Origin of the sequence: Granulicella sp. S190, assembly GCF_009766095.1 — a bacterium.
Lineage (GTDB): Bacteria > Acidobacteriota > Terriglobia > Terriglobales > Acidobacteriaceae > Edaphobacter.
This window is the reverse complement of sequence record NZ_LMUD01000009.1, coordinates 225,321-282,991: the sequence shown is the minus strand read 5'-3', so window position 1 is coordinate 282,991 and position 57,671 is coordinate 225,321. Positions and strand designations below refer to the sequence as shown.

At 60.0% G+C, this 57,671-nt stretch carries 42 protein-coding genes (1 of these 42 only partly in view); 25 read left to right on the top strand and 17 right to left on the bottom strand.

What is annotated here, in order from left to right; genetic code table 11:
- Positions 1-153 precede the first annotated feature (153 nt).
- The 3 genes from GSQ94_RS05025 to GSQ94_RS05015 all read left to right on the top strand — a co-directional run bounded on the left by GSQ94_RS05025 (position 154) and on the right by GSQ94_RS05015 (position 4,769).
- Complete coding sequence (locus GSQ94_RS05025) at positions 154-1,920, top strand: phospholipase C (RefSeq protein ID WP_158942214.1); 1,767 nt, start codon at positions 154-156, stop codon at positions 1,918-1,920.
- Positions 1,921-2,035: 115 nt separating this feature from the next.
- Positions 2,036-3,709, top strand: coding sequence for a multicopper oxidase family protein (locus GSQ94_RS05020; protein WP_254063659.1), 1,674 nt, complete (start codon positions 2,036-2,038; stop codon positions 3,707-3,709).
- A gap of 184 nt (positions 3,710-3,893) precedes the next feature.
- Positions 3,894-4,769 carry an aldo/keto reductase gene (locus GSQ94_RS05015; RefSeq protein ID WP_158942213.1) on the top strand — a complete coding sequence of 292 codons (876 nt, stop codon included), beginning with the start codon at positions 3,894-3,896 and terminating at the stop codon, positions 4,767-4,769.
- Between the two features lie 4 nt (positions 4,770-4,773).
- Here GSQ94_RS05015 and GSQ94_RS05010 read toward each other — a convergent pair whose 3' ends face one another.
- Together GSQ94_RS05010 and GSQ94_RS05005 are read right to left on the bottom strand one after the other, a co-directional pair.
- A complete protein-coding gene (locus tag GSQ94_RS05010; RefSeq protein ID WP_158942212.1) occupies positions 4,774-6,747 on the bottom strand; it encodes a S9 family peptidase in 1,974 nt (657 codons plus the stop codon).
- A 138-nt stretch (positions 6,748-6,885) separates the two neighbouring features.
- The gene (locus GSQ94_RS05005) at positions 6,886-7,695 is read right to left on the bottom strand and encodes a hypothetical protein (protein WP_158942211.1); all 810 of its coding nucleotides are present in this window, start codon (positions 7,693-7,695) and stop codon (positions 6,886-6,888) included.
- Positions 7,696-7,889: 194 nt separating this feature from the next.
- Here GSQ94_RS05005 and GSQ94_RS05000 point away from each other — a divergent pair, with 194 nt between their 5' ends.
- Both GSQ94_RS05000 and GSQ94_RS04995 read left to right on the top strand, forming a co-directional pair.
- Positions 7,890-9,209: a TCR/Tet family MFS transporter gene (locus tag GSQ94_RS05000; protein WP_158942210.1), complete on the top strand. Its 1,320-nt coding sequence runs from the start codon at positions 7,890-7,892 to the stop codon at positions 9,207-9,209.
- Between the two features lie 361 nt (positions 9,210-9,570).
- The gene (locus GSQ94_RS04995) at positions 9,571-11,808 is read left to right on the top strand and encodes a malectin domain-containing carbohydrate-binding protein (protein WP_158942209.1); all 2,238 of its coding nucleotides are present in this window, start codon (positions 9,571-9,573) and stop codon (positions 11,806-11,808) included.
- A 104-nt stretch (positions 11,809-11,912) separates the two neighbouring features.
- Here the strand turns inward: GSQ94_RS04995 and GSQ94_RS04990 are convergent, their stop codons facing one another.
- Positions 11,913-13,340, bottom strand: coding sequence for a DUF2252 domain-containing protein (locus GSQ94_RS04990; protein WP_254063658.1), 1,428 nt, complete (start codon positions 13,338-13,340; stop codon positions 11,913-11,915).
- 138 nt (positions 13,341-13,478) lie between these two features.
- Between GSQ94_RS04990 and GSQ94_RS04985 the strand changes: the two genes are divergently transcribed.
- Positions 13,479-15,302 carry an AI-2E family transporter gene (locus GSQ94_RS04985; protein WP_158942208.1) on the top strand — a complete coding sequence of 608 codons (1,824 nt, stop codon included), beginning with the start codon at positions 13,479-13,481 and terminating at the stop codon, positions 15,300-15,302.
- A gap of 454 nt (positions 15,303-15,756) precedes the next feature.
- Here GSQ94_RS04985 and GSQ94_RS04980 read toward each other — a convergent pair whose 3' ends face one another.
- Entirely contained in the window at positions 15,757-16,449 is a 693-nt protein-coding gene (locus GSQ94_RS04980; protein ID WP_158942207.1) for a CADD family putative folate metabolism protein, read from the bottom strand.
- A 47-nt stretch (positions 16,450-16,496) separates the two neighbouring features.
- Here GSQ94_RS04980 and GSQ94_RS04975 point away from each other — a divergent pair, with 47 nt between their 5' ends.
- Positions 16,497-16,652, top strand: a complete 156-nt coding sequence (locus tag GSQ94_RS04975; RefSeq protein ID WP_158942206.1) for a hypothetical protein — start codon at positions 16,497-16,499, stop codon at positions 16,650-16,652.
- 72 nt (positions 16,653-16,724) lie between these two features.
- On the opposite strand, the gene folK is transcribed toward GSQ94_RS04975, so the two are convergent.
- The gene (gene folK / locus GSQ94_RS04970) at positions 16,725-17,246 is read right to left on the bottom strand and encodes a 2-amino-4-hydroxy-6-hydroxymethyldihydropteridine diphosphokinase (protein ID WP_254063657.1); all 522 of its coding nucleotides are present in this window, start codon (positions 17,244-17,246) and stop codon (positions 16,725-16,727) included.
- Positions 17,247-17,343: 97 nt separating this feature from the next.
- Positions 17,344-18,258: a UDP-3-O-acyl-N-acetylglucosamine deacetylase gene (lpxC, locus tag GSQ94_RS04965; protein ID WP_158942205.1), complete on the bottom strand. Its 915-nt coding sequence runs from the start codon at positions 18,256-18,258 to the stop codon at positions 17,344-17,346.
- 151 nt (positions 18,259-18,409) lie between these two features.
- Between lpxC and GSQ94_RS04960 the strand changes: the two genes are divergently transcribed.
- Positions 18,410-19,546 carry a M20 family metallopeptidase gene (locus GSQ94_RS04960; RefSeq protein WP_158942204.1) on the top strand — a complete coding sequence of 379 codons (1,137 nt, stop codon included), beginning with the start codon at positions 18,410-18,412 and terminating at the stop codon, positions 19,544-19,546.
- Between the two features lie 22 nt (positions 19,547-19,568).
- On the opposite strand, the gene GSQ94_RS04955 is transcribed toward GSQ94_RS04960, so the two are convergent.
- Positions 19,569-20,174 carry a nucleoside triphosphate pyrophosphatase gene (locus GSQ94_RS04955; RefSeq protein WP_158942511.1) on the bottom strand — a complete coding sequence of 202 codons (606 nt, stop codon included), beginning with the start codon at positions 20,172-20,174 and terminating at the stop codon, positions 19,569-19,571.
- The gene (locus GSQ94_RS04950) at positions 20,174-21,079 is read right to left on the bottom strand and encodes a D-hexose-6-phosphate mutarotase (RefSeq protein WP_158942203.1); all 906 of its coding nucleotides are present in this window, start codon (positions 21,077-21,079) and stop codon (positions 20,174-20,176) included. Before GSQ94_RS04950 ends, GSQ94_RS04955 begins: the two co-directional genes overlap by 1 nt.
- A gap of 123 nt (positions 21,080-21,202) precedes the next feature.
- Between GSQ94_RS04950 and prmC the strand changes: the two genes are divergently transcribed.
- The 3 genes from prmC to GSQ94_RS04935 all read left to right on the top strand — a co-directional run bounded on the left by prmC (position 21,203) and on the right by GSQ94_RS04935 (position 24,361).
- Entirely contained in the window at positions 21,203-22,087 is an 885-nt protein-coding gene (prmC, locus tag GSQ94_RS04945; RefSeq protein WP_158942202.1) for a peptide chain release factor N(5)-glutamine methyltransferase, read from the top strand.
- Between the two features lie 57 nt (positions 22,088-22,144).
- Positions 22,145-22,495 carry a DUF4440 domain-containing protein gene (locus GSQ94_RS04940; RefSeq protein WP_158942201.1) on the top strand — a complete coding sequence of 117 codons (351 nt, stop codon included), beginning with the start codon at positions 22,145-22,147 and terminating at the stop codon, positions 22,493-22,495.
- Between the two features lie 72 nt (positions 22,496-22,567).
- Positions 22,568-24,361 carry a DUF885 family protein gene (locus GSQ94_RS04935; RefSeq protein WP_158942200.1) on the top strand — a complete coding sequence of 598 codons (1,794 nt, stop codon included), beginning with the start codon at positions 22,568-22,570 and terminating at the stop codon, positions 24,359-24,361.
- Here the strand turns inward: GSQ94_RS04935 and GSQ94_RS04930 are convergent.
- The 4 genes from GSQ94_RS04930 to GSQ94_RS04915 all read right to left on the bottom strand — a co-directional run bounded on the left by GSQ94_RS04930 (position 24,358) and on the right by GSQ94_RS04915 (position 28,744).
- Positions 24,358-25,593, bottom strand: a complete 1,236-nt coding sequence (locus GSQ94_RS04930) for a molybdopterin-dependent oxidoreductase (RefSeq protein ID WP_158942199.1) — start codon at positions 25,591-25,593, stop codon at positions 24,358-24,360. The genes GSQ94_RS04935 and GSQ94_RS04930 overlap by 4 nt on opposite strands.
- The gene (locus GSQ94_RS04925) at positions 25,590-26,549 is read right to left on the bottom strand and encodes a cytochrome b/b6 domain-containing protein (protein ID WP_158942198.1); all 960 of its coding nucleotides are present in this window, start codon (positions 26,547-26,549) and stop codon (positions 25,590-25,592) included. Before GSQ94_RS04925 ends, GSQ94_RS04930 begins: the two co-directional genes overlap by 4 nt.
- Before the next feature lie 116 nt (positions 26,550-26,665).
- Positions 26,666-27,055 carry a hypothetical protein gene (locus tag GSQ94_RS04920; protein WP_158942197.1) on the bottom strand — a complete coding sequence of 130 codons (390 nt, stop codon included), beginning with the start codon at positions 27,053-27,055 and terminating at the stop codon, positions 26,666-26,668.
- Positions 27,056-28,744: an NAD(P)/FAD-dependent oxidoreductase gene (locus tag GSQ94_RS04915; protein ID WP_158942196.1), complete on the bottom strand. Its 1,689-nt coding sequence runs from the start codon at positions 28,742-28,744 to the stop codon at positions 27,056-27,058.
- 160 nt (positions 28,745-28,904) lie between these two features.
- Here GSQ94_RS04915 and GSQ94_RS04910 point away from each other — a divergent pair, with 160 nt between their 5' ends.
- Together GSQ94_RS04910 and GSQ94_RS04905 are read left to right on the top strand one after the other, a co-directional pair.
- Entirely contained in the window at positions 28,905-29,954 is a 1,050-nt protein-coding gene (locus GSQ94_RS04910; protein ID WP_158942195.1) for a UbiA prenyltransferase family protein, read from the top strand.
- A complete protein-coding gene (locus GSQ94_RS04905) occupies positions 29,951-31,546 on the top strand; it encodes a glycosyltransferase family 39 protein (RefSeq protein WP_158942194.1) in 1,596 nt (531 codons plus the stop codon). Before GSQ94_RS04910 ends, GSQ94_RS04905 begins: the two co-directional genes overlap by 4 nt.
- A gap of 25 nt (positions 31,547-31,571) precedes the next feature.
- On the opposite strand, the gene GSQ94_RS04900 is transcribed toward GSQ94_RS04905, so the two are convergent.
- Positions 31,572-32,876: a glycosyltransferase family 87 protein gene (locus GSQ94_RS04900; RefSeq protein WP_158942193.1), complete on the bottom strand. Its 1,305-nt coding sequence runs from the start codon at positions 32,874-32,876 to the stop codon at positions 31,572-31,574.
- 112 nt (positions 32,877-32,988) lie between these two features.
- Positions 32,989-35,673: an ATP-dependent chaperone ClpB gene (gene clpB, locus GSQ94_RS04895; RefSeq protein WP_158942192.1), complete on the bottom strand. Its 2,685-nt coding sequence runs from the start codon at positions 35,671-35,673 to the stop codon at positions 32,989-32,991.
- Between the two features lie 222 nt (positions 35,674-35,895).
- On the opposite strand from clpB, the gene GSQ94_RS04890 reads away from it, so the two are divergent.
- The 4 genes from GSQ94_RS04890 (at position 35,896) to GSQ94_RS04875 (ending at position 40,390) form a co-directional block, all read left to right on the top strand.
- Positions 35,896-37,065: an acyltransferase gene (locus GSQ94_RS04890; RefSeq protein ID WP_158942191.1), complete on the top strand. Its 1,170-nt coding sequence runs from the start codon at positions 35,896-35,898 to the stop codon at positions 37,063-37,065.
- A 22-nt stretch (positions 37,066-37,087) separates the two neighbouring features.
- On the top strand, positions 37,088-37,786 hold the full coding sequence (locus GSQ94_RS04885) for a YoaK family protein (RefSeq protein ID WP_158942190.1): 699 nt from the start codon (positions 37,088-37,090) through the stop codon (positions 37,784-37,786).
- Between the two features lie 325 nt (positions 37,787-38,111).
- A complete protein-coding gene (locus GSQ94_RS04880; RefSeq protein WP_158942189.1) occupies positions 38,112-39,500 on the top strand; it encodes a hypothetical protein in 1,389 nt (462 codons plus the stop codon).
- A gap of 125 nt (positions 39,501-39,625) precedes the next feature.
- Positions 39,626-40,390 carry a pentapeptide repeat-containing protein gene (locus tag GSQ94_RS04875; protein ID WP_158942188.1) on the top strand — a complete coding sequence of 255 codons (765 nt, stop codon included), beginning with the start codon at positions 39,626-39,628 and terminating at the stop codon, positions 40,388-40,390.
- A 58-nt stretch (positions 40,391-40,448) separates the two neighbouring features.
- On the opposite strand, the gene GSQ94_RS04870 is transcribed toward GSQ94_RS04875, so the two are convergent.
- Complete coding sequence (locus GSQ94_RS04870) at positions 40,449-42,128, bottom strand: S10 family peptidase (RefSeq protein WP_158942187.1); 1,680 nt, start codon at positions 42,126-42,128, stop codon at positions 40,449-40,451.
- Between the two features lie 548 nt (positions 42,129-42,676).
- Here GSQ94_RS04870 and GSQ94_RS04865 point away from each other — a divergent pair.
- Both GSQ94_RS04865 and GSQ94_RS04860 read left to right on the top strand, forming a co-directional pair.
- Positions 42,677-44,290: a VWA domain-containing protein gene (locus GSQ94_RS04865; protein ID WP_158942186.1), complete on the top strand. Its 1,614-nt coding sequence runs from the start codon at positions 42,677-42,679 to the stop codon at positions 44,288-44,290.
- Between the two features lie 189 nt (positions 44,291-44,479).
- Entirely contained in the window at positions 44,480-45,481 is a 1,002-nt protein-coding gene (locus GSQ94_RS04860; RefSeq protein WP_158942185.1) for an FtsX-like permease family protein, read from the top strand.
- Between the two features lie 97 nt (positions 45,482-45,578).
- Here GSQ94_RS04860 and GSQ94_RS04855 read toward each other — a convergent pair whose 3' ends face one another.
- Entirely contained in the window at positions 45,579-46,730 is a 1,152-nt protein-coding gene (locus GSQ94_RS04855; RefSeq protein ID WP_158942184.1) for a DUF1579 family protein, read from the bottom strand.
- 65 nt (positions 46,731-46,795) lie between these two features.
- On the opposite strand from GSQ94_RS04855, the gene GSQ94_RS04850 reads away from it, so the two are divergent.
- From GSQ94_RS04850 to GSQ94_RS04825, 6 genes are all read left to right on the top strand, one after another.
- Positions 46,796-48,094 (top strand): winged helix-turn-helix domain-containing protein, encoded by a 1,299-nt coding sequence (locus GSQ94_RS04850; protein ID WP_158942183.1) that lies wholly within the window; start codon positions 46,796-46,798, stop codon positions 48,092-48,094.
- A gap of 101 nt (positions 48,095-48,195) precedes the next feature.
- The gene (locus GSQ94_RS04845; RefSeq protein WP_216843013.1) at positions 48,196-48,708 is read left to right on the top strand and encodes a DUF1801 domain-containing protein; all 513 of its coding nucleotides are present in this window, start codon (positions 48,196-48,198) and stop codon (positions 48,706-48,708) included.
- Positions 48,709-48,804: 96 nt separating this feature from the next.
- Positions 48,805-48,987, top strand: coding sequence for a hypothetical protein (locus tag GSQ94_RS04840; protein ID WP_158942181.1), 183 nt, complete (start codon positions 48,805-48,807; stop codon positions 48,985-48,987).
- A 58-nt stretch (positions 48,988-49,045) separates the two neighbouring features.
- Entirely contained in the window at positions 49,046-51,145 is a 2,100-nt protein-coding gene (locus GSQ94_RS04835) for a PP2C family protein-serine/threonine phosphatase (protein WP_158942180.1), read from the top strand.
- 362 nt (positions 51,146-51,507) lie between these two features.
- Positions 51,508-52,797, top strand: coding sequence for a class I SAM-dependent rRNA methyltransferase (locus tag GSQ94_RS04830; protein ID WP_158942179.1), 1,290 nt, complete (start codon positions 51,508-51,510; stop codon positions 52,795-52,797).
- 58 nt (positions 52,798-52,855) lie between these two features.
- Positions 52,856-54,052, top strand: coding sequence for an NAD(P)/FAD-dependent oxidoreductase (locus tag GSQ94_RS04825; RefSeq protein WP_158942178.1), 1,197 nt, complete (start codon positions 52,856-52,858; stop codon positions 54,050-54,052).
- Between the two features lie 26 nt (positions 54,053-54,078).
- On the opposite strand, the gene GSQ94_RS04820 is transcribed toward GSQ94_RS04825, so the two are convergent.
- Positions 54,079-57,671: the 3' portion of a choice-of-anchor D domain-containing protein gene (locus GSQ94_RS04820; protein WP_254063656.1), read on the bottom strand. It continues 796 nt past the right edge of the window; the window shows 3,593 of its 4,389 coding nt (coding positions 797-4,389); its start codon lies off the right edge, out of view; the stop codon is at positions 54,079-54,081.

The following is a 57,671-nucleotide window of genomic DNA, read 5'->3' as shown; positions in this document are numbered from 1 at the left end:
TACCGAACCCTCTGCCAGACGGTCATACCTGCCCATTCGCTCAGTCACACTCCATTAATTCATCTGCCATTCAACTTCAATTCACAAAGCCAGCCACTTCCACGCCTAACAATAAGGAGCACCGCATCTCCACAAACTTTTGAGGCCTCAAAAATGATTCGGAAACTTCTCGCTCTTTCGCTGTCCTCGACCCTTATTCTCAGCGGCTGCGGCCAGGGAACGGTCAGCACCCCTCCGGGCAATGGCAACTCCAACACCACTCCGCCGCCCGCCCCCCCGACACCGACAACAGCTCAGGCGGCCATCAAGCACGTCGTCGTCATCTTCGGCGAAAATATCTCCTTCGACCACTACTTCGGCACCTACCCCAACGCCGCCAACACTGGTGGAACCACTTTCACCCCAGCGACTGCGGCGACTGTCGCGGCTGCGGCAGCAGGCACCACGCCACTTCCCGCGACCCCGACCAATATCAACAACTATGTCTCGAACCCCACCCTGCTCACAGCCAACCCGAACCTTGCCGGCGGTAACGGCGCTTCGGCCGCGAACCCCTTTCGCCTCGGTCCCAACCAGGCCGCCACAGGTGACCAGGACCACAGCTACGGTCCCGAGCAGATGGCATTTGATGACGGTAAGATGGATCTCTTCCCGCTCTCCGTCGGAACCGCGGACGGAACCACTCTGACCAACCAGACCGCCGCCCCCGGCATCGCGAACACCACCGCCCTCACCATGGGCTACTTTGACGGCAACACGGTCACAGCGATGTGGAACTACGCGCAGCACTATTCAATGAACGACCACTCCTTCGGCACCACCTTTGGCGCTTCTACGCAAGGCGCGATCAACCTTGTCTCCGGCCAGACTAACGGCGCTGTCGTCACCCTTCCGGGTGCGGCCTCCGGAGTCGTCGCTGACGGCCAAGGCGGCTTCACTCTTATCGGAGACGAAGATCCGGCCAACGACGTCTGCTCCTCCTCCAGTGCGACCGTCCAGATGACCGGCAAGAATATCGGCGATCTACTCAACGCCGGCGGCATCTCATGGGGCTTCTTCGAGGGTGGTTTCAACCTGAGCCTCACCAATACCACCACCAACGGTGTCATCGGTTCGGGCACTGGATGCCTCGCAGGTGAGGCGACCGGCAGCCGCGCAACTGGCGCCGTCAACATCCCGGGAAATCCGCTCAAAGCTGACTATATCCCGCACCACCAGCCCTTCCAGTACTACGCCAGCACGGCAAACCCGACCCACATCCGTCCCGCCTCCGTCGCTGCAATCGGCACCTCCGCCGAAACTGGCGCAGGCAAGGCCAATCACCAGTACGACACCCTGGACTTCAACGCCGCGCTCGCTGCAGGCAACATGCCCGCTGTCACCTTCCTCAAGGCCCCCGGCTACCAGGACGGTCACGCTGGCTACTCCGACCCACTCGACGAACAGACCTTCGTCGTCAACGAGATCAACGCGATCCAGAAGTCGTCCTTCTGGTCTTCAACCGCTATCATCATCGCCTACGATGACTCCGACGGTTGGTACGATCACCTCAACAACTTCGTCAACGGCTCCCAAACCACCGCCGACGCTCTTGGTTTCTGCGCAAAGGCGCCTACACTTGGCGGTGTAAACACCACCGCTCCGGTACAGGGTCGCTGCGGCTATGGTCCGCGTCTTCCTCTGATGGTCATCTCTCCTTGGGCTAAGAAGAACTTCGTCGATAACACCGTGACCGACCAGTCTTCCATCACCCGCTTCATCGAGGATGTCTTTCTGTCGAGCACTCGCATCGGTGGTGGCTCTTCTGACGCGGTCGCTGGAAGTATCATGAACATGTTCAACTTCTCTAGCACCGTCCCTCCCAACCCCAACGTGGTCCTTCTCAGTCCCACGACCGGCGCGGTCACATCCGGTAACTAATCACGATATTCACAGTACAGTCACAAACAATCCTTAAACTTGAAGGGCGCACCTCCCACAGGGTGCGCCCTTTTCTATTCTCAATCTGCAATCCCTGCGCCAAGATGGAGTTCGTTTGTCCCCCACCCGCCGCACCATTCTTCAGCAACTCTCTGCCCTCGGTGTTCTCGCCACTCCACCCGTTGCCGTCACAAGACAGATCATGCAGAACCACGATCACCCAGCCAACACCGGCATGGCCACCATGCCCAGTGCTGCGAAGGCTCCCCTGCCTACCATCAACGGTTTATCCCTGACTCCGTTCGTCGATGAGCTACCCCTCCCCGAACCTGCCCGTCCCATCTCACCGGCTCATCCCCACAGCCTTCGTATTACCATGCGCGAGATCCACGCCAAGGTTCATCGTGACGTGCCGGCCACCCGCATGTGGAGCTACGGCCCCACAGCGCTCGCTCCCATCATCGACGTCCGTACCCACCAGCAGCTCCAGGTGCAGTGGGTCAATCAGCTTCCTACCCGGCACTTCCTTCCCATCGACCACTCCCTCCACGGCTGTGGCCGCGATATCCCGGATGTCCGCGCCTGCGTCCACCTCCACGGCGGCCGTGTTCCGTCGAAAGACGACGGCCAGCCCGAAGACTGGTTTGTCCCCGGAAAATCGCGCACCTGCACCTATCCCTTCCAACAAGACTCCACCGCTCTCTGGTATCACGACCACGCCATGGGACTCAACCGCCTCAACATCTACGCCGGACTCTTCGGCATGGTGCTTCTACGTAACGACGCCGAGGACACGCTCAACCTTCCCTCCGGCAAGTACGAGCTTCCTATCCAGATCTACGATCGCCAGTTCACCACTGACGGACAGCTCTACTATCCCGACTCTGGCGACCCCGAACACCCCTGGGTTCCCGAGTTCGGCGGAAGCTGCATCCTCCTCAACGGCAAGATCCGACCCTATCTCGAAGTTGAGCCGCGCCTCTACCGCCTCCGCGTCGTGAACGTCGCCAACAGCAGCTTCTTCAATCTGTCCCTCACCAACCGGCAATCCTTCCATCAGATCGGCTCCGACCAAGGCCTGCTCGCAGCACCAGTCAAAATCACCAACCTGCTGGTTGCTCCGGCTGAACGGGTCGATCTCCTGATCGACTTCTCCCAGGCCCCCGGTCAGTACATTCACCTCATCAACGGCGCCGTCCAGATCCTCGAATTTCGAGTGGCCGCGAAGTCCAGCGAAATCGCCTCAGCGTCTCCATCGACGCGATCTTTACGCGCCCCAAATGGAATCTCCACCGCAGCTTCCATTCCATCCGCGCTCCGCACCGTCGACCGCACCTCCGAGTCCGCCGCAATCACAACCCGTACCATCACCCTCAACGAATATGACGACAGAATCGGCAACTCCATGCTCATGCTGCTCAACCGCAAGCACTGGCACGAGCCTGTCACAGAGACTCCGAAGCTAAACACCACCGAGATCTGGGAGTTCGTCAACCTCACCGAAGACACACATCCCATGCACCTGCACCTGGTGCGATTTCAAATCCTCGATCGCCGTGTCTTCGACGTCTTCGCCTACCGCAACAATCAGGGAACACGCTATCTCGCCGGGCCCACCCCGCCCGAACCGGGCGAACAAGGCTGGAAGGACACCGTGCAGTGCCCTCCCGGCATGATCACCCGCATCGTCGTCCGTTTCGAAGGCTACACCGGAAAATACCTCTACCACTGCCACGTCCTCGAGCACGAAGCCAACGACATGATGCGCCCCTTCGAAGTCATCGCCTGATAAACCTCCCTCCCAACCAACGGGAGGAACACGCGAAGCTCTAAAAAGGCGTGCCAACGCCCGCCCCACGCGCAGTGGGCCCGTCCGGCAGGACAACACGGTTCGAGGCTATCAAAGCGCATCGAACCACGCACCTGCTCCCCAAAGCAAATCGAGGTAGTCTAACCTCCAAGGAGATCGCGCCATGCTAAGGAGAGACTTCCTTCGCCGCTCCACCCGCACCGTCGGAGCCGCCCTTCTCACTCGGTCCGCCATCGCTCGTGCCGCCCTGTTCGAACCAGACCCTCTTCCGCAAAAGTTCCGCGCCCAGGACGAAATCGTCCTAGGCAAAACTGGCATTCGTACAAGCCGGTTAGCCATGGGAACCGGCACTATCGGCTTTGGTGGCTCCTCCAACCAGACCCGTCTCGGCACATCTCCGCTAACCAGGCTCCTCCTCGACGGCTACAACGACAACGGCCTCCGCTTCTTCGACTCCGCCGACTCCTACGGCAGCCATCCCTACGTCGCCGAAGCCCTCAAGCACATCCCCCGCGACAAAGTCACCGTCCTCACCAAGACCGACACTCGCGACCCAGCCGGTGTCCGCGCCGACCTCGACCGCTTCCGTAAAGAGCTCGGCGTCGACTATATCGACATCGTCCTCATCCACTGCGTCACCGAGAGCGACTGGACCACACGCTATCGCGGCGTCATGGACGTTCTCTCCGAAGCCAAACAGAAGGGCATCGTCCGCGCCCACGGCGTCTCCTGCCACAGCCTCTCCGCGCTCCGAGCCGCTGCCGCATCGCCCTGGGTCGAAGTCGATCTCGTCCGCCTCAACCCCATCGGCTCCCACATGGACGCCGACCCCGCAACCGTAATCAGCATCATCAAGCAGATGCGCGCCCAGGGAAAGGGAATCGTCGGCATGAAGATCCTTGGCCAGGGCGATCTCCGCGACAAACCAGCTGAAGCTATCCGCTATGCCTTAGGCACGGGTGTTCTTGACGCCTTCACCATCGGCGCCGAAACCAAACGAGAGCAGACAAATCTCATCCAGCACATCGCCGCAGCCTAAGCCATCACTTAGCCGCAGGAACAGCACCCACGGCCTTTGCCGTAGGGGGCATTCCCAGGTATTTGTCATACCAGTCAAACCACCTCTGGTATCTGTCCCGAATAAAACTAGGCCGCGTGAAACCATGAAACTGCCCTGGATACACAACCAGCTCCGCAGTCGTCCCCACGCTCTTTAACGCCTGGTACATCTGCTCGCCGCCCACCAGCGTCACGTTGAAATCTTTATCCCCACCCATAAACAACGTAGGCGTCACAATCTTATCCGCATGCAAAAACGGATACGACAGCTTCAGATAAGGCTCGACGTTCTTCCACGGCGGCTGCAGTTCATTGTCATACTGCAGAATGTACTCATCCACCCCATACATCCCCAACAGGTTCGCCGTCCCCGCACCACTCGAAGCCGCCTTGAACCGTGTCGTCGAAGCAATCGTGTAGTCGGTCAAAATCCCACCATAGCTCCATCCGCCAACTCCCATGCGGTCCGCGTCGATCTTTCCCGTAGCCACGGCACCGTCGACAGCGGCCAGCAAATCCTTCACCTCCTTATCGCCCCAGTCTGCATTGATCGCCAAGCTATAGTCATGCCCACGCCCCGTGCTCCCGCGATAGTTCACCTGCAGAACCGCAAAACCATGCGCCGCTATCAGCTGCCTGTCTACAGCAAAGCGATGCGAGTCCTGCGACGTAGGCCCACCATGAATCCACAGCAGCATCGGAGCCTTCGCACCCGCAGCATACCCGACTGGCATCGTCAGCAGACTATGCACCTCGCTCCCATCAGAAGCCTTCGCCGATAGATCTTCCGCAGCAACTAAATTCAACTGCGCCAGCAGCGCGTCGTTGTGCGCTGTCAGCTTGCGCAGCGACTTCCCATCCACCGCATAGATCTCAGGCGCGGTCACATCGGTCGTCCACACCACCGCAACATGCCCGGCCCCGGCAGAGACAGCCCCGACGGATCCCTTCTCCGCTGTCAGCCGCTTCACGGCCTTACCCGACAGTGGCACCTCCGCCAGATAATCCACACGATCCTCAGTGATCGTCGTCAGCACAGACTTCCCATCAGCCGCAAGCACCGGCGCTCCCGTCAACATCTCCGCAGTAGCCGGCAACACCTCCGGTACGCCGTCCGCGGCCGAAACCACTGCCAGCCGCTGCATATCGTAGATCGAGTACCTCGGCGAGACTCCCTGCCGATACACAATCCTCTTACTGTCCGGGCTCCACGCCAGCGGACCACCATCCACCCCGGTAAAGCTGGTCAGCTTCTTCGCAACCGACCCGCCCTTCGCCTCCACAACAAACACATCGGAGTTATTCGACCGGTCCGGATCAGGCCCCTCCTGGTTGCTCACAAACGCAATCAACTTCCCATCCGGCGACCACTCCGCCTGTCGCTCGTCGAACTTGTCCTCCGTCTTCTCATCGCCGATCACGCGCGTAAGCTTCTTCGTCGCAATCTCGAACAGAAAAAGATGCTCGCGCTTATCCGACAGATACCCCTGAACATCCTGCTTGAAGTGGTAGCGATCGATCACGATCGGCTTGGGCGGCACAGGCTTCGCGCCCTTCTCCGGCTCCGGCTCTTCCTTCGCTCTCAGCGTCAACAGCAGCTGCCTCGAGTCCGGCGACCATCGGTAGTCCTCCAGGTCTTCCTTTACCTCCGTCAACTGGTGAGCCTCGCCCCCGCGCCGGTCCAGCAGCCACACCTGCGATCCCTTCGCCTTCCCCGGCCGCGACGAAGTAAACGCCAGCCACTCGCCATCCGGGCTCCATCGTGGCGACCCGGCACCCTCCGGCCCATACGTCAACTGCACATCCTGAGACCCGTCCCAGCTCACCATCCACAGCTCGGAGACGCTCTTGTCCTCGCCCACGTCGACCTTCGAGGTCGTATACGCAACCCACTTGCCATCGGGCGAAACCTGCGGCCCACCTACGTTCATCAGCTTCGCCAGGTCATCGAGCACCATAGGCCTCTTCTGACCGAACCCAATGGTTGTCAAAGCACACAAAGGCAGCAGACAAAGTCCAGCGCGTAACATGTGATATCGCATGACACGCAGTCTAGCAGACCTTTTTCCCGCAGTTGTCGGAAGCGCCAGCCTGTCTCACCGCTCCACGAGCGCCACGGCCTGCGCAAGACTCAGATCCTGCCGCAGCTGTTGAAACTCGCTATGAGCCACATGCTCATTTCTGCCGATCTCTTTAAACAACATCGCCTTCCCGTCGATCGCGGTGTTCACCATGGCGTCCTTCCAATCGCCACCCGGCTCCATCTCATGCGCCGTGCTGAAGCTGCTACCCGCATGCACCGTCCCTAGCAACCCGAACCCAATACTCACATCGGTCGGCATCTTTCCTTCAATGCGATGCAACTGCATCGTCCTTTGGTCCACCAGGATTGTTCCCGACATCGCATGCAGCACACGCTCCTCCAGCGACTGCGTCTTGTAAGCCGGGTCAGGATGAAACGCAATCTGCAGATCGTTCCCCATCACCTGCGGATCCCCAAACAAAAACGCCTTCCGCAGCAGCGCCAGCATCTGCTCGGCATGCTCCTCGTCACTCTGTGTTGTCTGCTCCCGCCGCTGAAACTCCTCCGGGTGCGCCGCAATCTGCGACAGCTTTTGTCTCTCCGCCGCCGCGCGATCCGCGCTCAGAGGCTTGCCGTCCTCCTCCAGCAACAGTCTCACCTTGCCCAGCGCAGTCTCCACCACACGCTCCCGCCACAGATGACCACCCGTCCGGTCCGAACGCTCCTCCGACAGATACAAATATCTATTGCGATGCTCCGACGGATCGTTCTCATGGCCCAGCATCGTCTCCACCACATGCCGCGCCGAGCCCGAGCTCTGAGCGAGCGAAATCCCCGCCGCCAAAAAACAACCCAGCACCGTCACTCTCACGACAACCTGCACCAATTCTTGTTCCTCACGTTGTCCGGGGAGTGAGCAGCGCACCCAGTAAAGCACGAACACGCGCCGAAGCTCGGCAAATCACGCCCGCTCTCAATACAGACGAGATCGCAACCCAACAGGACGCGGGCACCCGGATTCGCGGCCGAAATATCCAAGACCTTACACAAAATTCGCGTAGACTAGCCGTCAATCGCATGACCGAACCCCCGCAAAACCCGCAGTCACCGGTCGGATCCCCAGACCCGCTCATCACCGAGCCGGAGTTCGTATCCCCCGACACCGCGCTCCTGCCCAACCCGCCCGCAGGTCGCCGCGCTGCCGCCACCTTCATCTTCTTCACCGTCACCCTCGACATGCTCGCACTCGGCATGATCGCCCCGGTTCTTCCTCGCCTCATCGAAGGCTTCCTCCATGGCGACACCTCCAACGCCGCCAAGATGCTCGGCCTCTTCGGCACCGTCTTCGCCGCCATGCAGTTCTTCTTCTCACCCATCCTCGGCTCTCTCTCAGACCGCTTCGGCCGCCGCCCCGTCGTCCTGCTCTCCAACTTCGGCCTCGGCCTCGACTACATCCTTATGGCCTGGGCCCCCGCGCTCAGCTGGCTCTTCGTAGGCCGCGTCATCTCCGGACTCACCGCCTCCAGCATCCCCACCGCCATGGCCTACATGGCCGACGTCACCCCACGCGAGCGCCGCGCCGCAGCCTTCGGCATGTTGAACGCAGCCTTCGGCATCGGCTTCATCCTCGGTCCTGCCATGGGAGGACTTCTCGGCAACATCAACCCGCGCCTACCCTTCTGGGTCGCTGGCGGCCTCAGCCTCATCAACGGTCTCTACGGCCTCTTCGTCCTGCCCGAGTCCCTCGCCCTCGCCAACCGCAGCCCATTCTCCTGGGCTCGCGCCAACCCCGTCGGCTCCCTCAACCTCCTCAACCGCGGTGGCATGCTCGCCATCTCCGGCGTCCTGCTCCTCGGATACATCGCCCAGCAGGTTCTGATGAACGTCTACGTCATCTACGCCGACTACCGCTATCACTGGACCGACCGCACTGTAGGCCTCTCCCTCGCCGCTGTCGGCATCTTTACCGCCATCTACGGCGCGCTCCTCATAAAACCCGTGATCGCAAAATTAGGCGAGCGCGGCGCCATGACCTTCGGCCTCATCGGCGGAGCCATCGGCTACTGCATGATCGGCTACTCCAAAACCGGCCTTCTCCTCTGGCTCGGCATCCCCGTCCTCAACCTCATGTCCTTCACCTGGCCTTCCGCGCAGAGCATCCTCTCCCGCAAGACCAGCCCCTCCGAACAGGGCCAACTCCAGGGAGCCATCAACAGCCTCCGTGGCATCGCCGGCCTCGTTGGCCCTGCCTTCTTCACCTACATCTTCAGCAGATCGATCAGCGTCGGATCCATCGTCCACACCCCAGGCGCACCCTTCTACGTCGCCGCCTTCATGCTCTTCCTCGGCCTCATCCTCGCCCAATACGCCTCACGCCACTCCCAACCCGCCAGCTAGCTCACTTACCCAGCAACTTCCCGAACGCCTTTCCAGACCAGCCCCCAGCCTCCTTCTTAGCCTGCCGTTGCTTCCGATTCCCCAGGCCGGCTACATCTGCTTGCTGCCTCTTGCGAATGATCGCGACAGGGTCGTGGCGACTATGCAATAATTTGCGCCGCTCGTGGGTCCATGCAGTTCGCGCTGCAGGATTTCGGCTCTGTGGATCCATCGAAGATCCGCAGGATGAACCTGACTCACCATGCTCGTCCTGGTCCTCCCTTGGACTTGCTCTCCTTCCTCCTCGTTCTGCAGAAACGGTGCGGCTCGTCCGGCTGCTGCGCCAAACCAGCTACTTCAATCCTGAAACACGAGGTTATTCATGCATCTCTTTAGAACTTCCGCCTCTGTACTCGGCAAGCTCCTCCTCATCCTATGCGCCGCCCTCTGCGGCTTCGCGGTTCCAGCCTTCGCACAGTACAACTCCACCATCTTTGGACCAAACGTTTACGTCTTCGACCCCACGGTATCCGGCGCTGTCATCAATTCAGACATCGCCTCCATCTCCAACGCCAACGTAAGCAGTGGACAGTTCAGCAGCAGCCGCGCTGCAGTTCTCTTCAAACCAGGCACATACTCCGGGGTGAGCCAGGAGGTAGGCTTCTACACCTCCATCGCCGGCCTGGGACTAACTCCTGACTCGACGGTCTTAAATGGTGGTGGTCTGTATCTCGACGTCACCGACAGCAACGGCAACCTGACGACGAACTTCTGGCGTTCGATGGAAAACCTGCGCATCAACGTGCCCTCAGGCGACACAGAAACCTGGGGTGTCTCCCAGGGCGCCTCGCTCCGTCGCGTTCACATCGCCGGCGGTTTAGAGCTCACCAACCAGAGCTGTGGCGAAGCGAGCGGCGGATTCATCGCCGACACCACCGTCGACAACGGCATCAACGCCTGCTCCCAGCAACAGTGGTACACGCGCAACAGCACCATGGCCTCGTTCACAGACAACGTCTGGAACTTCGTCTTCTCGGGCGACACGTTCACCACCACTGCACCCTCCAACACCTTTCCAAAGAACACAATCCTCTCGACAACCCCGGTAGTCCGCGAAAAGCCTTTTCTCTACATCGACAGCGGCGGAAACTACAACGTCTTCGTGCCCACTGTCAAAACCTCATCGAGCGGTGTGGACTGGACGGCAAACGGCGGCTTGGGAACTGGCTATAGCGACGCCATCAGCACCTTCTATATCGCCACGCCCTCCAACACTGCCGCGCAGATCAACTCTGCACTCTCTTCGGGTAAGAACCTCATCCTTACACCGGGCATCTACAAACTCACTGCGCCCATCAGCATCACCAACGCGAAGACCATCGTCCTCGGTCTAGGCTACCCGACGTTGATTCCGCAAAGCGGCACCTCCGCAATCACTGTTGCCGACGTGGATGGTGTGCAGATTGCAGATCTGCTCATCGATGCCGGGCCGACCAACTCCCCCGTACTCATGCAGATTGGAGTAGCTGGCGCGACCCGCGTAAGCCATGCCGGCAATCCAACCTCGATCAGCGACGTGTACTTCCGTATCGGCGGCGCAGAGGCGGGTACGGCGACAACGAGCCTCGAACTGGATAGCAACAACGTCATCCTGGATAACATCTGGGCGTGGCGAGCGGATCACGGCACCGGTGTAGGCTGGACCACCAACACAGCCTCGCACGGCCTCATCGTCGACGGCGACAATGTCACCGCGCTCGGGCTTGCGGTCGAACACTATCAGCAGAGCCAGGTGCAATGGAACGGCAACAACGGCGAGACCATCTTCTATCAAAGCGAAGATCCCTACGACGTTCCAAGCCAAAGCTCCTGGACCTATAACGGCGCCAACGGCTACCCCTCCTACGAGGTCACATCCAAAGTCTGCTCACACAGTGCCTATGGTCTAGGGATCTACTCCTTCTTCGACGTTCCAAACGTAACCATCTTTCAAAGCAATGCAATCCTCGCTCCCAATGTCTCCGGGATCAACTTCACCAACATGGTCACGGTAATGCTGAGCGGTTCAGGCGGCATCAGCAACGTCATCAACAGCACCGGCGGTGCCACAACCGCAGCCGGTACTCCTCACGACTTCACCTCGTACGCCGGAAATGGCACCTGCTCTACGAGCGCATCGAACGTGGACATTAACGCGGGCGGCGCAGCGGTATCGCCATTCGTCGCGGACACCGACTTCTCCGGTGGCTCGACGTATGCGGTGTCGAACGCCATCTCGACGGCAGGAGTGACCAACCCCGCGCCTGTAGCGGTTTATCAGGATGCTCGAGAAGGAACCTTCACTTATACGGTTCCGGGTTTCGTCGCAGGCAGCACGCACACCGTAAGGCTGCACTTCGCCGAGCTGTACTTCTCAGCCACAGGTCAGCGTGAGTTCGACGTCGCCATCAACGGGACACCCGTTCTCACGAACTTCGACATCGTGGCGACTGCAGGCGGCCAATACAAGGCCAACATCCAGCAGTTCACCGCCACGGCAAACAGCTCTGGCCAGATCGTCATCACCTACAGCAACGGCGCAGTCAACCAACCGGAGATGAGCGGAATCGAGATCCAATAAAGCAGACATTCTCATCCACAGGGAAACATCACGAAGCATCAACCATCACCGCAGACCTCACTCGTCTGCGGTGATTCTTTTTCAGCAATCGCTGTGAGAACGCGCTACTTCGCACCCTCCTTTCTCTTCGTCTTCATGGACTTCATCGGCTTCATCGATTTCACCAGTTCCTTCCAGTCGACCTCTGTTTGATCCGCATAAGACTCCGCGAACTTCCCCACGGCATCATCAAACCGCGTCGAAGTCCCCACGTATCCTGCAATCATCGCGCTATCCCCTGCTCTCGCATGCCCCCGCGCCAACATCTCGCCGCACACTCCCGCATACTCCAGCAGCCCCGCCGACTTGAGATCCTCCAACTGAATCGAAGCCTTGTGATCGTTCAACTGCCTCACCAGGTAATCCCTGCCCTCCATCGTCGTCCAGCCCAGAAACGGATCCGATTGCAGCTGCATCGCGCGCTCCCCATTCACCACGCGCTGTCCCTCATGTTGTCCCCGCCGCCGCTTCCTCTCTTGCCCCTTCAGCGCGCCGGCAACGTAAGGAGCATAGGCCGAAGCAACCTCCTCCTTGATCTGCAAAAACAACGGATCCTTCGCCCCATTGCCCTCCAGAAACACAACGTAATCTCTCAAACCCACCGACCCCGTCCCCACGACCTTGAACGCCACATCCATCGGTCGGTACTGTGCCAGAAAGTGCCGTCGCTCCGGCTGCAGACTCTCCGCATACATCGTCAGAGATCCAACCACCTGCTCCGCCATCGCCCCAGTCAGCCTCTTCAGGTTCGGGGGAATCGTGCGAAACACGCGCTGCGGCCTATCGATGCTCTTCGAACTCTTCGTCGCCTTGACACCCTTCTTCTTCGCCGTAGGAATCTGCCCCTGCTCCTCCGTCAACGTCAACAAGGTATGCATCGGCGTAGCTCGCTCCGCCATCCTCAAAATGCCCGCCACCGGCGACACATTCCCCAGCCGGTGCACCTGGTACTTTGCTACCTGCAGCACAGACATTCGCGAAAACACGTGCATCATCGTCCGATACCGCTCCGTAAACAACGCCGTCGACTCTCTGCAATGCAGATCCTTCGCCCCCGCCGCTCGCCCTGCCAGCACCAGGCTCGTCGCCATCCGCTTCACATCCCACTCGAACGGCGCCACAATCGTCTCGTCAAAATCATTGATGTCGAACACCAGCCGCCCGTCCGGCCCCGCAAACGCTCCCAGGTTCCGCACATGCGCATCCCCGCAAAGCTGAGTGCTGATCCCCGTATTCGCCATCAGCGACAGGTCATACGCCATCACCGGCACGGCCCCGCGAAAGTATCCAAACGGAGAAGCCGCCATCAGCTCCTTCTTCAGCGTCACCAGCGACGGAACCCTTCCCCTCGTCGATACCTCCAGCAGCTTCAGCGGACTCTCCCGCCGCGTCTCCGCCGTCCACGTCCCATGGTGCAGCCGCTTTATCTGCTTCCGTCGCTCTTGTCCAAAGACAAATCGTTCTTTCGCGCTGACCACCTGCATCCGGTCCATCGATCCCCCTGCAAATCTCTGCAATCAAAAGTCTAGCCCACACTCCGGACAAACACCCTCCACGCGCCTGCGCTTGATGTATTCTTGCCCGCATAAGCAAACACCATCCGGCAGCAGCTCCTATGAGGTCCTACTCCCATGTCTCGCGCTCGAACCACGGAGATCCCCCGCATTGAGCCCGTGCTCGTACTCGCGGTCATCGTCCTCATCCTTTACTTCGCCCGCGAACTCCTCATCCCCCTCACCTTTGCACTCACGCTCTCCTTCCTGCTGGCGCCCGCCGTCAGTCGCCTCGAAGCCCGTCGCGTCCCTCGTGTCCTCGCCGTCGCGCTCATCGGCATCCTCGCCTTCTTCATCATCTCCAGCGGCGGATACATCGTCGCCCGCCAGCTTCTCAACGTCGCCCGCACCCTCCCCGCCTACCGCCTCAACATCCAGCACAAGATGGCCACCGTCCACTCGCCCGCCGAGCAATCTCTCGAAAAAGCCTTCACCGCAGTCGAAGACATTAGCGGCGACATCGCGCCCTCCGCCCCCGCGCCGCTCTCGCAAACACCGGTACAAGTCCAGCCCGTCCGCGTCATCGATCCCGAGCGCACCCGGCTTCAAACCACCACCGAACTCCTCATGCGCTTCCTCCGGCCCATCGGAACCGTCGGTGTCGTCATCGTCTTCACCATCTACCTCCTCATGAAGCGCGAGGACCTTCGCCATCGCATCCTCCTCCTCGCCGGCATGGGCCGCATCAATCTCATGACCCAGGCCCTGCAAGAGGCCGCCACCCGCATCAGCCAATATCTCCTCTTCCAACTCGCCGTCAATGCCACCTACGGCATCCTCTTCGGCGGCGGTCTCTTCCTCATCGGCGTCCCCGACGCCACCCTCTGGGGAGTCCTCGCCGGCATCCTCCGCATCGTCCCCTACGTCGGCACCGCCACCAGCCTCGCCCTGCCGCTCATCGTCTCCGTCGCCATCTCGTCCTCCTGGTGGCCACCCATCCTCATCCTCTGCCTCTTCCTCGCGCTAGAGCTCACCGCCACCAACTTCGTCGAGCCCTGGCTCTTCAGCTCCCGCACCGGCATCTCTTCCCTTGCACTCCTCGCCATGGCCATCTTCTGGGCGCTCCTCTGGGGATGGCCCGGCCTCATCCTCTCCACGCCGCTCACCGTCTGCATCGTCGTCATGGGCCGCCACGTCCCTCAACTCTCCTTCCTCCACACCCTCCTCGGCACCGACGCCGAGCTCTCCTCCGAAGCCCTCTTCTACGAGCGTCTCCTCGCCATGGATCTGCAGGAAGCCCGCGCGGTCGCCCATCGCTTTCTCGATGGAAAGCCCCTCGTCCAGCTCTACGACTCAGTCCTTATCCCCGCATTGGCTCTCGTCGAACAGGATCGCCACCAGGGCAACCTCGACGACAAGCGCTCCGACTTCTTCTTCCTCAGCATCGGCGAAATCGTCGCCGAACTCACCGACTACCACCAGAAAGAATCCGCAACCTCCCGGCCCGCCATCACCGCTCGCCCATACCATCCGGTCGAAGACTTCGCCGTAGTCTGCATCTCCGTCAGCGATCAGGCCGACGAACTCTCCACCCTCATGCTCGTCCAACTCATCGAGCGCGCCTCCCACCAGGCCCTCCTCCTCTCTGCCACCTCCGTCTCCACCGAGATCCTAGACTCCCTCTCCACCGAGCCCAACACCGTCGTCTTCATCTCTGCCCTTCCCCCCTTCGCCTTCAGCCAGGCTCGCGCCATCTGTCAGCGCGTCCGCGCCCATCTCCCCAACAACCGCATCATCGTCGGTCTCTGGAACTCCTCCAGCGATCCCGATCAGACCACCGAACAATCCATCGAGCGCTTCGGCAGCGGCAAACCCACCGTCGTAGTCAACTCGCTAGCGCAGGCCCTTCAGCAGATAACCCACTGGCACCAGCCCCAACCCAGCCAGTACATGCGCTTCTAACAACACTGCTCTTGTCCATAATCTCCACCAGACCAAATAACCGTTATCTCGACCGAGCAGTTCACAGCCTCCTCGTGAGCTCCGCAGTGGAGAGACCCCCGTATTTGCTTCTGTACCTGCCATCATTATTGCGGTCATTGTGCACTGGTCGTTGTTGTTGCAGTTCTCACTTGCCGCAGCCCGTTGTCTTTGCCGTTTCATTGCCGTTGCCCACCCTTTTGTTGTCATTCCGCAGCGAAACGAAGGAATCTGCTTTTGCAGTGCAGTAGCCTGTCCTTTTGTTTGTCATTCCGCAGCGAAGCAGAGGAATCTGCGGTTCCCTCCGTTACCACTTCACCTCGCCAATCCGTCATCCTGAGCGAAGTCAACCGGACCAGCCCTCGCATCACTACACCAGCAAAAAAGAAAAGGACCAGGCGTTTCGCCTGATCCTTCTCATCAAAAACTAAGAAAATTAGTTAGCCAGCCGCTGCCGCTCCACACCATCCAGAGCAACCCAAAGCGCCTTCGCCGCACGCTCACCCGCCGCCAGCACAACCTCTTCATCCTCCGGCGAACCAGCAAGCTGCTTCTCAATCAACTCCCGCCAAACGCTGGCATGAGCCACATCCGCCGTCTGGTGCAGAGTGAAGTAACGCGCCGCAGCGCCTTCCGTCCCGTAGTGCTCCGCCAATCCCTCAGCCTTCGTCATAGCAATCGCCGGCACCTTCGACTCATACGCATACAACGCAGCCATCGCCGCCGAAGCCTTCTCCTCCTGCATCAGCTCGCGGAAGGTCGTCATCAGCGCCGTCATCTCAGGCTGCACCGCACGCCCTTCCACCTCGCTGCGCGAAGCCCCCATCCCCGCAGCAAAATCCATCCAAAGGTCGCTGTGCGGACGAGCCGTAGCCGCATCCACGCCCTCTTCCTCCGCAAGATTGCGTAACACCTCACGCCGCATCTCCCCATCCGGCAGCCGCGTGTGCAGCGCGCTCAAATAGGTCGGAAACGCCGACACATGGTGCCAGTACTCCGCCGCATACTCCCGCAGATCCTCGCGCGTCAGCTCACCCTTCGACCACGCCTGATAAAACGGATGCTGCAAAAGGTTGAACGGCGCAACGCGCTCCTCGAAACGGCTCCAGAACCCAGCATTGATCGACATAGACGTACTCCATCAGAAGATTTCCCGCGAGGCGCAACCCCTTCGCGATGATCTATCGAGTGTACCTTTTCTTTCCCATGGAAGCCCGCACCGAAGTCGAACGAGCCGCCACCCGAACCCGCAACACCCGCGAACGCGACATCCTCCTCAAACGCGCCAAAGACTGCAGAGTGCAACTCTCTACCGAATATCCAATGGCTTGAACCCCATCCCATTCGAGATCGGCGATTCCACAGGCTTCATACGCCAAAAACGGATCCCCCTCAGCCGAAGACTCAATGAATCAAGAATCGCGACATCAACCCTTGCAGCATCTCCCGCACCGTCAACCCAAGAACCGGATGCACCATCTCCGGCGCAACCTCCTCCAGCGGCTCCAGCACAAACCTGCGCTCCTGCATCTCCGGATGCGGCAGCACCAGTTCGTCAGAGTTCATCACAACCTGCCGTCCATCAGAATCGACATAGAACAGCAGATCCAGATCGATCACCCGGGGACCCTTTGCGACAGCCCGCGCCCGGTCTCGCCCCATGACCCGCTCCACCATCAGCAACTCGCGCAACAACACCAACGGCTCCACCACCGTCTTCAGCAACAGAGCCGCATTCAAAAACCGAGGCTGCTCCAGAAACCCCACCGGCTCCGTGTCATAAAACGACGACACCGCCGTCACCTCACCCAGCGGCCGAATCAACCGCACCGCCTCCTCCAGGTTCGCCTCGCGATCCCCAAAGGAAGACTCCATGTTCGATCCCAGCGCAATCGCCGCAACCGCACTGCCGCCAGCATGGCTCACGTCGTCCTCGCCAGAAAACGGTGCACAACAGCCACGCAAATCACCACGTGGTCACCACCATCCACCATCGGCAAACCACCCGCTTGCACCACAAAAATCACAAAACCGTGGCTGGCTGCAGCAGTCCCACCGCCGCAGGCTCCGCTACCTCATCGTATCCATGGGCTAGCTCCCACGCCGACCGGTCCCGCATAAGTCGTTGCACAAGAGCAGTATGCATCGCATGGCCTGCACGCTCGGCCACCACATTGCCCTGGATTCTCCGCCCCGCCAACGCCAGATCCCCAATCAGGTCCAGCACCTTGTGTCGCACAAACTCATCATCAAACCGAAGTGGCCCATTTTCAACACCTTGCCGCGAAAGAATAATAGCGCTTTCATCCGAAACTCCACGAATCAGCCCCATATCGCGCAGCATCGCCTCATCTTCTTTGAACCCAAACGTCCTTGCCGGAGCTATTAATTTAACGTAATCCCCCGTCGCCAGATCGCCCTTAAACGTCTCATAACCAATAGGTTGCGGGAAGTCGATCGTGTACTGAATCCTGTAGCCAGACCCCGGATAGACCCCAATAAACTTGGACCCATCCCGGACCTCCACCTCTTTTAGAATCTTCAGGTACTCGCGTTTTCGCCTCTGCTGCTTAATCCCAACAGAATGAAAGGCTTGCACATAGGGCAAAGCGCTCCCATCCAGGATCGGCACCTCAAGATTATCCACTTCGACGATCACGTTATCCACGCCGAAGCCGATAAGAGCAGATAACAAATGCTCCGTCGTCGAGATCAAAACGCTCTGCCGCATCAAGCTCGTAGCGTAGCTTACCTTCGCCACATTACGCCCAATGGCGGCGATTTCAAAATTGTCTAAGTCGGTGCGTCGAAAGACGATACCCGATCCAGCAGGTGCCGGAACCAGTCGCATCAGCACCGGGGCGCCGCTATGCAAGCCGATGCCACTGAACTCTATCTCCGAACGAATTGTCTGCTCAAAGTGAGCTTCCAGGGCCACGAATCAGCGTCTCCGGCAACCACCCATGAGGTTACAAGGGAAATAGTTTCCCTCAATGTGGCAAATAAGACACATTACTCCCAACTAATTGACTACTTTTTTCCTCAGGAACTCCGGAAACTAATCCCTTTCATTGCTATAACATCCGTCCATGGAAACCGCAGCGATCCTCAGCGCCGTAGAAAAGCAGAGACACTGGATCCTCGCCACCCTCCGGGATCTCGTCCAGCAGGAATCTCCAAGTGAAGTCCCGCAAGCAGTTAACGCCGCCGCCTCACTCGTCGAACTCTGGTCTAAAGACCTCGGAGCCCGTACCAGGCGCCACAAACAGACCCAGTTCGGCGACGTCCTCGAACTTCGCTTCGGTCCACCCCGCTCCAAACGGAAGCCAGTTCTCCTCCTCGGCCATCTCGACACCGTCTGGCCCATGGGAACCCTCAAAACAATGCCATACCGCGAGGTCGAAGGGCGACTCTGGGGACCCGGCGTGCTGGACATGAAGGCAGGCGTGGTCATGGCGCTCACCGCCCTCAAGGTATTGCAACAGCTAAAATTAGCTCGTCCAGTCACCCTCCTGCTCAACAGTGACGAAGAAGTGGGGAGCACGATCTCCCGTCCGATCACAGAAAAGTTAGCGAAAGAATCATCCGCCGTTTTCGTCCTGGAGCCTGCTCAGGGGCTCGCCTATAAGACCTCCCGAAAAGGAGTAGGCCAATATAATGTGCAGGTTACCGGGGTAGGAGCACACAGCGGGGTTGACTTTGAGCGCGGCCACTCCGCCATCCTCGAGCTGGCGAAACAGGTCCAGACCATCTCCAGCTTCACAAATCTACCGCGCAAACTGACGGTAAACTGTGGTGTCATCGCTGGTGGAACGCGCTCTAACGTGGTCCCTTCGCACGCTTCCACCGAGGTAGACGTCCGCATCGCCAGGGCCAGCGACGCCGCCTACGTCGACCGCCTCTTCCGCCGGCTCAAAGTCTCAGATCGACACTGCAAACTCACTATCACCGGCGGCATCAACCGCCCTCCGATGGAGCGAAAACCGGGAACCATCGCGCTCTTCAAAAAAGCGCGTTCGCTCGCAGCAGAACTTGGCTTCGTCCTTGAAGAGGCCTCCACCGGAGGCGGCTCGGACGGCAACTTCACCGCTGCCCTCGGTGTGCCCACGCTCGACGGAATGGGCGCAGTCGGAGACGGTGCCCACGCTGCCCACGAGTCCGTCCTCATCGAGCATCTGGTCCCGCGAACGGCCCTGCTCGCAGCCATGATCGCCAGCAGCGAATGACCAAATGGCCAGCCGCCTATACCTACTCCGAGACCTTATCCACAGCAGGCGTATCCAGCTGGGCCTGTGCCAGCAACGCAATCGTGCGCGCAATTGGCAGACCGACCACGTTGAAGTAGCAGCCCTCAATCCGCGGAATCCATCGCGCCGCATAACCCTGGATCGCGTAAGCCCCTGCCTTATCCAGCGGCTCACCGCTGGCAATATATCGCCCGATCTCCGCGTCGGTGATCACATTAAACGTCACCTGCGTAATGTCGAGATCTCTAACCGTCTTCTTCGCCGTCACTGCCGCGATACCAGTCAGCACCGCGTGGGTGCGCCCGCTCAGCAGCTCCAGCATCCGGCGAGCGTCGGCAGCATTGGCTGGCTTGCCCAGGATATGTCCCTCGACCACCACGCAGGTATCTGCGCCCAGTACGACCAACGGCTCGTCCAAACTGTCTGAGGACCTGTGAGCATTCCAGACAGCCTGAGCCTTCTCCTCTGCAAGCCGCTGGACATAAGCCGCAGCAGCTTCATTCGGCAACAGATCTTCGTTCAGGTTGGCAGGCGCAACGGTAAACGTCAGTCCCGCCTGCGTGAGTAGTTCATGGCGACGTGGCGAAGCGGAGGCAAGAAGAAGCATCACGAGCGAATCTCTTCCACCGCGATCTGCGCCTTCATCGTATGCGCAGCACCTGGCGCAAGCGTTATCGCATCCGTCGCAGCGTTCACCGTCTCCACCGCGACGAACTCATGCCACTCCGTCGGGTCCATATCTGCCAGCTTCGCCGCTCCAGACTCCCACGGATTCCACACCACGGTAGTGGTCGAGCCGGTCTTCGCAACAATGATGCGGCGCTTCCCCGCATGATCGTTCACCGTGCAGGTAGCAGTGGTGTCCAGATAAACACGATCCGTCGGACCCGTCACCGTGATCTCTCCGTGCTGCTGCTTCTTCGCAAAATTGTCGACCTTGTCGAGGTAGCTGACCCCATCGAGGCCCGCAATCGCCACCTCGTGAATATCCGAGACTGCGTAGTAGGTATGCAGCGCCTCTTCAAAGACCAGCGGTGTCGACGCATCATTGGCCACCGTCAACTGCATCGACAGCGTGCGCCCGATGGTGAGCTGATATGCAAGGCGGAACTGATCGTATCCCAGGCTGCGGCTCAGGTCCGACGGCCCAAGCGTAAATGAAAGATGCAGGTCGTCGCCGGACAGCGCCGCAAAGGCAAGCGTCCAATCCTGAATTCGCGCGAAGCCATGCGACGGTCCGGTCTTTCCATCGTGCCGCGTTGCGAACCACGGAAACGCAATCGGCACCCCGCCGCGAATCGCCTTGCCTGGCGCAAGCTCGGTCTTGCGGCTGGTAAAGATCGCCGCCTGGTGCCCCGCAGGCTGCCATGCCGTCAGGTGCGCGCCTTGCAGATAGACCGTCGCGCTCGCGTGCGGCGTGGTGATGTCGGCGTGGATCAAGCCGCTCGCCGTCGCCCGAAATATCAGGACTCCCGGCAGGCCATAGTGTTCGTTCAGTTCGTTGATATCCATCGTGCAGTCAGTTTAGTAGATGCGCGTGAGTTAAGATGAACCGATGCGAGAGGATGAGAGGTCAGCCCCCGGCAAACTCGCGAAGCTCTCGTCATACTTCTGCTCACGATGGCTGAAAAAGTGATGACCCTTCGCCAGGCCATCACCACTGCCGCCGCCGAACTGGCTGCCAGCCCACACCTTAGCGAGCACGCCCATCGCGATGCCGAACTCCTCCTGCTCCACATCGCCAAAATCTCCCGCGTCACCCTCATCGCTCATCCCGACAGCATCCTCACTCCCAGCCAGCAGGCCCTCTATCAAAGCACCATCGCTCGCCGTCTGCAGCTCGAGCCCATTCAATACATCACCGGCGAGCAGGAGTTCTACGGCCTTCTACTTCACGTAACCCCAGCCGTCCTCATCCCTCGCCCTGAGACTGAGCACCTCGTCGAAGCCGTGCTCCACCTCCTACCCACAGACCGCCCCCTGAAGTTGGTCGATGTCGGCACGGGATCAGGCGCCATCGCCATCGCGCTCGCCGTCCATCTCCCCCTAGCAGAGATCACAGCCATCGATCTTTCCCATGAAGCCCTTGCCGTCGCAGAACGCAATGCCCGCCTGTACCACCTAGAGGACCGCATCCGCTTCCTTCACTCCGATCTCCTGGCCGCAATCAACCCTGACGAAACCTTCGATGCGATCCTCAGCAACCCGCCCTACATTCCGGAGTCCGACCGCTCCTCTCTTCATCCGCAGGTTCGCGAGCACGAACCCACAGCCGCACTCTTCGCCGGCGAAACCGGTCTGGACATCTATCGCCGCCTCATTCCCGAGGCTGGCAAAGCGCTCAAATCAAACGGCCTGTTGGCGCTGGAGATCGGCCACGGCCAGCAGCTGTCCCTCACCAACCTGCTCACCGGCTGGAATGAAATCTCCTTCATCAACGATCTCCAGCAGATTCCCCGGGTAGCCCTCGCGCGCAAACCAGATACCTTCGACCGGAGAGGGCCGAATCTGTCACAATGAAACCCTCTGCGCTGTCGTTCGTATAACAGTCAGAGCCTTAATTCCATGAAAAGCTCTATGAAAAAAGCCGAGCTCCAGGATCACCTCTACGCGCTGGAAGAGCGCCTCCTCCACCCCGACCGGGAGTCGGACCGCACCACCCTGATCCCACTCTTCGCTGACGAGTACAGAGAGTTCTGCACCTCCGGCCGTGTCTTCAACCGACAACAGGTCATCGACGTCCTTCTAAAAAGTTCTGCTCGCCCAGCCACCATCCATCACTTCTATATCGCGCAGCTCGCCGAAGATGTCGTCCTCGCCACCTACCGCGCAAAGACCGCCATAGCCAGCTCCCACCGCTCCTCTCTCTGGACCTTCCGCGACAACCGTTGGCAGCTCGTCTTCCATCAGGGCACCATCGCGACGTAAAACTCGGCCGCCTTTTTTCAAATTCGTCCCGCGCACAACGAAATCAGATATCAGATCTGCTACCCTCCCTCCATGCGCTTTCATCTGCTGACCCTTGTTCTGGCCACCTCCCTCTGCGCCTCCCTCCCCCCTTGGGCACACGCTAGCTCCGTCCCCGTCGAGACTCGCATCGCCGCTCAGAACGCACTCTTTGAAGAGATCTACCAGGCCGACCTTAAGAAAAATCCAGAGCGCGCCACCGCCGTCGGCGACTATCGCTACAACGACAAGCTCGCCGACTACTCCCTGGCTGCCATTGTCCAGCAGAACGCCGACAATCAGGCCGACCTGCGCCGACTCTCTGCTATCGACGCCACGGGTTTTCCCGAACAGGACCTACTCTCCCACCAACTCATGGAGCGCAGGCTCAAGCAGAACATCGAAGACTTCGGCCTCAAAAACTACGAGATGTCCGTCAACCAGCAAAACGGCATCCACACCTCACTCTCCGATCTGCCGTTAGCCGTTCCCCTCGATACCGTCCAGCACTACGACGACTACATCGCCCGCCTCCACCAGATTCCCCGCGTCCTCGCTCAGTCCACCGACGTTCTTCGCCTCGGACTCAAAGATAACCTCATGCCGCCTCGCTTTCTCCTCGAGCAGGTCGCCCACCAGGCCTCAGACATCGCCGCCACCAGCCCGTTTCTCATCGCCATCAAGAAGATTCCCGCCTCCTTCTCTGACGCCGATCGCCAGCGCCTCACCACGGCAATCCAGCAGACCGTCGACACCGAGGTCTCGCCCGCCTACCGCACCTTCGCCACCTTCATCGCCAATGACTACGCCCCGCACGGCCGCACTGCTATCAGTGTTTCAACGCTCCCCGATGGCAAACATCGCTATGAGGTAGCCGTACGCGAGCAGACCACCACCGACATGACTCCCGCGCAGATCCATCAGCTTGGCCTCGATGAGATCACCCGCATCACCGCCGAGATGACCACCATCGCCCACAAGGCAGGCTTCAAGGATCTCGAAAGCTTCCGCGCCTCCATTAAAGCCAATCCCAAGTACACCCCGACCTCCTCCGAAGAGATCCTCGATACCTTCCGCCACTACATCGCACAAATGCAGCCCAAGCTCCCCGAGCTCTTCACCGTTCTGCCCGACTGCCCGGTCACCGTCGAAGCCATCCCCGCCTATCAGGCCGCCGCAGCCACCCACTACCAGACCGGCACGCCCGACTGCAAACGTCCCGGGCGCGTCTCCGTCGGTGTCAGCGACTTCGCACACCGTTCGCTGATCAACGACGAGGCCATCGCCTACCACGAAGGCATCCCCGGCCATCACATGCAGCGCTCCGTCCAGCAGCAGCTCAAAGGCCTCCCGCAGTTCCGCATCCACGGCGGCGGATTCACCGCCTACACCGAAGGCTGGGCGCTCTACGCCGAACAACTCGGCAAGGATGTAGGCTTCTATCAGGATCCCGTCAGCGACTACGGTCGCCTCTCCTCAGAGCTCTTCCGTGCCGTCCGCCTCGTCGTCGATACCGGCATCCACTCCCAGGGCTGGACGCGCGAGCAGGTCGTCGCACTCTTCGAGCATACCGACAGCCTCCAGGGCCCAGAGATCCAGTCCGAAACCGACCGCTACATCGCATGGCCCGGCCAGGCCCTCGCCTACAAGATCGGCCAGCTCAAGTTCATCGAGCTTCGCGAGCGCGCCAAAAGAGAGCTGGGACCGAACTTCGATCTCCGTGCCTTCCACGACGAGATGCTCAGCGCAGGCGTACTCCCGCTAGACCTGCTCGAACAGCGCACCAACCACTGGATCGCCGCCCAGAAGTCAAAAGTTGCCAGCGTTAGCGTACCGGTAGCTCCCTAAAGCCCTGCGTACCAGTCATACCCCAGCTTGGTCCAATAGTCGTCCGGTCGCATGTCTGTATAAGCAATCAGGCCGATACGCTTGATCTGTTTGTAACCGTACTTGATCGGCATATGTAACCGCATCGGTGCGCCATGCCACTGCGGCACCGGCCGCCCTGCCATCTCGGTCACCAGCAGACTCTGCGGATGCAGACACGCCTGCAGGTTGAACCCGCAGTAGTAGTCACCATCCGGCGTCTCCATGTAGACATACTTGGGCAGCGACCCATCGGCCTTCTTCGCTGGAGGATACTTCGCAAGAAGATCCGCTAACCGGTATCCGCCCCAGTGCACGATCTGGCTCCACCCCTCAATGCACTTGAACTGCGTCACCAGCTCCCGGTGTGGCAGGCTCGTCACCGCATCCATTGTCAGCAGCAGCCCAGGAGTACCCGGCATCAGCGTGCTGCGCGACATACCCGCCTCCTCCTGACCACGCGGCCTCCTCTTCATCCGCTTCATCGCAGCCTCAAGCTCCGGCGAAACCTTCTGCAAACTCCCCTTCCCGCTACCCACCATCGTACTCGCCGGACCGCCATTCATCATCGGACCATTCCCCGCGCCTGCATCACTATTCGAGCCATCCGCCGTCGCATCCCCGGCCCCCGCAGGCTCGCTCTTCGGTCGAACCTTCGTATCGTGCTCCACCGGCCCGGCATCTTTCTTCGTCTCGTACTGGTACTCCCACGCCGTCACATCGTCGACGTACTGCGGATGCTCCTTCGCACCCTGCACCCCGACCATCTGCAGGCGGTAGCTCTCCGGCACCAGATCCATCTTCAACCCGTAGTTCCCATTCGTCCGCAGCTCCATCGACTTCGCCACCGGATAGGTCGGCGCCAGTCCCCGCTCATCGAAGATCGCCCGCGACACCTTCGCATTGAGCCGCAGCATATGCCGCAGCGGCTCCTGCAGCCGCATGTTCATGGGGCTGTTGTCGAGCCACCGGTAAAACCCATACCCGCTGGCAGCCGCCGCAGCCGCAATCAGAAAACTCCGTCGCGTCCGCACGCCGGACTCCGACCTTACCGCCGCATCCAGCGCCGCCACCTCGGCAGCCCGCGAGTCCCTTCGCTCCCGGTCTCCATCTCGCTCCCAATCACGTTCCAGATCGTCCTCGCGATCCTTCTTCTCCTTCTCCCACTTGCGCCGCTGCTCCTGCTCCTCCCGTTCCTCGCGTCCGTCGCTCATCCCGCCCTCTCCTCGTCCAGCGAAGCCTTTTTCGCCGGCACAATCTCATAACCGCTCACCATCGAGCGGAAGTTATTCCATCCAGCCAGAATCACCTGCCCCACATGCACCACGAAGAACCCGCAGAAGCCAATCGTCAGCAGAAAATGCTCCCACCGCGCCATCTCATAGCCGCCCAGCAGTGTCGTGATCCAGTGCACCTGCGTGGGCTTATAGATGGAAAGCCCCGTCACCAGCGACCCCAGCCCCATCAGGACCACCGACGTATACGCGATCCTCTGCGCCCCGTTGTACTTCTTCTGCGGCGGCAAACCCTTGCGCAGATGCAGGTCCACCAGCGTCACCTGGATCGCGTCCACAAACGATCTGCGCTCCGGCACCAGCACCCGCCACTCTCCCGAGATCAACAGATACGACACATACAAAATCCCGTTGATCGCGAAGATCCACATGAAGAAAAAGTGATACCCCAGTCCCTCCGTCACGCGATAAGGCGCATTGATGAACTTCCAGAACCACGGCGGGAAAAACCGCACCACCGTCAGCGAACCCACGCCCACCCGGTACACTGCGTGCGGATGCTGGTACGCATTGTCCGAGTCATTCCAGTAGATGAGCAGCCCGCTCCAGATCATAGTGAACAACACTGGAAAGTTCACCCAGTGCATCCATCGAATCGCCAGCGGATGCTTCTTCTCCAGCCGGATCGTCGCCTCAACCGGCTCACTCGGCTCCACAGGTGCCGCGCTCATCACGCTCACCGCCTCAGGCACTACAGCAGGTTGCGGAGTAGGAGCTGCAACCTCCGCCGTGACAGGCTCGCTCACCGTGGTCTTCTTCTCATCCGGCAACTCAGCCTGCGGCGCGCCCGAAGTCTCAACTACCTCAGCAGAAACCGCATCTGCCGGAGTCGCTTCTTCCTCGTATTTGCTTCTATTGTTTGGTTCTTCAGGCATTCAAGCTCCCTCGCGCACGCGCGCAGTTCGCAAGACCTGGCAACTACGGCAGGCTTTCTGGCCAAGGTCTGCTCCCACCGTTAGAGTCCTCTTTTGGACAAAGGTTACGAGCTCTTTTACCTCAACTCCACCCGCACCCGCGCACCGTTCTCGTCCGCAAACGTAACCTCCTTTGCGCTCATCACCGCATGCGGCCCCGCCCCTCTTCCATCCAGCGGAAACACGGAGGCATGGTCCGCATCGGTCCAGCACACCAGCCCCTGCACGCACCCCAGAATCTGCGGCACCCCAGGCAGCCCGCTCCAGTTCTGTACCAGGTATCGCCGCGCAACGCCCGGCTCCTCCACCAGAACATCGTTCGTAAAGTTTATAAACAGCCGCGCCCCGTCCACCGCCACGCCGTTCCGCTCCACCTTCCCCAGCGGATCTCGCAGAAAGATCCTCTGCCGGAACACCCCAACGAAGATCACCAGCAGCAACGTCCCCACGACCAGAATCTTTCGCACCTATTTCTCCTCGTGGTACTCCTGCTCTGTATTAATCCCCCAGAGCGCAGCCTTATCGACGTGTCCAGCCACGATACCATCCACCGCCGTCATCGCCGTCAACATGCTGTGGTCCTGGTTGTTGTACTTATGCATCCCGTTCCTTCCCACCAGAAACAGGTTCTCGAATCCATCCGTAAACTCCCGCAGCTCCTCGAACCGGTCATACGTGCCGAAGTAAGCCGGGTACGTCTTCGGCACCCGCACCACGTGCCCGTCCGACACATCCTCCGCATTCAAAATTCCGATCTTCGCCACCTCGGCGATCGCAAACTGCTTCAACTCTTCGTCCGGCATCTTCCAAAGATCATCGGTGTAATAGCAGAAATACTCCAGCCCAATCCACACCTTCGTCGGATCGGCCACCAGGTACGGACTCCAGTTATTGAAGATCTGTAACCGTCCCAGTACCACATCCGGCTCCTGCACATAGATCCACGTATCTTTCAGCAGCCCGCCATCCGGCTCCTTCACCTTCAACCGGTCCACCAACAGTCCCACCGTAATAAAGTCGCGGTACTGCAACCCCGCGCTTACCTCCCGCACATTTTCAGGCACAGGAGCATCCAGCGCCTCCACCAGCTCGCGCATCGGCATCGTCGAAAAGAAATACTCTCCCGCAAACGTCTGCCGCTCCCCCGCCGCATTCACCGCATCGATCGATACCACCCGCTTCACGCCGTCTTCCACAGCACAATGAATCCGATCCACCTTCCACCCCATGTGGATCTCGCCGCCCCCTCCGCGAATAAGATCCGCCACATGCTCCCAAAGCTGCCCAGGCCCAAACTTCGGATACATGAACCGTTCAATCAAACTCGTATCCGTCCCCTTCTGCGCCAGATCGCCAGTCTTTGCCTTCCCGCTAAAGGCCTTTTTCACGAAGTGCTTCACCGCCGTCGTCAGGCTCAAACCTTTGATCCGCTGCGCCCCCCATTCCGCAGAGATCTCATTGCACGGCGTCCCCCAGACCTTCTCCGTATAGCTCTTGAAGAACGTCAGATAGAGCTGCCGTCCAAACCGATTGATCAAAAAGTCTTCGAGGCTCTTCTCCGGCGCAATCTGGCTCACCTTCGACTTCATATAGCTCGCGCCTACGCGAAACGTCCTGGCCAGCCCAAGATTCTTTAGCGTCGTCGCCGTCAGCGTAATTGGATAATCGAAAAACTTTCGCAGGTAATAGATCCTGCTCTTGCGTGGACGAATCAACATCACCAGATCCGGATTGGCCGCGCCCGCAGTCACCAGCATCTCTACCGATCCCTCATCCTCTGCTTCGTCCTCCCCCTCCTCCGCGGCATGGGGATCGATCGGCCCGGCCCCACGCAGCACCGGCTCTTCGTGCAGGCGCGCAGGCACCGCCACCCTCCGCTTCTTCCCTTGGTAAGAGATCTCAGGCTCCGACCCCACATCTCCCACATCGGGCGGCATCAGGTCCACCCACCACTGCATCACCCGATCGCTCTTGGAGAAGAACCGATGGCCCCCGATATCCATCCGGTTGCCCTTGTACTTAATAGTGCGCGAGATCCCGCCGATCTCCTCGCTCGCCTCCAGAAGAATCGGCTTCACATCCGACCGTCTCAGCAACTCGAGGCCCGCAGTCAACCCTGCCGGCCCCGCCCCAATAATGATTGCTCTCCGCGACATGCGTCTGTACGCTCCAGACGCTCACACCGCGCCAAACTCAAGCTTATCGTAAACAATTGGCTCGCTGCCAGACTTCAGCCCGGCCTCTGGCGTCATCTTCATTTGCTACACTGTGCCCATAGCCACCCGAGAAGCTTGCGAAGGAGTCCGTAGAACGAACATGCTTGAACCTCCCCCGCGCCATGTCTCTCTCTCAGAGCGCCTCCGTGCCCATCTCGCCATTGCCAGACTCGATCATTCCATCAAGAATCTCTTCGTTCTGCCTGGCGTTATCGTTCCACTCAGCGTCTCTCCCGCGCTCTTCACCTCAAAGCTCCTCGTAACCCTGCTGCTTGCCTTTATCTCAGTAACTCTGGTCGCCTGCAGCAACTACGTCATCAACGAAGTCCTCGACGCACCCTTCGATCGCCTCCACCCAACCAAGCGCAACCGCCCCGCGGCACTGGGCCTCGTCAACATCCCCGCAGCCTACGCCCAGTGGCTTCTGATGATGGTCGCCGGAGTTGCAATCGGCCTCACCATCTCCCGCATGTTCGCCCTCGTCGCGCTCGTCCTCTGGATCATGGGCTGCCTCTATAACTTTCCGCCGATCCGCACCAAAGACGTTCCCTACCTCGACGTTCTTACAGAGTCCATCAACAATCCTCTGCGCATGCTGCTTGGCTGGTACGCCGTCACCAGCGTTCTCGTGCCTCCGGTCTCGCTGCTCATCGCCTACTGGATGCTGGGTTGCTACTTCATGGGACTCAAGCGCTTCAGCGAACTCTCCGAGATCGGCGATCGCAGCGTGGCCGGAGCCTATCGCGCCTCCTTCAAACGCTACACACCAGAGTCGCTGCTTGTGTCGGTTCTCTTCTACGCCTCCACAGCAATGCTCTTCCTCGGCGCTTTCATCATCCGCTATCGCATCGAGCTTATCCTCGGCTTTCCTCTCGTCGCCTTCACCATGGCCATCTACCTCAAACTCGCTTTCAAGCATGACAGCGCCGTACAGAACCCCGAAAAGCTCTATCGCGAGCCTCTGCTGATGGCCTCCTTCGCCGCGACCGCACTCGTCATGGGGCTGCTCCTCTTCATTCGCATGCCTCGCCTCGAAATATTCTTCACTCCGACCCTGCCCTCCACCACACCAGCAGTCGTTGAGGCTGCCCCCATCAGCACGCCACAGCATCTCCCGGGAACAATTGCTCGTACTCTCATCAAGCTATGAGTTCGTCATCAGATTTCAATGCTGATCATTCACCGGAGAGCTTCGCGCTACCCTGGCCTGCCGTAGCCTTCCTGATCCTGACCGCCGTTCTCTCTCTCCTCTGGTCCCATCACAAGCTCATGTCGCAGGATGAGTTCTTCGTTCTCCAGACCGACAACGCCCCCACCTACGCACAGCTCCTGCACATCCAGCGCACCTACCCCATCTCGCTCGACCCCCTCGTCTACCACACCCTCGTCTACCTCGCCATCAAGGCATTCGGTGCAGGAGCCTTCGCCCTGAGGCTGCCTTCCCTACTCGGCTATCTGCTCATGCAGCTCTGCCTGTTCTACTTCGTGCGCCGCATCGCCAACGAGCGCGCCGCCATCTTCGCGCTGGCATTCCCCGCACTCACCGCGACCCTCTTCTACGCCGCCGAAGGACGACCCTACGGCCTCCTGCTCGGCCTATACGCTCTCGCCATGTTGAGCTGGCAGACGGCGACCCGTCGACCGTCGCAACGCACAGCATCACTCATCGTCCTCGCCGCCGCTATCGCGCTCACGCTCAACACCCACTACTTCGGCATCCTACTGCTTCCGCCTGTCTGCGCCGCCGAGCTCTTCCGCACCATTCAGCGCCGCAAGCTCGATCTTCCTGTCCTCGCCGTCATCGTCGCAGGCATGGCCTCCATCGTCTGCGCGCTCCCATTCCAGAAGGCAGCCGGAGAGTTTCGCAGGAACTACTACAACGCCGGAGAAGTCGGCTACCACGCCATCACCCAGGCCTATCGCTCTCTCTTCGTGGACTACACCCACGCAAGCCTGACCCTGCAGCACTTCGCCGCCATCGGGCTCGTTCTCTTCGCCGCCATTCTCCTCTTCGGCACCATCCTCCAGCTGCGCAGCAAAGACATCCAACTCCCCGAAGCTGAGCTGGTCTTACTCATCGTGCTTGCCGCGCTACCCTTCTTCGGATTTCTCCTGGCACGTTTCGTCACCCACACCATCGAAGTCCGTTACGTCCTCGGAGCCATCGTCGCTCTCACCGCTCTGCTCGCGATAGCCCTGCTTCCGTTGCTCCGCAGTCGCAGCACCGCCGCTCCAATCCTCTCAGCGCTCGCTCTGGCTATCCTCTGCTCCGGCGCAATCCGCATTCACGCAGAGCAGGCAAAGACCAGCGAGGTCCTTGCCGCACTCGTACTGCCTCCTCAGGTAAAAGCCGCGCTACTCGCCAGTCCCTCTGGTCTTCTCTACATTCAGGACATGGGCACCTTCGAGACCGCCAGCTACTACCAGCCCGACCCGGACGTGCGCTCCCGCACCACCCTCGTCTACTCCACCCCCAACGAGCTGCTCTGGGATCATCACGACACAGCCTCCCTCACCGCCCTCCACATGCGCAACTTCACACGCCTTCGAATCCTGCCCTATGAGCAGCTCTCCACCGAATCCGGCCCCCATGTCTTCGTGCTCATCCACAGCGGCTGGAACTGGACGGACGAGACCTTCGCTGCTGATCACGACGAGCTCACACCGCTCGGCTCAGCCATGAAGGGCGACGCCGTCTCCGTAAGGTTCGCGCCCCAGCCCGACGCGCAACTCCCAAAGTAAGTCTTCTGTTCTTGCCTGAGCTACCTCAGGCAAGAACAGCCGTGCGATCCGCTTCCACCTTGCGAGCCAGCCGCATTAGCAGCACCAACAGCAGCAGCGCCCCCAGGTACATGTACGACTGCAGCACATTCAATCCGCGCTTATCCGCCAGCAAGTTCGTCGCAGAGAGAAAATTGTCGCACAGAAAGAAAGAGAGCCCCCACAACCACGGCCTCTTCACCTCCCAGCAGCCATAACTGAACCAGAACCACGCGAAGATACCGAACACAATCCCGTAGTGGTGCTCCCACGCCATCGGCGACGCTGCCACCGAAGCCAACCCCATCGCTGCAAGATCCGCCGTCGAGCTGCGCATCTTGCCCCACGGAAACAGAAGCACACCCGCCACCAGCACCAGCGACGTTAGCAACGTGGTCCGATACACCCACGCAACATACGGCGTGTAGACGTGCGGCGTGTATCCCAGATTCTCTCCGTTGAAGATCATCCGGTTCAACGTCCCAAACATCGACTGATTCGCATAGTGCGACTGCGCCTTATGACTCAGACTCGCCAGCACGCCAACATAATCCAGATTGTTCCGCCACCCGAACACCGCAACCGACATCCCCAGCAAAACAGCCGAGCAGATCAGAAACGCCCACATCGCTCCCCATCTTCGGCGCACCGCCATCCACACCAGCAGCAACACATACTGCGGTTTCACGAACGCAAGCATCGCCGCCACCACAGCGGCCTCGCGTTCACGCCCCGCAGTCCACAGAAACAGCATCAGCGTGAACCCAAACGACAGTAGCGTCTGCGCGTTTCCCAGCGCATAGCCTTTGATCAGCGGATAGCATCCAACGCACGCTAGAACCACAGCAAGAATCGTGGCCCAGTCCAGCTCCACTCCACGCCGTCGCAGCAGCCTGCGGCCCATTGCCAGCGAAACCACGGCGACACCCGCAACCGCAAGCCACGAGACTAGCGCCAGCAGACGCAACATCGCAGCATCGCCAACCCCCAGCCTTCGCAGCGCCACCAGCGGAAGCTCACTCGCCAGCGAATAGATCAACGTGTCGTACAGCGGAGCCGCGTAGATCGGCTTCGTCGGATTCGCCTCGAAGTAGTCCAGCGACTTCATCATCGGCAGCCACGAGTCCGTCCACTGCCGCACATGAAGAAGATCTGCAAGCTCAACCTTGATAGCGCCCGGATTCCCCAGATGCAGAGCGCGGCACAAGCCCCACTGAACAACGTTGGCAAGCAGGAGGCTGCACACCACAAAAAAAAGAAGCCGCTTGCCGTGGCTATTGACGCTGGAAATACGTACTGCCCTGGAGGTCACGCTCCCACTCTATCAAAGACCCTTCAACCGCCAGACGTGCAAAGAAAAGAGTGCGGCCGCGAAGTCATCGGACCGCACTCAGCAATACTTCGAAACGATTCAGACCCAGCGATTACGTTCTCTTGACGTTGAACTCCAGCCCGCCCTTGCCATCGGTCACCACGACGTGATCTCCATGCAGCACGCTGCCGTCGAGAATCTTCACCGCCAGCTTGTCCTGCACTAGCCGCTGGATCGCTCTCTTCAAAGGCCGCGCTCCATAGGCACGGTCGTACCCTGCTTTGAAGATCGCCTTCCTCGCGCCGTCGGTCATCTCCAGCGTAATCTTTCGATCCGCCAGCAGCTTCTCCAGATCCTTCAGCCGCAGATCGACGATATGCGTCAGCTGCTCGTCGCCCAGCGGATGGAAGATCACGATATCGTCCACGCGGTTCAGAAACTCCGGCTTGAAGTGCTTGCGCAGCTCATCCATCACGCGGCCCTTCGCCTCCTCAAAGCCCTGTTCGCCCTGCGCCCACGCCGTCGACAACTGGCCCGCGCCAACGTTCGACGTCATAATCAGAACAGTATTCTTGAAGTCCACCGTCCTTCCCTTCGAGTCCGTCAATCGGCCATCGTCGAGCACCTGCAGCAACACGTTGAACACATCCGGATGCGCCTTCTCGATCTCGTCGAACAGAATCACCGCGTACGGCCTCCGTCTCACCGCCTCGGTCAACTGCCCGCCCTCGTCATAGCCGACATAGCCCGGAGGCGCGCCAATCAACCTCGCCACCGCATGCTTCTCCATGTACTCGCTCATGTCGATCCGCACCATCGCAGCCTCATCATCGAACAGAAACTCCGCCAGCGCCTTCGCCGTCTCCGTCTTTCCCACGCCCGTAGGCCCAAGAAAGATAAACGAGCCAATCGGCCGCTTCGGATCGCTCAGGCCTGCGCGCGACCGCCTGATCGCATTCGCCACTGCACCCAGCGCCTCATCCTGTCCCACCACGCGCTCGCGCAGACGATCCTCCATCTGCACCAGCTTCTGCATCTCGCCCTCCAGCATCTTCGAGACAGGAATCCCCGTCCACTTCGACACCACCGCGGCGATATCCTCTTCGTCGACCTCCTCCTTCAACATCCGTCGCTGTCTCTGACCCTTTTGTTTGTCACTCCTCAGCGTAGAGGAGGAGTCTGCTTCTGCCTCCGCCGCATCCTCGCGCACCGCGGCATCCTGCTCCGCGGTCAACTCGCGCAGCTCCGCCTCTCGCGTCGGAATCTCGCCATACTGCAACTCCGCAGCACGCTGCAGGTTCCCCTTGCGCGTCTCTTCGCCCATCTGGAACCGCAGCGCCTCCAACTGCTCCTTCAGCTCCGCGATCTTCCCAATCGCGCCGCGCTCCTTCTGCCACCTCGCGCGCAGAGCGGACGCCTTCTCCTTCACCTCAGCCAGCTCTCGCTCCACCACCTCCAGACGCTCCTGCGACGTCGAATCTTTCTCCCGCTTCAAAGCCGCGCGTTCAATCTCAAGCGAAGTCGCCCTCCGCTCCAGGTCATCGATCTCCACCGGCACCGAGCCGATCTGAATCGCCAGCGCCGCCGCCGCCTCATCCACCAGATCAATCGCCTTATCCGGCAAAAACCGGTCCGAGATATACCTGTGGCTCAACGTAGCCGCAGCCACAATCGCCGAATCCTTGATCCGCACCTTGTGGTGAGCCTCATACTTCTCCTTCAACCCGCGCAGAATCGCAACAGTGTCTTCGACGTTCGGCTCGCCGACATACACAATCTGGAAACGTCGCTCCAGCGCAGCATCCTTCTCGATGTACTTCTTGTACTCACTCAGCGTCGTCGCGCCAATCGCACGCAGCCCACCGCGAGCCAGCGCAGGCTTCAGCATGTTGCTCGCATCCAGCGACCCTTCGCTCGCACCAGCCCCCACCAGAGTATGTAACTCATCGATGAACAAAATCACTTCGCCGTTCGACTCTTCAATCTCCTTCAGCACCGCCTTCAGCCGGTCCTCGAACTCCCCGCGAAACTTCGCCCCGGCGATCATCGCGCCAAGGTCGAGCGAGCACACACGCTTGTTCTTCAAAATCTCGGGCACATCGCCCAGAAAGATCCTCCGCGCCAATCCCTCCACGATCGCCGTTTTACCCACACCCGGCTCGCCGATCAGCACCGGATTATTCTTCGTCCTGCGGCTCAGCACCTGCACCACGCGGCGAATCTCTTCATCCCGCCCAATCACCGGATCGAGCTTCCCGCGCCGCGCCAGCTCGGTCAGGTCCTTCGCATACTTCTCCAATGCCTGAAACTTCCCCTCAGGATTCTGGTCCGTCACTCTTTGTCCGCCACGCACCGCACTCAGCGCCTTCAGAATCGCCTCATGCGTTCCGCCCAGCGCCCCCAGCGCCAGATGCACCGGATCGTTCTTCACGCCCCAACCGGAACCAGCCAGCGCCAGCAGCAGGTGCTCCGTCGATACATACTCGTCCTTGAAGTTCTCCGCCTCTTTGAACCCTTGCTCCAAAACCTTCTGCAGCACATTCGACAGCCCCGGCTGTCCGCCGCCCTGCACCTTCGGCAGCTTCTCAATTCCAGAATTCACTCCCGCGAGCAGCTGCTCCACCGGCACCCCAACCTTCTCCAGCACGGGGATCACCACTCCCTCGCGGTCCTCCAGCAGAGCCGCCATCAGATGCAGCGGCATCACCTCCGGATTGCCGTTCTCCGTTGCATGACCTACAGCCGCCTGCATCGCCTCTTGCGACTTCACCGTCAACCGATCCCACTTGATCGCCATAAACCCTATCTCCTCAACAAATTAAAGCTTTACGTCTAAATTAGACGCGCGAGAGAATCAGAAGATGCGAAATCTGATAACAAGTCACTCACATTTTAGCTCAGCCCTTTTTCCCACATCATCAGCCTCACTTGCCCGCGTGCCTCCTCCAACCCGCAGACCCGCGATGACGCGAGAAGATCAGCACCCCAGCGTCCTGAGAAGCAATGGTTGCGGAGGGGGATGCAGACCGCTATGATTGGCCAAACCATGGACCGGCAGATAGCTCAGGCACCAAAGCAGAAGACCTATCTTGCGGTTCAGGCACTGCGCGGAGTAGCCGCGTCGATGGTCGTCATCCATCACTCCTCCGCCCTCTGGCTCCTCGACTTCGGCCCCAAAAACGTCTACGGTCCCCGCCAGGGCTTCTGGGAGAACGGTGCCTCCGGCGTCGACATCTTCTTCATCATCAGCGGATTCGTCATGGCCATCTCCTCCTTCGGCGGATCCTCAGGCAAAGCCCCGACCGCCGGAAACTTCATGGGTCGCCGTCTTGTGCGCGTAGTTCCGCTCTACTGGTTCCTGACCCTGCTCACCTGGGCCAAAGAGACCCTTTCGGCTCTCCGCCCCTCCGTCGGCAGCGCACCCCATGGGTTTGTGTCCATCGGATACCTCATCTCCTCGCTCCTGTTCCTCCCGCACGCCGGCCCCGACGGAGTCATTCAGCCCTTGGTCGGCCCAGGCTGGACCCTCTCCTATGAGATGTTCTTCTACCTCCTCTTTGCCGCGGCACTTGCCTTCAAAATCGCGCCCATCCGCTTCCTCACTCCGCTTCTCATCCTCTTAGCCGCAATAGGGGCTCTCCGCGGACCTGGCTGGCATCCCGTCACCACCCTCCTCGACCCCTTCCTGCTCGAATTTCTAGCTGGAGTATGGCTCGCCTACGCAGCAAAAAATCGCTTCACCATCCCTCCCTGGCTCTCAGCCGCACTTGGACTCATCGGCTTTGCCGTCATCTTCTTCATCCCCCAGGGAGAGTTCTACGGCTCGCGTACCCTCGCCTGGGGAATCCCGGCACTCCTGATCGTTCAGGCCGCAATCTTCCTCGAGCCCCAGCTCAACCCTCGTATCCCGCGCTGGATGCTCGAAGTAGGAGATGCCTCCTACTCGCTCTATCTCGGACACATCCTCATCATCGCGGCGGTCGCACGGCTGCTGATCTCCACCCACATCGCCACCCGCCAAACCACCATGACGCTCCTCTGCCTCGCGGTAGCGCTACCGCTCTCGATCCTGGTCTATCGCCTCGTCGAGCGGCCTCTCACCTTAGCTATCGGCAGGGCTACCGGCTGGGGAGCCCCGCGAACCCTCGTGGCCGACACAGATCACAGCCTCCTGAAAAAGACCGTATAAGTCTCAGCACCCTACAGGCCCCATGCTGCCACCCAACCCCATCCTTCAGCCCAACTCCCTGCCCGATGCCATGCTCCTCGCCGGCACCGGAGGCCTGCTGGACGCGATCGTCTACCTCAACCACGGCCACGTCTTCGCCAACGCCATGACCGGCAACGTCATCTTCCTCGGCATCGCCACCCTGGGCCGCAACTGGCACGACATCATCCCGCATCTCGTACCCATCGTCGGCTTTCTCGCCGGGGTCACCGGCTCCAAGCACCTGCGCTCCGGCTACCGCTACTCCGCCCCACTCGGCCTGGCCTTTGAGATCCTTGCGCTCTTCGTCCTTGGCTCGCTCTCCAGCGGCTTCCCCAGCATGATCTTCACCTTCATCATCGCCTTCGTCTCCGCCTTCCAGGTCGCCAGCTTCCGCCGCGTAGAGCGCTTCGCCTTCAACTCCACCTTCATCACCGGCAACCTGCGCGACCTGGTCGAAGGCCTCTATGAAGCGCTCACCCCCTCCGCCACCCCCGAGGCGCGAGAACAAGGCCGCGCTCAGGCCATCAACCTTGGCCTCATCTGTCTCTGCTTCCTCGTCGGAGCCATAATCGGTGCCTGGGTAGCCCCGCGCTTCGCAAACCACGCCCTCTGGCTCGCCGAGCCTCTTCTGATCGTCGTCTTCCTCCGCGTCCTCCGCCGCATCCGCAACGCCCCAGCACCAACCCCGCAGACCACCTAAATCCGCAGCGAGAGCGGAGGCACCCGCGATTGCCTTCGCCTTCCCCACCCAAACAACCGTCATCTCGACCGAAGCCGCTCACAGCACCGTCGTGAGCAGCGCAGTGGAGAGACCCCGTATTGCGTAGTTGCCCTTTCGTCGTCATCCGCAGCGAAGCGAAGAATCCCGCATCGTGTTTGCACTTGCCGTTGCCTGTTCGACCCGCACTCACCCCAACGCCCAAAGACTACCCACTGTAGCCACGCCGTTAACCCCAAAGTGGTACGCCCGCACCCTCCCCTAACTGCTACGCTTGCCTCACTTGCATCGCCTCGGACACTACTCCTTGCCTCGCCCGCCTCACCGTCATCTCGTTGTCTTGGTTCTCTTTGCCGTCACTCTGCTCACCGGCTGCGGAGCCGTGCAAAACCAATCGACTCTGCCCGCAGCCGCACCCGGCAGTCCGTCCCCAGTAGCCCCAGCCAACACCTCCAGCTCCCCCATCCTCGGCAACGTCCACGGCGGCCAGCAGCCCGTCACCGGCGCCCACGTCTATCTCTTCGCGGCCGGCACCACCGGCTACGGCGCACCCAGCCTCTCGCTCCTCGACCCCACCCAGCCCGGCGTCCTCACCGACTCTACCGGCAGCTACATCCTCACCGACCCCAGCGGCAACTTCGGCTTCGGCGGCGACTACACCTGCACCGCCGGCCAGCAGGTCTACGTCCTCGTCACTGGCGGCAACCCCGGCCTTCCCAACAATGCCATCAACCCCGCGCTCGCCCTCATGTCCATACTCGGCACCTGCCCTGCAGCACCTGCAACCTTCGGCGACACCGTCCCCTTCCTCTTCATCAACGAGGTCTCTACCGTCGCCTCTGCCTTCGCTCTCTCCGGCTTCATGGCCGACGCCACCCACCTCAGTTCCGGCCCCTCGACCAATGCACAACAAGGCCTGGAAAACGCCTTCCTCACCGTCAATAACCTCGTCGACAGCAGCAGCGGCACTACCCGTCTCCAAAGCATCGACGCGAACGGCGACGTCCCCCAGGCCGAGATCAACACCCTCGCCGACATGCTTGTCGACTGCGTCAACTCCGACGGCACCGAAGCCTGCTCCGACCTCTTCCCCAACGCCGTCGGCCTCGACGGGACCCTCCCCACCGACACCCTCACCGCCGCCCTCAACATCGCCCGCAACCCCGGCGCCAACCCAGCCGCCCTCTTCGGCGCAGGCTTCCCCGACTCGCCCTACCAGCCCACCCTCACCGCCGCGCCCAACGACTGGTCCATCGCCCTCACCTTCTACGCCGACAACATGGTCGGCCCCTACTTCCCCGCCATCGACTCCGCCAACAACATCTGGTACTCCAGCAACAAGAACAACGCCATCGGCGAATCGGACAAGAACGGCCTTCTGCTCTCTCCCGCCACGGGCTACACCGGAGGCGGTATCAGTGCACCCGCACAGCTCGCCGTCGACGGCGCAAATCGCATCTGGGTCGCCAACCGCGACGGCAACTCCCTCTCCGCCTTCTCCAACTCCGGCAAACCCATCTCGCCCACCACCGGCTATCTCGCTCCCGGCCTCAACACCCCCCGCGGCCTCGCCATCGACGCCTCCGGCAACGTCTGGATCACCAACACCGGCTTCAACTCCATCACCGAGTTCATCGGCATAGCCACCCCGGCATCAACACCCATCTCCGCTGGCACCCACGGCCAACGCCCCTGAGCAAGATCTGCTCCAACATTCAGATCGCCTCATCCTTCTGTCGCCCTATCCTTCCCTTATCCTCAGAGAGGCTACCCTTACAAAAAGATCCCCATCCCCATCAGTCCGAACATCAGGAGCACCACTTGAAGGAACGCTCGAAGAGAAGTCGGCCAAAACCATGGTCGGAACACAAACAAGAGCTTCACTCCTGGTCCGGCCCGTTTAAACATCTCGAGTGGCATCTCTCCTGGGTAGCCTGGGCGCTGGGCAACTGGGCACTCCTCGACGTGCTCGAAAATCTCGGAACCTTCTCCGTTCTCATCGCCGTCATCTTCTACTTCTCAGACCGCGGAAACCGGCAGAAGCAGCGGCACTATCAAGCCTGGCAGGTCATCAACACCGCTCAGGGAAAAGGCGGCAGCGGAGGCCGCATCGAAGCCATGCAGGAGCTCAACGCCGACCACATCTCCCTCACCGGCGTCGATGCAGGGCAGGCCTTTCTCGTCGGCGTCTCTCTCAAACACGCCAACCTCAGCCGCTGCGATCTCCACGCCTCCGATCTGCGCAACAGTGACTTCTCAGACTCCGTCCTGAGCTTCTGCACCCTGGAAGATGCCAACCTCCGTAGCGCAAACCTCACCAATGCAAAGGTGGACGACGTCAAGATGACAAACGTGGACATGAACGGCGCAAACCTGCAGGGGGCAGACATCTCAGGATCTGATCTCACCGGCGCCGATCTCCGTGGCGCAAACCTCAAGGGCGTTCAGTGGCAGAGAATCTCTGCCATTAAAATGGCGAACATCTTCAACGTCAGGAACGCCCCTCAAGGCTTTATCAAATTCGCTTTAGACAACGGCGCTGTCAGCATGGAGTCGGAGGAGAAGTGGGACGAGTTGACGAAGTAGTCTGGCGACGAACAGCAAAAGCCACCCGAAGGTGGCTCCCGCTGACAATGAAACCAATCTACTTGCCGCTCTCGGTCCCCCGGATGAACGCCGCCACATCCGCGTGGAACTGCTTCAGCACATCTTCGTTCACATAGACCATGTGTCCGCTCTGGTAGTAGTGATAGCTGATATTCGCCTGCAGCTTCTGCGGAATCTGCAGATGATGCATCTCGAACTTGCCCTCAAAGTAAGGTGTCGCCAAGTCGTAATATCCCCCTGCCAGCATCACCTTCATCTTCGGGTTGGACTTCATCGTGTACGCCAGGTCCGGCATCACGTTCGTCCCGCCCTCCTGCTGATTCGCTGGCGGCCCACCCGGAGCCTGGTGCCGCAGATCCCACGTAAAGTCAGGATCCACATAAGCCCCCGGCTTGTACGTCTGGTTCTCGCCATACTTCAGCTCCGTCCTCATGTACTGATTCAGCGCCGCCGTGTACGCCGAAGAGATCGCGTTGCTCTGCGGGTCATACTCCGCATCCGAGCTCAGCGGGTCGAGATCCGGCCCTTTATACCGCGTATCCAGCCGCCCCGTCGTCGTCTCGTCATCCAGCTGTAGCTGCTTGCTGAACGCCCCACCCGTAACCCGCAGATTCGCTCGCAACAGGTACGCCACCGTCAGCCCGGTGTACTCATGCAACTTCTCCGCCACCGCCTGCCGCTTCGCCTCAGGCAGCTCCGAACCCTGCAGCAGCGAGCTCATATACTCGCCCATCGCATACTGCTCCACCTCGGCCAGAAACGGCTCTAGCGCCGCAGGCTGTGTCGGCAGCTTGTGATGATAGAAAGCGCTCGCCGCAAACGTAGGCAGTCCCAGCGCATAAGCCTGATCCACCCCCGGATTGAACTTCGGCCCATCGATGCTATTGTCGAAGCTCAGAATCTGTGACAGCAGAATAATCCCGTTCAGATCTACATTCTCCAGATCGGCCGAGAGCACCGCGCTGCGCGGCGTCCCATAGCTCTCGCCAAACAGATACTTCGGCGAGTTCCAACGGTTGTACTTCGTCAGAAACCTGCGAATGAACCTCTCAAACGCATGCGCATCCTGGTCCACGCCCCAGAACGCCTTCTCTTTATCCTTGCCCATGATCCGGCTGAACCCTGTCCCTGGCGCATCGATAAACACCACGTCGCTCACATCCAGCAGACTGTAGTCGTTGTTCACAATCTTGTACGGCGCGCCCTCATCATGCTGCGCGTCGGTCGTTACCACGCGCTTCGGCCCGAACGACCCCATATGCAGCCACATCGAAGCCGACCCAGGCCCACCGTTGTACATAAACGTCACCGGCCGTCCCGCCGGGGCATCCTTCTTGAAGTACGCCACATAAAACATCCGCGACGTAGCAGGAGCCTCCTCCGGCTTCTCCGGATCAGGCACCTTCTCTCCCGTATCCGGCAGCAGCTTCCCATCCAGCCCCAGCATCGCATCCTGCGAATCCGTCGCGCCCACCGTCAGCGTCCCTGCCACCGCCTTATAAGCGATCGCCTGCCCACCCACACTGACCGAGCCCTCCGTCGCTGAGTCTGTCGGAGGCTCTGCCGGCTCAACCACCGGCGTTCCCGTCACCACCAGCTTCTGATCCTTCTTCTTCTCGCTGTCTTTCTTCTCCTGCGGCTGAGCACCCATCGCAAACGCAGCGGACACCAGTAACACGCCGCAAGACAGACCGATCCGAACCAGCTTCCTCGACATACTTACACTCTCCAAAACGCAAAATTCACAGTATCAGAAGTATATCTACGTTCCCGCTCTGACTTTGTTCTGACAACAAATCTCACGCGCCCCAAATCCCCAGCCTTCGCCCCTTAGTTCGTTAGTTCGTTAGTTCGTTAGTTCGTTAGTTCGTTGGTTTGTTGGTTCGTTGGTTTTCATACTTCTCTGTAATGAGAGCACCGCCACAATTGGCACAGACTCGCTCTTCTGTTTGTCATTCCCGAACGGAATCTGCGGTTGCGGTTGTTTGTTTTCACCCCTCCCCTAATCCATAAATCCGTCATTTCGACCGAAGCAACTCACGGCCTCATCGTGAGCTGCGCAGCGGAGAGACCCCCGTATTTCGCCGTTGCTTTGCCGTTGCTTACTCTTTTACTGTCATTCCACAGCGGAGGAGTCTGCACCTGCTTGCTTATTCACGCAAAGCTCCCCCTTACTCGGAACCAATTCACAAACGAATTAAACCGTTAGCGTCACCGTAACAACCCACGAATTATCGTGTCTGCACCGTCAAACCCGAGGGTCCCATGAAACTTCCGCTCCTGCGCGCCTTCTTCCTTCTCGCTCTCGCCGCCGGCCTCTCCAACGCCCTTCCCGCCCAGCAACCAGCACCACCCCCCTCTGACTCAACACAACCGGCGCAACCTCAAAGCACACAGCCGGTCAAAGACGCGAACGGTACCTACACCATCCGCCGCAACGCCCGCCTCGTCATCCTCGACCTCGTCGTCACCGACGCCAAGGGCAACATCGTCACCGATCTCAAGCGCGACGAGTTCCACGTCACCGAAGCCAATGAGCCCCAGACCCTCCTCAACTTCGACGCCCCCGCTACCCACGCCCTCGATTCGCAGCTCACCATCAACTCCACCGAAGAGCTCGACCGCCTCGCCCCCAACGCCCCCGTCAATATCCTCCTCCTCGACGAGTTCAACACTCGCTTCGAAGACATGGCCTTTGCCCGCTACTCCCTCAAAAAATTCCTCGAGCGCCAGCCCGGCAAGCTCGACACCCCCACCATGCTCCTCGCCGTCGACCTGCAGCACTTCAGCGTGCTCCACGACTACACCCAGAACAAAGACGAGATCATCTCCGCGCTCGATCATCACTTCAGCGCCTATCCCTGGCAGGCCCAGCAGGGACAGTGGCGCGCCGACCGCTTCGCCCTCGCCTTCCTCACCCTTCGCCGCGTCGCAGAAGCCGTCGTCGGTCATCCCGGCCACAAGAATATGATCTGGGTTGGCCGTGGCTTCCCCGCTCTCCGCTGGGAAGACGTCCCCGTCGACACCGTCAATCGCGTCGACAACGCCGTCCAGGACTGCGTCAACGTCCTGCGCGACGCCCGCGTCACCCTCTACACCATCGACCCCGCCGGCCTTCAGATCAATCCTCAAACCTACGGACGCACCGCCGGTCGCGACGACCCCTTTGGCGGCGAGTATCAGTTCAACCGCCTCGCCAAAGCCACCGGTGGCCGCACCCTCTACGGACGCAACGACGTAGACGCTGAGATCGGCACCGCCATCCGAGACGGCGCCAGCTTCTATTCCCTTACCTACCGCCCGCAAAACACCTCGCTCGACCCCTCAAAATTCCGCAAGATTAACATCACGCTCGACCGCCCCGGCCTCATCGTCTACACCCGCCAGGGCTACTACCTCCAGCGCGGCCCCGGTCGCGTCGATCCCGTCAACCCCTCCCGCCGCCTCATGACCGACCTCATCTCCGCCGACACCAGCACCATGGTCTACGACGGCGTCCCCGTCACCCTCGAACCCTCCCCCACCGATCCCAACCGTTTCATCGTCCACGTCGACGCGCGCGGACTCTACTGGTCGCCCGCCACCGACACCGAACCCCGGCACTCCGACGTAGTTCTCGCCATCACCACCTTCGACCGCAAGGGAAAGGTGCTCAAGACTTCCGCGAAGGTGATCCACGCCAGCGCTCCCACCACCGTCGCCCCCACCGGAAGAATCGAGCGTGGCATGGATCTCGCCTACACCCTCGACCCCGACCCCAAGGCAGTCCGCGTCCGCTTCGTCGTCCGAGTCTCCTTCTCCGGCCGCATCGGCACCGTAGACGCCAACCTCGGCCAGCAAGCCGCCACCGCTCCATCACCCGCCCCATCCACTCCCTAGACCGGCCAACCACTGTTCACTTGCGAACGAAGTATTCCGTTTCCGGACAGAATCGACTCGCACCCCGCCGAGGACCAGCCTCTACCTTCAACAAACAAGTCTCTTACAGTCTGATTCGTTTGGCTGCCAACGTGCCACCATCTCTCCTCAGGCCTCGACCCCGCAGACTCCGGCTACGGAGAAGACCGCATGATCCCGATCGTGACCAACGGGCTCGAGGCTGTGCAACGCGTACCCGGTGTCACCTCCGCTGCCGCGACAAACGACGCCGAGCTCACCGGCGACTCCCACTTCAGTGGCTTCTCGGTCGAAGGCCATAAGACAACCGAGGACGAAAAAACAGACTTTGAAGCTCCTTGGATCACAGCTGGGTACTTCGCCACGCTGAAGCAGCCATTGCTTGTGGGACGGGAGTTCGCCGTCGCGGATACCCACGATGCTCCAAAGGTAGCAGTCGTCAATCTGGCCTTCGCGAAGCGATTCTTCGGATCTGCGCAGAACGCGCTGGGCCGCATGGTCTCCGAGGGAGGAGATGCCCCCATCCCACCCGACACCACCATCGTCGGCGTCGTAGGCGACACCAAACATCAGAATCTCCGCACCGACATCGGCGTGGCAGTCTACCGCCCCTATGTGCAGATCAAACATCCGACCGGGATGAGGATCTATGCCCGCACCACCCAGTCTCCCGAGATGGTCGAATCCGCAATACGGCAGAACGTTCACGGAATGGATCCCACCCTGGTAGTGGATGACATGCGAACGATGGAGGACCAGGTCAACCTGAGCGCCGCCGATGAACGCGCGCTGGCTCTTCTTGCGATCGGATTCTCTGCACTGGCGATCCTGCTCGCATCGGTCGGACTCTACGGCGTGCTCGCCTACTCCACCGAACAGCGCACTCGGGAAATCGGCGTGCGCCTCGCCTTGGGATCGCAACGGAGTGGCGTCGTCCTACTCGTCGTCCGCGAGATGTTCCTCATCGCCGCAATCGCCATCGTCATCGCTCTGCCCTCCATCGTCCTGCTAGGCCGACTCTTCCGCAGCCAGCTCTACGGCGTAACCACATCCGATCCCCTCACTCTCGCCGGAGCTGTGCTTCTAGCCGCAGTCATGGTCACACTAGCCGCCGCCCTCCCCGCACGAAGAGCCGCCTCCATCGAACCCATGCAAGCCCTCCGCACCGAATGACCACGCCTCTCGCGACTCCATAAACGCTCTACAAGAGCGAGAGGCTCGCACTCTCCAGCAAGCATTTGTAACCCATTGAGAATTAATCGCGAGCTGCTCAACGCGTGTACTTATTAATCCAGTTAACCTCCCACGTCTTTCCACCATCGTCAGAAAATGCCTGCTCCGACTGCGCCGTATCCTGCGAGGTCTTCCAGATCGAAAACCGCACCAGCACCGACCGCCCATTGATCTCCTCGTAGTCATAGAACGTGCCGCGTCCGTCTTTGAATCCGCCAACGCCCGGGATACCTAGCGTGCCCACATTCGGCGTCGCGAAGTCCAGGTTCCACTCATGCGTCGTCGGATTGAACCACCGCAGCGACAACAGCTCCACATGCCCCGCGGGACCGTCTGCCTTGTACTCCGCCAGATTCGCCTTGCCTCCCCAAACCTTCTTGACCACCGACACTCCATCCATATCCACCCACGTCGTAGACCCCGTCAGCGGATGCAGCAACCGTGTCGAGTGCGTCTTCCACGTTCCCAAATCAAAGTCGAAATCGCGTTGCCCGTTGGAGCCATCGACGCGCTCCATACTAACCGGCGTCAGCGAAGCACCTGCCTCACCCGACTGTTTCTCGCGCATCAGATCCCCGATAAAAGCAGGAACCCAGGTCTTTCCGCCATCATCCGAAAAATCCTCTTCGAAGTGGTGAGAGTCCGGTTTTATATCGGACCACGTTCCCCGAATCAGAACAGTCTTGCCACGAAAGGTCTCCTGCGAAAAGAGCTCGCCCCGCCCATTCTTGAACGACCCCACCAGCGGCGTAGTCAGCACGCCCGCCTGGCTGTCGATAAACGACTGCGTCCACTGATGAGCCTGCGGGTTGTAAAGAAACATCGTCAGCCCTTCCCAATGACCCTTCGGCCCGTCGGCTTCAATCTCCTCCAGTTGCCCCCGGCCATCCCAAACCTTCCGCACTGTCACCGTCCCATTCAGTTCCATCGACTTGTCCGACCCCGAAAACGGATCGAGCACGCGCCGAATGTGCGTACGCCAGACTCCCAGGTTGAAATCAAAGTCGTTCTTCCCATCTCGCATCGCAGCGGCCGTTTGTGATCCGTTGTCGGACGCGGCTCCCGCTGTCTGCGCAAAACCCTTGGCAAATGCCGCTCCAAACACACAAGCAGCCATTGCGACTACAGCGAACACCCCGAGACTCTTCCCACGTACTTTGCTTCTCAGCTCGCGAAATAAACCCATCATCGATCTCCTCCTGCTTTCTGACACGCCAGCAGTGTAGGCTTATTTCCAAACTGATCAGCCCACTTATGACACAGGGATTTTCAAAGAAAAATCAAAGCTCGCCCGATTCCTCCTATCGATTCGGCAACTTTGAACTTCACCCAGGTGAGCGTCTCCTCAAAACATCTGGCCTTCCCGTTCCGCTTCAACCCAAAGCATTCGACGCTCTCCTCTGCCTCGTCCGCAAAGCCGAACATCTCGTCAGCAAACAGGAGTTGATCGACACGCTATGGCCCTCCGTGCACGTCAGCGAGGCAAACCTCACCAACACCATCGTCAGCCTCAGAAAGATCGTCGGCCGCGACGCCATCAGAACAGTTTCAAAACACGGATACCGCTTTGAACTCGCCGTTACCGGAGAACCCGGCGTCGCACAAGCAGCCTACGAAAAATTTGCACGCGCGAAAGAGTTAACCGCCCAACGTTCTCTGGACTCGATGCTCCTCGCCCGCGATCTCTACTGGACATGCCTCGCCGAAGATCCTAGCTTCGCACCCGCATGGGCCTGGCTAGGCCGATGCTGCTGGTTTCTCGATAAGTTCAGTGCCACCTCTTCCGCAAATCTGGAGCTGGCCCACGCCGCATTCCTGCGAGCGTTTGCGCTCGATCCAGACCTCGCCTCCGCTCACCAGTTCTATACCTTCGTGCAGGTAGACACAGGCCACGCAGCCGACGCGATGGTTCGACTCCTCGAACGCCTCAAACAGAATCCCCGCGAACCCGAGTCGTTCACAAGTCTCGTCCAGGTCCTTCGCTTCCGCGGAATGCTCCCGCAATCTATCGATGCGCATCGCCGCGCCGTCCGGCTCGATCCCGCCGTCATCACCAGTGTCGCTCACACTCTCTTCCTCTCCGGCGACTACGCCTCCGCAATCGAAACCTACAGCGGACGCGCCGCTTACTACCTCGACGCCGCAGCCTGGGCAGCTCTTGGCAATCGAAAGCGCGCAGTCTCCCTCTTGCGCGAGCGCCTCGACAAGATGCCGTTATCCCCGCTGATGACAGCTCTCCTTAGTTCTCTGCTCTCTCTGCTCGAAGGTAGAACAGAGGAAGCCATCAATCTCATGAAAGCCGCAGACACAACCCGCGAGCCGGAAATTCTCCTGTACTTCGCGCGCCACTACTCTCGGATGAAGAAACCGGAGCTGGCAATCACAGCGCTCAAGCAGGCGGCACAGTCAGGCTTCATCTGCGCACCCCACACTCTCACCTCAGACCCATGGTTCAGCACACTCCGCAGACACCCGCAGTTCAACTCCCTCCGCGACTCCATGCAAACTCTGGTCGACGAAGCCCAATCAACTTTGGACAGATACACCGTCTAAACCGTCTTCAAAAAGAGCCATCGAAAAAAATCAACTCCCGTCAGGTCCACGCAGCTCTACTTTCAAATCCTCAATGCATCCTGTGAGGAAGGCAGTCCCCGATGTTAGTCAAAATCCATTGGAGTTGGAGTGAGACCGGAGATAAGATCTATCCCGTAAGCTTCACAAATTGGTTCGGGGATAAATTCATGGCCGAGAATAAGACCAAACCCACAACCACCAGCGTTCCCGCGTTTCTCGATACGTGCGCTGACGAAACGCGACGTACAGACGCCAAGGATCTGGTCAGGATGATGCAAAAGATCACTGGCAAAAAACCTGCGATGTGGGGACCGTCCATCGTCGGCTTCGACAGCTATCACTATCTCTACGAGAGCGGGCGCGAAGGCGATATGCTCCTCGTCGGCTTCTCGCCGCGAAAGGCCGCAAACGTCTTGTACGGCGCGATTGGCTTTGATGGTGCTGAAGCCTTGCTTGCCAAGCTCGGCAAGCACACCACCGGCAAAGGATGTCTGTACATCAAGAAGCTGGCGGATGTAGACGTAAAAGTCCTTGAGACACTCATCGAAACGGCCGTGGCAGCAACCAGGGCGCAACATGCAAAACGAGCCTAGACTTTTACTTATGCGCTCAGGCGGATTGTCGTCAACGCACCCGCGAGAGCGGCGTCCGCCTGTTGGCGACAGTCGAGGGCTACATCCGGATTGCCCGTGATCCGCGAAGAACTGGCAGGCGCGGGAATCGCTGATCGCCTTCGCTATGCCAGCGTCCTGTTCCTGTCGCTGAGACGCATCAACCTGTGCGCCTCGGGATTTGTCCGCCAATTTGGCCGTTTCGACTTCGACGACAGAGACGATAGACAAATGCTGCGCGCAACAGATACTCCGCTATAGTACGGAGCAGGATAAATCCCATCCAATTGGTGACCCGAACGTGCACGATCGGAATGTAGTGAAGTCTTTTTCTGTCCTGCTGCTGTCTCTTTTCAGCCTTGCCTCCGTCGCTCAGACCCCCAAACCTGAACCGCAGCAAGCGGATGCCACGCACTCTTCCTCTGTGCGCGTCCAGCCAGCCCTCCTTGCGGACGACGGCATCGCGCAAATCACCCTCGGACAGTCGGTCTACCCGCTCAACGGCCCGTGGAAGTTCACTATCGGCGACTCGCCCATCGACCCCGCCACGCACCAGCCCCTCTGGGCCGAGCCCAGCTTCGACGACTCCCATTGGGAGACCGTCGACCTCACCCCGCCCGCAGGCTCCTTCGATCCCATCGCAGGCATCTCCGGCTACGTCCCCGGCTGGACGGCCAAAGGCCATCCCGGCTACTCCGGCTACGCCTGGTACCGCATCAGGGTCAAGGTCAACGCGCCGCTCGGTGAGAAGCTCTCCCTCGCTGGCCCCACCGACGTAGACGATGCCTTCCAGGTCTTCGCCAACGGGTCTCTGCTGGGCAGCTTCGGGGACTTCTCCGCCAGCCATCCCGTCACCTATAGCAGCCGCCCAACTCACTTTCCTCTTTCGTCCTCCGTACTGAGCCATGACCCGGACGGCACCCAGGTTCTCGCCTTCCGCCTCTGGATGGAACCATCCACCCCACTCGACCAAGCCGATTCCGGAGGCTTCCACGACGCTCCGCAGCTGGGCCAGGCTGGTGCCGTAGCCGCCGGCTACCAGGTCGGCTGGCTGGGCCTCATTCGCACGTATGCCCTGGGAGCCTTCCAGTCGCTCCTATTCCTCCTACTGACCGTACTGGCGTTCAGCCTCACCCTCTTCGACCGTTCCGACAAGGTCTACTACTGGATCGCGGCCGCCTTCCTGCTCCAGGCTGCGGATTACATTGTGCTCGTAACCGGCGTCTGGAGCTATCTCATCAGTGGCCAGACGCAGAACATCCTGCTGGAAGCTGTGTTCGTCCCGCTCATTCTCGCCGTCTGGGTGATGGTCTGGTGGGTCTGGTTCCAACTCAAGCGGCCCGCCTGGCTGCCGAAGACTGTCATCGTCTTCACCTTGCTCTACATGGTGGGCGATCTGCTGGGCGGTGAGCTCATCTTCGGCCTGGTCTCGCATCCGGTCGCGGTCAAATTCCACCTCCTCTCCGCCTGCGTCCGTCTGGCCTTTCTAGCGCTGCTGCTGCTCATCGTCGTCCTGGGCATCCGCCAGCAAGGCCGCGAGGGTTGGCTCGCCGTGCCCGCCATCGTTCTGTTGGGAATCTCAAGGTTTCAGACTGAACTGAGGGTGCTGCATATCCTGAGCAACTGGTTTACGTTTGGGATGCAGATCACTCCTGGCACCGAGGCCAACTTTCTGCTGGTGTTTGCAATCTTCATCCTCCTCCTGCGCCGTATGTTCGTCTCCCTCCGCGTCCAGCGCGAGCGGGCTCTCGACATCAAGCAGGCCGCCGAGATCCAGCAGGTCATCCTGCCCGAATCCCACTTCACCTTCCCCGGCCTCGCCATCGAAACTGAGTACCGCCCGGCCCGCGAAGTTGGTGGTGACTTCTTTCAGCTCATCCCTCACCCCACCGACGGAAGCGTGTTAATCGTCGCCGGAGACGTCACCGGCAAGGGCCTCCAGGCGGGCATGCTTGTCGCGCTACTGGTCGGCGCCATCCGCAGCACAGCCGAGCTCAACCCCGATCCCCTCTTCCTCCTCCAGGCGCTCAACCGTCGTCTGCTTGGCCGCCGCTCCGCCCAGGCCACCTGCCTGGCCCTCCGCATCGCCGCCAACGGCTCCGCCACCCTCGCCAACGCCGGCCATCTTCCGCCCTATCTCAACGGCAAACCACTCGACATGCAAGGCGCACTCCCGCTCGGCATCATCGACGGAGCAGATTTCTCCGTGATGCACTTCCAGCTAACCTCCAGCGAAAAACTAGTCGTCATCTCCGACGGCATCCTCGAAGCCACCGACGCGCACGGCCAGTTATTCGGCTTCGACCGCGTCGCCGAACTCCTGCGAAGCTCCGCCCCCGTCAAAGCCCTCGCCGACGCGGCCCAACTCTTCGGACAGAACGACGACATCAGCCTCGTAGCCGTCACCCGCACCGCATAGTTGGACATCCCAAAACAGGTTTTAGAAGCATCAATTTTCTAATCACAGGAACCTCCCCAAACCAGTCAAGTCCCAACAACGCAGAACACCGCGTCAATCCAGCCCATTCGCGTGGCGTATGAGTTATCCTCCAACCGCTATACTTCATGAAGGGAGAAAAAGGCCCCGACAAGCTTGGGCTTCCTTATTACCCTGTAACCCCTTTATTGGTAATATTTTGCAGGTAAACCGAGCAGAATCAATATCTTGCAAAGACACCACCCCGCCAGGCTGATGATTCTAAATAACTTCCCCGCAAAATACCCCACGGGGGGAGGGGGGAGGGGGTCCAGTCAGCATAAACGCTATGCGACCATGGAAGGATGCTTAGAAAAGTAGAAGATCGGGCTCCGCGTGTCGTCGCCGCCCAGCCATTCGGACCAGCCGCAGCGATCACCCGCCGCGCCGCCGACCGCCTGCGAGCCGGCCACCTCTGGGTCTATCGCTCCGACGTAGAGTCCCTCGTCCCGCCTCTCGGTACCACAGAGATCCAGCCCGGCTCCCTCATCACCGTCATGGACAGCCGAGGCATTCCCCTCGGCACCGGCCTCTATAGCTCCGCCTCGCAGATCGCAGTCCGAATCATCTCGAACGAAGCCGCGCTGAGCCGCCCCGCCTACCTCGAACAGCTTCGCGAAAGAGTCATTGCCGCCCTCGCGCTCCGCGATGACGTATCGCCCGAATCGATGGAAGACGACTCCTGCCGCCTCATCTTCTCCGAAGCCGACAACCTCCCCGGCATCGTCGCCGACCGCTACAACGACCTCGTCATCCTCCAGCTCCTCACCCAGGGCACCGCCCAGGACGACGTCCGCCACCTCCTCACCGAAGTCCTCAGCCAACGCCTGCGCCCCGACACCGGGGGCATCACCCTCTGGGAGCGCCCCGACCCAAAAATCCGGGAACTCGAACAACTAGCCCACCCCCGCCCCGGTCCACTGCACCCAACCACCACCGAAGCACCACAACTCACCACCATCTTCACCATCAACGGCCTTCGTCTTCACTTCGACGCCGGCTCCGGCCAGAAGACGGGAGCCTTCCTCGACCAGCGCCTCAACTACGCCGCCGCAGCCCGGTACGCAACCGGCTCCGCGCTAGACATCTGCACCTATCAAGGCGGATTCGCCCTCCACATGGCCCAGAACTGCCGCCAGGTCACCGGCGTCGACGCCAGCCGCAGCGCCCTCGAAGTAGCCGACCGCAACCGTGAGCTCAACCCCGACCTCCCCGCCAAGATCGAGTGGATCGAAGCCGATGCCTTCGAGCTCCTCCGCGAGTACGAAGCCACCGGCCATCAGTACGACACCATCGTCCTCGACCCACCCGCCTTCGCCAAGTCCAAGCGTGCCGCCGAAGGCGCCATGCGCGGCTACAAGGAGCTCAACCTCCGCGCCATGAAGATGCTCCGTCCCGGCGGAACCCTCATCACCTGCTCCTGCTCCCACCACGTCCCCCTGCAGGAGTTCACCGAGGTCGTCTCCGCCGCCGCCACCGACGCAAGCCGCCGCGTCCAGCTGCTCGAGACCCGGGGTGCCGCCCCCGACCACCCCGCCATCCTCACCCTCCCCGAAACCAGCTACCTCAAGTGCCTCATCTGCCGGGTGGGGTAAGCACACCCGGGCAGGCCAAAAAACGAAAGACGAGCCAGCAAGCTTCTCCGCAAAGAGCATGACAACGAAACCGCAAGTCCAAAAGGTTAATGTCGTAGTCCTCGGCGCAGGCGCAGCCGGATTGATGTGTGCCATCGAAGCAGGCAAGCGGGGGCGTCGCGTAGTCCTGCTCGATCACGCCGAACGCGCCGGGAAAAAGATCCTCATCTCCGGCGGGGGCCGCTGCAACTTCACCAACATCCACTGCCGCGCAGAAAACTTCCTCTCGGAAAACCCTCACTTCGCGAAATCAGCCCTGGCCCGCTTCACTCCCTCCGACATGATCGCCATGGTCGAGCGGCACGGCATCCGCTACCACGAAAAGACTCTCGGCCAGCTCTTCTGCGACCGCTCCGCCCTCGACATCGTCTCCATGCTGGAGCGCGAAGCCGCAGACGCGGGCGTCCGCACCATCCTTGGCGCAAAAGCCATCTCCGTCACCCGCAACGAGCAGCACTTCCGTATCGAGACAGCAGACACAGTATTCCAATCCGAGTCTGTCGTCGTAGCCACCGGGGGCCTCTCCATCCCGAAGATGGGCGCCACCCCCCTGGGGTACACCCTGGCAGAACAGTTCGGCCTAAACATCATCGAATGCCGACCGGGCCTCGTCCCCCTCGTCTTCAGCGCGGAAGACCGCGAACAATGGTGCGACCTGGCAGGTGTCTCCGCCGAGGTAGTAGCCACCGCAGGAGAAAAGTCGCGGCGCGGTCGTTTTCGCGAAAAGATGCTGGTGACCCATCGCGGGTTGAGCGGTCCAGCCACGCTGCAGGCATCCTCCTACTGGCATCCCGGCGAACCCGTAGTCATAGATCTCGCGCCTGACTCAAAGATGCTGGCACCTTTGCTGGCACTCAACGCACGCCGGGATATACCCGCTGCGGTCAACGCTCTACGCGCAGTCTTGCCTACTCGCATGGCGGAGCGATGGGTTGCGATCCATGAACCTGCTGACTGGACCAACGCCTCTCTCGCAGCGATGGAGCGGCGCCTTCACGAATGGCGTATTCTGCCGGCTGGTACCGAAGGCTATGCAAAGGCTGAGGTGACCGCAGGGGGCGTGGACACAGCAGAACTGGACGCAAAGACCATGCAAAGCCGCAGGGTACCGGGCCTGTACTTCATCGGCGAGGTCGTCGATGTCACCGGCTGGCTGGGGGGGTACAACTTTCAATGGGCCTGGGCCTCGGGAGTGAGCGCAGGACAATCTGCATAAAAGACTTCACTACCTTCTGCCACAAACTACTGAACGATCAGCGTCAGATTGACACTTCGCGTAAGCCCCGCACTCGTTGCAGAAGCCACAATCGTATAGGTTCCTGCCGTTGTTACCGGCCCTGACGGGGAGCCCGGATTCGACCCATCTAACGGAATCTCGCGCCCCGCACCACAACCGCTTGCGGCCAGCAGGAAGCAGAGAACAATAGCACCGACGATACTCGAACTCCGCGACGACCGCCGCCGCACAAGCAACCCTAAAGGGCACAGGGCTCCAATCCAAAGCGCGGTAGTCCCATACAACGAACGCGCAGAAGGAGAAGCCGAAGAGACACCTGTCAAAACAGTCACGGAGATAGTAGTCGTACTGCCAAGCGAGACACTAGAAGGTGTAACGTTGCAGGTCGAATTCACTGGCATGCCGGTACAGGTAAACAATACCGTCCCGGGAACATTGGCCGCAGAGCTAAGAAGTAGCGGATATACCGCGTTTTGCCCATTGGTGATGCTGACGCTATTGATGCCGTTCGTGGCAAGCGTGAAGTCGACACCCGTCCCAGTGAGCGAAAGAATTTGCGGAGAGTTGCCAGCGCTATCTGTCACCGTCAGTGAGCCGGATCTGGATCCGCCCACCGTGGGCACGAAGGCAACCTGCAACACACACGCCGAATCGGCCGCAACGGTTGTGCCGCAGGTGCTGCCATTCGGAAGAATCACGAAGTCTCCCGTAACTGCAATCCCTTGTATCGAGAGTGGAGTGCCAACGTTATTTGTCAGCGTTACGATCTTCGAGGCCGACTGAACCCCAACTCCTTCCAACCCAAAGGAGACCGTCGAAAAAGGAGCAAGCGACACCCCTGGTGGCGCTGTGCCAATCCCATTCAATGCAATAGTCTGAGTTCGATACTGATCCGACACAGCCATCACTCCACTGAGTGGCCCAACATCCTTCGGAGCAAAGGCAACATTCATGGAGCAAGTAGAGTGAGGGTTCAACGAGTTTCCGCAGGCGTTGACGACAGTGAAGTCGCCACTCGTGATCTGTGCCGCGATCAACGTCAATGGGAGATCGCCGCTATTGGACAGAGTGACCTGCTGCGCCACGCTCGCAGTGTCGATCTGCTGCGGACCGAAGCTGAGCGAGAGTGGGGAGAGGGCATCCGTCGCTGGAGAGGTCCCCACTCCGTTCAGCGAAGCGGTCTGCACGCCTGCATCGTCGGTCACGCTTAAGGTTCCGCTACTTCCTCCCGAAGCCGTGGGCGTAAACGCAACCCCCACCGTGCATCCGACTCCCGGACCGAGGTTTGACCCACAGGTATCGACCGTGATTTTGAAGCTGCTACCGGCGATGCTCACCGCCTGCAAAGCTATGGCGGCACCGCTTGTATTAGATATCGTTATATTTTGAACCGCACTGGTTGCATTGAGCAACGTCGCCGGAAACATGAGCACAACGGGATCGAGTACGATCGCAGCGGCAGGTAACCCGGTGCCCGAAAGTGCCGCAGTGGCCTGCCCTCCCGCAACGTTCCCGTAAACGGTAAGAACACCGGTGCGGCTTCCAGTTGCAGCAGGCAGAAACCGAACCTGGATCGTACAGGTCAGGTTGATCGCTATGGGAACACCAATGCAGTTATTTATTTCGTTAAAATCACCGCTGACCCCCACCAGGCTAACCGTTAATGGCGCTACACCCGTATTTGTAACCGTTATAGTCTGTATTGCGCTCGCAGTACCTATCGATTGCGAAGAGTACGTAAGCGAAGTAGGGTTGAGGCTGATCGTGGGCTGCGCTGCGATTGCAGCCGTTACAAGAGGGATCTGCCACAACCCTCGGCCGTAAGTAGCAGCGCGCAGCTCACCGGTTCGCCCATCACCGGTAGCCATGGCGGGCGCAGCCGCAAGCCCAACAACAGGAGCGTTCGGCAAGCTGGTTCCGTATACGCTCCAGCAATTCGCAGCAGCACATGTCGTTACGTCTGTCGTGACATAGACTCCTGTATCCATGGCAATGTACAGCGTATTTGCATCGTTGGGATCCACAAGGACGCTGTTGGCCGGAGCGTCCGGAAGATTGCTGCTGATGTTGCTCCAATGAGCACCCGCATCTACGGAGCGATAGACATGCGCTGCGTTGACTCCATTTCCCGCAAATCCCATCACCGTGGCGTACACTGTCCCGCCACTCGCATCATGAGGATCCGCTGCCAGGGAGGAGAGATCAAAGTGGCCTGGATTAAATCCATTTCCTTGGCCATTTGTAACAGGGGAAGTTGCAAGATCATTCCAGATCGTTGTCCCCGTCGCGGTTTGTGCGTCTTCTATGGAATAGAGGTGCCCTCCCGCGTCTCCGCCGCCATCAAGAGCTCCCGCCATTCCGGCATACAGCACCGGCGAGCCTCCGTTCTGAGCACTCGAAGAGCTCTCAATAGTTCCCCCTGCAGCCAGAGAACGCAAGACAGGATTTGCGCTGCCGCAGGTTGTGTTTTGAGGGCCAGCCAGAGGCGTACTGATCACATTCGATGAGGACCACGCTCCCCCATTACCCGCTGGTCCACGCCACACCCGACACGTTCCGATCAGAATGTTTGAGGAGAGTACAGGATCAAGCAACCACGGAGCATGAATCAGAGAATCGTCTCCATTAGTCTGAGAACTCCCAATCGTCACCGCCCCGGTAAAGTCCGCAGCGGTACAGGCAGCTCCGTTGGAGCACTGACGAATACTCACCCCGGCAGCGGTGGAAACGTACCACAAGAGGGGATTCGTTTGATCGATTGCGACCGTCCCACCTTCGCCGGTAGAGAGTTGAGGCCAGGGGCTGGAACTCGAAATCGCCACCGAAGTAGCAGCCGCGCCACTCGCTCCAAGTCCTGCAAGCAGCGTCCCAGGGTCTGAAGGATGTTGCGCGAAGCTAACGATCTCAGCAAGCGAGCCAAGTCCGCCGTTGAGGTTCTGAAAGTGTGTTGCGTCATCAGTGGAACACGCCATTCCCTCTTCGTTCACACCATCCGTCGATCTCCAGAGACCACCATCATTGCCGAGGTAAACCAATGGCTGCGAAGCCGTAGTTAGAGTGGCGATCGCATGTTGAGCCGGCGCAACCTGAGCTGGAGGGCATCCATTGTTGGCGTTGGTTGTGTTTCGAAACACGCATCCCGCAGCGAGAGAACAGCGGTATAGATCCACCGTACCAGCGTACAAAATCGTATCTTGAGTTGAGCCGCCGGGTCCCGATGGCGCTGCGGCAAGCGTAAGGTTGTAGTCTGCCTGTGTCACGACTGTACTGCCGCTAACTGTCTCCAAAGCAGTCGACGACAGGCGCTTCCCGAAAGAGATATCGCCGTTCCCGCAGACATTGTTCGCGAGGCCGCAAACATCCTGCCACAGTCCCTGGTCGAGATTATTACCATCAACCGAAAGAGCAAACGTATCGCCGGTATTTGGTTGCACCGCCAAGGCCCCACGAAAAAGAGGACATGACTTGCTACCTGTAGAACCCGGGTCCGTCGGACAGGCCGCCATAGTAAGCCCGGTTCCAGGCTGGTTCGCTAGACGCGTCCACGTCATACCATCCACCGACTCGTAGTAGCCGTGGTAGCGAACTGCGGCGTAGA

Coding starts and splice junctions, on each gene's coding strand:
- GSQ94_RS05025 (WP_158942214.1), top strand. CDS start 154: ATGATTCGGAAACTTCTCGCTCTTTCGCTGTCCTCGACCCTTATTCTC.
- GSQ94_RS04855 (WP_158942184.1), bottom strand. CDS start 46,730: ATGATGGGTTTATTTCGCGAGCTGAGAAGCAAAGTACGTGGGAAGAGT.
- GSQ94_RS05010 (WP_158942212.1), bottom strand. CDS start 6,747: ATGGTGCTCGATGACCTGGCGAAGCTGATGAACGTAGGTGGGCCGCAG.
- GSQ94_RS04865 (WP_158942186.1), top strand. CDS start 42,677: ATGAAACTTCCGCTCCTGCGCGCCTTCTTCCTTCTCGCTCTCGCCGCC.
- GSQ94_RS04905 (WP_158942194.1), top strand. CDS start 29,951: ATGAGTTCGTCATCAGATTTCAATGCTGATCATTCACCGGAGAGCTTC.
- GSQ94_RS04980 (WP_158942207.1), bottom strand. CDS start 16,449: ATGTCGATCAATGCTGGGTTCTGGAGCCGTTTCGAGGAGCGCGTTGCG.
- GSQ94_RS04940 (WP_158942201.1), top strand. CDS start 22,145: ATGAAAAAAGCCGAGCTCCAGGATCACCTCTACGCGCTGGAAGAGCGC.
- GSQ94_RS04825 (WP_158942178.1), top strand. CDS start 52,856: ATGACAACGAAACCGCAAGTCCAAAAGGTTAATGTCGTAGTCCTCGGC.
- GSQ94_RS04950 (WP_158942203.1), bottom strand. CDS start 21,079: ATGGATATCAACGAACTGAACGAACACTATGGCCTGCCGGGAGTCCTG.
- GSQ94_RS04975 (WP_158942206.1), top strand. CDS start 16,497: ATGATCTATCGAGTGTACCTTTTCTTTCCCATGGAAGCCCGCACCGAA.
- GSQ94_RS04885 (WP_158942190.1), top strand. CDS start 37,088: ATGCTGCCACCCAACCCCATCCTTCAGCCCAACTCCCTGCCCGATGCC.
- GSQ94_RS04870 (WP_158942187.1), bottom strand. CDS start 42,128: ATGTCGAGGAAGCTGGTTCGGATCGGTCTGTCTTGCGGCGTGTTACTG.
- prmC (WP_158942202.1), top strand. CDS start 21,203: ATGACCCTTCGCCAGGCCATCACCACTGCCGCCGCCGAACTGGCTGCC.
- GSQ94_RS05000 (WP_158942210.1), top strand. CDS start 7,890: ATGACCGAACCCCCGCAAAACCCGCAGTCACCGGTCGGATCCCCAGAC.
- GSQ94_RS04910 (WP_158942195.1), top strand. CDS start 28,905: ATGCTTGAACCTCCCCCGCGCCATGTCTCTCTCTCAGAGCGCCTCCGT.
- GSQ94_RS04830 (WP_158942179.1), top strand. CDS start 51,508: ATGCTTAGAAAAGTAGAAGATCGGGCTCCGCGTGTCGTCGCCGCCCAG.
- GSQ94_RS04915 (WP_158942196.1), bottom strand. CDS start 28,744: ATGTCGCGGAGAGCAATCATTATTGGGGCGGGGCCGGCAGGGTTGACT.
- GSQ94_RS04935 (WP_158942200.1), top strand. CDS start 22,568: ATGCGCTTTCATCTGCTGACCCTTGTTCTGGCCACCTCCCTCTGCGCC.
- GSQ94_RS04845 (WP_216843013.1), top strand. CDS start 48,196: ATGTTAGTCAAAATCCATTGGAGTTGGAGTGAGACCGGAGATAAGATC.
- GSQ94_RS04990 (WP_254063658.1), bottom strand. CDS start 13,340: ATGGACCGGATGCAGGTGGTCAGCGCGAAAGAACGATTTGTCTTTGGA.
- GSQ94_RS04955 (WP_158942511.1), bottom strand. CDS start 20,174: ATGCTTCTTCTTGCCTCCGCTTCGCCACGTCGCCATGAACTACTCACG.
- clpB (WP_158942192.1), bottom strand. CDS start 35,673: ATGGCGATCAAGTGGGATCGGTTGACGGTGAAGTCGCAAGAGGCGATG.
- GSQ94_RS04960 (WP_158942204.1), top strand. CDS start 18,410: ATGGAAACCGCAGCGATCCTCAGCGCCGTAGAAAAGCAGAGACACTGG.
- GSQ94_RS04995 (WP_158942209.1), top strand. CDS start 9,571: ATGCATCTCTTTAGAACTTCCGCCTCTGTACTCGGCAAGCTCCTCCTC.
- GSQ94_RS05015 (WP_158942213.1), top strand. CDS start 3,894: ATGCTAAGGAGAGACTTCCTTCGCCGCTCCACCCGCACCGTCGGAGCC.
- GSQ94_RS04985 (WP_158942208.1), top strand. CDS start 13,479: ATGTCTCGCGCTCGAACCACGGAGATCCCCCGCATTGAGCCCGTGCTC.
- GSQ94_RS04860 (WP_158942185.1), top strand. CDS start 44,480: ATGATCCCGATCGTGACCAACGGGCTCGAGGCTGTGCAACGCGTACCC.
- GSQ94_RS04925 (WP_158942198.1), bottom strand. CDS start 26,549: ATGCCTGAAGAACCAAACAATAGAAGCAAATACGAGGAAGAAGCGACT.
- GSQ94_RS04850 (WP_158942183.1), top strand. CDS start 46,796: ATGACACAGGGATTTTCAAAGAAAAATCAAAGCTCGCCCGATTCCTCC.
- GSQ94_RS04930 (WP_158942199.1), bottom strand. CDS start 25,593: ATGAGCGACGGACGCGAGGAACGGGAGGAGCAGGAGCAGCGGCGCAAG.
- GSQ94_RS04890 (WP_158942191.1), top strand. CDS start 35,896: ATGCAGACCGCTATGATTGGCCAAACCATGGACCGGCAGATAGCTCAG.